Raw genomic sequence first — 57,671 nt, 5'->3', positions numbered from 1 at the left:
CAAGTGCGCCCATCATCGCCAAGGTGCTAAAAGTCATCTGATTTTTCATGTTGTATCCTTTAGTGCATCTATTGTTATTAGATCGAGTAACTTCGGAGAGATTTTTTGGCTTGTAAAATTATGTATTGCTAGTTACTTAGCCTTTTTGGAATTATTGCACATGCGATTCATGAAATTGCTTAAGGGCATGTAAAATCACGTAAAGAAAGTGAGGGAATAGTGCAGAACTTCAAGATTTGTTATGAGTCAGCTATATCAAGGAATGTTGCCTTCTTTATAAACACAAAAATAATTTCACTTTGGCAGAGACTATTTGCTTCAAAAAACAGATAATTGCCGCCATTTAAGATCAACACCGATGATTAGCCCTCGCTAATTGATCGCAGCGATAAACACGGAACATTCCAATGGAAATCAAAGTAAACTTTCTCGAAAATCTTCGCCTTGAAGCTAAATTTGACGACTTTACGGTCGTTACTGATCAGCCGATTCGTTATAAAGGTGATGGCTCTGCGCCTAGTCCATTTGATTACTTCCTAGCGTCATCAGCACTTTGTGCTGCGTACTTTGTACGTGTGTACTGCTTGTCGCGTGATATTCCGACTGAAAATATTCGTTTGTCGCAGAACAATATTGTTGATCCTGAAGATCGTTATAACCAGATTTTCCAGATTCAGGTAGAGCTTCCAGAGAGTATTTCTGAGAAAGACCGTGAAGGTATTTTGCGTTCTATTGACCGTTGTACCGTAAAAAAGGTGGTTCAATCTGGGCCTGAGTTCAAAATAGAGACGGTTGAAAGCTTAGAAGAAGACGCGCAAGCCATGTTAATGGGGCAACCAGAAGGCGGGGAAAGTACCTTTATTTTGGGTAAAGATCTGCCGCTAGAACAAACCATTGCAAACATGACGGGTCTTTTATCTGACCTAGGTATGAAAATTGAGATTGCATCGTGGCGTAACATTGTACCAAACGTATGGTCGTTACATATTCGTGATGCGGCTTCTCCAATGTGTTTCACAAACGGTAAAGGCGCAACCAAAGAGAGTGCACTGTGCTCGGCATTGGGTGAGTTCATTGAGCGTCTAAACTGTAACTTTTTCTACAATGATCAATACTTCGGTCAAGAAATTGCAAACAGTGACTTCGTTCATTACCCCAATGAGAAGTGGTTTAAGCCTAACGAAAACGATGAGTTACCTGAAGGAATCTTAGACCAATATTGTTTAGAAATTTATGATCCAAGACAGGAGCTAGTCGGCTCTAATCTGATTGATACTAACTCTGGTTTAGTTGAGCGCGGCATTTGCTCTATACCGTACACACGTTACTCCGACGGTGAGACGGTTTATTTCCCGTCAAACCTGATTGAAAACTTGTTCTTAAGCAACGGTATGAGCGCTGGCAATAACTTACCTGAAGCGCAAGTTCAATGTTTGTCTGAGATATTTGAGCGTGCAGTTAAGCGTCAAATTATTGAAGAAGAAATTGTGCTGCCGGATGTGCCTAAAGAAGTGTTGGCTAAGTATCCAAGCATCCTAGAAGGTATTGAAGCGTTGGAAGCACAAGGTTTTCCTGTTGTTGTTAAAGATGCGTCGTTAGGGGGGCAGTTCCCAGTTATGTGTGTGACGCTGATGAATCCTAAAACGGGTGGTGTGTTCGCATCTTTCGGTGGACATCCAAGCTTTGAAGTTGCGCTAGAACGAAGCCTGACTGAGTTGCTACAAGGTCGCAGTTTTGAAGGTTTGAATGACGTTCCTCGTCCAACATTCAACAGTATGGCTGTCACTGAGCCAGAGAATTTTGTTGAACACTTTATTGATTCAACGGGCGTGATTTCTTGGCGCTTCTTTAGTGATAAGCATGACTATGAGTTTGCTGAGTGGGATTTCTCAGGGACTACTCAGGAAGAGAGTGATCGCTTGTTTGGTATCTTGAAGGATATTGATAAAGAGTGTTACATCGCTGTGTTTGATGAGCTAGGTGCAACGGCTTGCCGCATCTTGGTACCTGACTACTCTGAAGTTTACCCAGTTGATGACTTGGTTTGGGATAACACTAATAAGTCACTGATCTTCCGTGAAGATATTTTGAATATCCACTCGCTAGATGAAGATGAATTAGTGGATCTGTTGGAGCGTTTAGAAGACAGCCAGCTAGATAACTACACGGATATCAAAACACTGATTGGTATTGAGTTTGATGAGAATACAGTTTGGGGTCAGTTAACGATTCTTGAGCTTAAGATTCTTATCTATCTTGCACTAGGTGGTTTGGAAGAGGCACGAGACTGCGTAGAAGAGTTCTTGCAGTACAACGATAATACGGTTGAGCGTGGTTTATTCTACCAAGCTGTGCACTCGGTACTTGAAGTGGCGCTAGATGAAGAGCTTGAGCTTGAAAACTTTATTGGTAACTTCAATAGAATGTTTGGTAAAGAGACAATGGGCAATGTGGTTGGCTCTATTAACAGTGAAATCACATTCTTTGGCTTAACTAAGACGAGTATGAAGCTGGAAGGTTTAGATCGACATTTACGATTGATTGAAAGCTACAAAAAGCTTCATCAGGCCCGTAAAGACAAAGCGTCTGCTTAATGAATGAAGGGTGTTGAGGTGAGAGTGAGTATTCATGATGCTTTCACCTTAACACCATAATTTCTCCACAATTACCTGCTTAAATACAGTCAGTATCTGGCTTTCAGCGTTAATTAACCTGAGGTCAGTATAATGGGGTATTTTATTAATCATGTACGGTGGATGGTATCTCATTGTCACAACTTAAATTTTTTAGACAGTAATGCGCTTATCTATATCGCATAAGTTAATGCTCTCGTTCCTTGGGCTGACCTTGATGGTACTAGTGGCCACTTTAGGTTTAGCCCGTTGGAGTTTTGAGCGTGGTTTTTTAGACTACGTAAATGCACTTGAGCAAACACGCCTTACGCTTATTGGTGAGAATCTCGGCCGACTTTATGTCGAGCACGATAGGCAATGGTCTAATGTTGAAGAAGAAACATTGCAGATTAGTTTAAGCATGCTTCCTCGACCAGACACTGTCGCTAAAGCAGGGCGACCTCTTGAAGTAGATTTCCTTTTGCCTCCAAAAGGGCGACGACCGCCTCCATTTGAATCATACGACTTTCCACCACCTAAAGATTTTGAGGGTAGTGCTAGACCGCCAGGCGGGCCGGGTGGCAGAAGACCTCGCAGAGGTGGGCCTAGTTATCCACCGACAGCTCTTTATGATCTTCAAGGGGCGAAAATTTTTGGTCATGTTCTCAATGACCCTTCTGTAGAAATAATAGACTTTCCTGTGGTTGTGGATACTGAGGTCGTTGCGATCTTAAAAAGTGCGCCTGTGCGCCAAGTCAGCTCCTCTATTGAAACCGCTTTCTCTCGGCAACAGTGGATGACGAGCGTATTTATTGGTATCGCTTCACTTTTATTGGCAGGTTTAGTGGCTTTTGGATTGACTCGGTTGCTTGTATCGCCAGTTCATCGAATGATACAAGGTGTTAATAGGCTGTCAAAGGGTGACTACTCCCAGCCGCTAGTAAGTACTTATAATGATGAGTTTGGCCTGTTAGTCGAAGACATTAATTACCTGTCAAAAACGTTGGAAAAGAACCGCAGTGCGCGAAGTCGTTGGTTAGCAAATATTTCTCATGAGTTGCGTACGCCATTAGCGATATTGACGGGTGAGATTGAAGCGCTCAAAGATGGCATTCGCCCCTTTGGCCCTGAGCAGTTGGTCTCGTTGGATCAAGAAACTAAGCGCCTACGTTATTTAGTCGATGACTTGTATGAATTATCGTTATCAGATATTGGTGGTTTACGTTATGAGTTTGCTCTTGTTGACCTGACCCAAAGTATTAAACAAACTATCAAGTCACATCGGTTAGCGGCTGAGGAAAAAGGCATTACGGTTACGTTTGATAAAGATGCCAGTGTGCTAATTAGCGCGGATGAGAAGCGTATTAATCAGTTGCTGAGTAACTTAATGCGTAATTCACTGGCTTACACTAATACTTCAGGTCGTGTTGAAATTACTTTAAAAACGGATGACTATCACGCTATTTTGGCGATTCACGATACCCCACCGGGTATTGATTTGGCGGACTGTAGCCTATTGTTTGAGCCGTTGTATCGTAAGGATGAATCTCGAAATAGCCGGAGTTCTGGTGCAGGACTTGGTTTGTCTATTTGCCGTAATATTGTTGAAGCCCATCGTGGGGAAATCAATGCTGCACCGTCACCATTAGGTGGTGTACTGATGACGCTTGAGCTTCCTTTACTAAAAGGAAAAGGGAAGTCATGAACGTGTCGCTCATATTGATTGTTGAAGATGAAGATAAGATTGCTCAGATCTTAGTGGACTATTTAAAAAACGATGGCTTTGAAACTCAGGTATTAAATACTGGTTTAGATGCTGTTGAAACGGTCAAAACGACCGAGCCCGATCTTGTTATTTTAGACTTAATGTTGCCAGAAAAAGACGGGGTAAGTATTTGTCGAGAGGTGCGCCAGTTTTCTAATGTACCGATAATGATGTTGACGGCTAAAGTTGATGAGGTAGATCGTTTGATTGGTCTGGAGCTTGGTGCAGATGATTATGTGTGTAAGCCATTTTTGCCACGTGAAGTGGTTGCTCGCGTTAAAACGATTTTACGTCGTGTGCAAAGTACTCAGAATACTAATGATTCGATAGGGCAACAGTTGAGTTATCGCTCAATTACTCTACAGTGTGATCGTTATGTGTGTTTGATTTCAAATCAGCGTGTAGAGTTAACGCCTGTTGAGTTTCGTTTGTTGCAAACGCTTATGGCATCACCCGGTCGCGTGTTTTCGCGAGATGTGTTGATACAGTTTAGCTATTCAGATGGGCGAGTGGTCAGTGACCGAACAGTGGATAGTCATGTTAAAAACTTACGCAAAAAAGTGAGTGCTGTGACAGGAAGCGAAGAGTTAATTCATTCGATCTATGGTGTGGGTTATAAGATTGAGTAACATGCTACGGGCATAAAAAAACCACCTTAGAGGTGGTTTTTTGTATTTGACTCATTCTTTCAAGTGAGTGAACGTGTTTTTAAGATGCCGCTGGAATGCGAATCTTCTGACCAGGGAAGATTAGATCTGGGTCAGTAATCACTTCACGGTTCTCTTCAAAGATACCAGTGTATTTGCTACCGTTTCCATAGAAACGCTCAGCAATTTTCCACAGGCTATCGCCTTTTTCGATGACGTAGTAAGTGACTTCAATTGTCTGTTCTGGAGCTTCTAATTCGTCTGCGCGTACTTCTTCAACACCCAATGCATTTCCTGCCATGAGTATTGCTTTTTCATAGGCTGAGGCGGATTTTGCCTTTCCTTTGATGGTTGCAACGCCATCTTTTACAACAACTTGTAGGTCATCAACACCTGGGTTGTCTTCAGCGATATGAGCTTGTAATTTTTCTGAAGCGTCATCGTCATCACTACCGAAAATTTTCTTGCCGATGTTGCGGGCAAAGTCAAAAAGTCCCATGTGTTCACTCCTAGAGTTTTTAAATTATTTAGTTTTAACCTAAATAATAATAGGGGTTTTATGAGACTAATCAAGAAGAATAGTGATTTTAATCATCAACTGTTTAGGTAACTACCAAATTTGACGAAACGTTTCTTCCAATAGGATTTTTCCATTGAGTCAATAATGGCGCGTCGCTTACCTGACGAGGCATGGATGAACTTACCGTTTCCAATATAGATGCCAACGTGATTGGTGCGGCTATTAATTTTGAAAAATAACATATCACCTGGCTGTAACGAGTTATAGGCAATCGTTTTACTTTTGTCACGTTGAACAGCAGCGGTACGTGGTAACGTTTTACCCAGTGCTTTTTTATGGATAAATTGCATGAGGCTGCTGCAGTCCAAACCGCGTGATGCATTGTTTCCACCATAGATATAAGGAATACCAAGCGCGGAATAGGCTGCATCCATAATTCGATGGCGCTCAGGACTTAGAAAGTAAGGACCTCTTAATGGATCACCAGAAGGTTTATTTTGTAAAGCCTGAGGGCGTGCAACTGTTCTAGCGTGTTGAACGGGAGCAGGTGGCTGTCGATTTTGTATCGTTAGTGGTCGTTGCTGCGAATATCGTTGCCCTCCAGCCATCGAAGGTGAGGGTATTACAACAGGGGCAGGCATCTGCCTTTGAGGTTCATTAAAAAAGATAGGCAGCACTTGGTTATACTCATCCACAACGGTTTGAGCAAATTGTGCATTTGCCTGAACGCTTAAGCTAAGAAGCGCGACTATAGATAGAGTTGTTATATAGGTCTTCAACATAATATTATTGTTATTTTAATCGTTGTTTATTGGGAGCTATGTATGTCTCGGGTTTGACACTACGGGTCATAAAATGGCTTAAATCACTGATTGAAGGCATTCTATCCGATACTAATTTTTCAAAAAATCAGATAGAATCTCCTGTATTCTTCAAATGCTTGATTATGGTTTTTTATCAAGTAAAAATAATAAGCTCATGCATACGGTAAATACTTTGTCACAAATTTGTGAAAATCTAAAAAAAAAGCGATGTAAGGGAATTAAGGCATGAGCTTTATCTGGTCATCTATTAAAATTATTTGGCGTGTTTTACGCATTGCCCTACTTGTATCTATCGTTTTGGGGGCGTTGGTTGCTGCCGCTTATGTGCTTAAGCTTGATGATCAAGTTAAAACACAATTTGCGGGTAAGCTTTGGGCTTTGCCAGCTCGGGTATTTGCGCGTCCATTAGAGTTATACGAAGGACAGACTTTACAAGCGGATGACTTGGAAAAAGAGCTAAAACTGCTCAACTACAATCAATCTACTGCACCTGAATCGACGGGACAATATAATCGTAAAGGTAATACCTTCGAAATTCATACGCGTGGTTTCCGTTTTGCGGAAGACACCGAAGCTGACCGAGCGTTAGTATTAAAGATTGCTAAGGGGCAGGTGTCGTCACTTAAGCACCTGAATGATACAGGGCCATTGAACCTAATGCGCCTAGAGCCGATCTTGATTGGTAATTTCTACCCAAGTCATAATGAAGATCGAGTACTTGTACAGCTTGATGAAATTTCACCAATGCTTATCAAGGGTTTGATAGCTGTTGAAGATAAAAACTACTATGACCATGTAGGAGTTAACCCTAAGTCTATTGTTCGAGCGATGTTAGCGAATGCTAAAGCAGGTCAAACAGTTCAGGGTGGTAGTACTTTAACTCAGCAATTAGTTAAGAACTTTTACCTAACCAATGAGCGAAGCTTAAAGCGTAAGGTAAATGAAGCGACGATGTCGTTGCTACTAGAGCTTCACTATTCTAAAGAGAAGATCTTAGAAACTTACCTGAATGAAATTTACTTAGGTCAAAACAAGAAGCGTGCAATACACGGCTTCGGTTTGGCTTCACAGTTTTACTTTAGTCGACCTATTCGTGAGTTAGACACAGATCAAGTAGCACTGCTGATTGGTATGGCCAAAGGTGCGTCTTATTATGACCCTCGTCGTTTTCCAGAAAGAGCGACTGAACGTCGTAACCTAGTATTAGATATCATGGCGCGTGAGGATGTTATTACGACAGCTGACGCAAAGATTTTCAAAGCTAGACCATTGCATATCACGGCTAATGCGCCACCAAGTGTTAGTCCGTTCCCCGCTTATTTAGAGTTGGTGAAGTCTCAGTTGCAACGTGATTATCAAGAAGAGGATTTGCGTAGTGAAGGTCTTCTGATCTTTACGGCTATGGATCCGATTGTTCAGTTAACCGCTGAAAGAGTATTGAGTAGACGTGTAGATATACTGGAGCGTCAACAGGGTATCGAAAAAGGCAAACTTAACGGCGCGATGGTTGTAAGTAACGTTCAGGATGGTGAAGTACAAGCTGTCGTTGGCGGACGTGATGTTCGTTATGCAGGTTATAATCGCGCACTGGATGCTAAGCGTCAGATCGGATCATTAGTTAAGCCAGCGGTATTTTTGACTGCACTTGAGTCTCCTGATGAGTACACTTTGTCTTCGCTAATTAACGATGGTCCAGTGAAAGTACGCTTGTCGAACGGCGATGTGTGGGAGCCTGGTAACTATGATCATAAAGATTTAGGTCAAGTAACTCTAGAAGAGGCACTGGTTAAGTCTCGTAATACACCGACAGTGCGTATTGGTGTGACGATGGGCATGAACAACATAGTGAATAAACTGCATGATCTTGGGATTATGTCTGAGATTCCGCCTTACCCTTCAGTGTTGCTAGGTGCTTTGGAGCTATCTCCTATGGAAGTACAACAGATGTATCAAACGATTGCATCTGGTGGTAGTTACACGCCTCTTAAGTCTATCCGTAGTGTAATGGATTCTTTCGGTCGCACCTTGCGTCGTTACCCATTGAGTATTAAGCAAGTGGCTACACCTGAAGCTAACTACCTTCTGACTTATGCGATGAATCAAGTCACGAAGCGCGGAACAGCATCTTATTTATCTCGTAACTTACCTGCTTGGAAAAACTCAGCAGGTAAAACGGGTACGACCAACAATAAACGTGATAGCTGGTATGCAGGTTTTACAGGGCAGCATGTTGCTTCAGTATGGGTTGGTCGTGATGACAATAAAGAGACTGGGCTAACCGGTGGTACGGGGGCTATTAAAGTATGGGCAGACTTGTTTAAAGTGATGCCGACACGTCCATTGAAGCCAGTTAGACCGGGTCAAGTACGCTTTGTTAAAGTCGATAAGGACACTGGGCTATTATACAATAAGAACTGCGGTAAGCCTGTAACGATGCCATTTGTTCGTGGGACTCAACCCCGTAAGTATCGTGTTTGTGTGGTGATGGAGCCTGCGGTTGATGCAGGGACTCCTTAAGTCAGTAGTGTGTTGTTAGATCAGTCGTTGCTCTGTAAATAATTTCTGGAAAGGTCATGTTTAAAAAATCTGTGGTTCGTTACTGTTTGCTAGGGTGTGTGGCAATAATTAGTACAGCGTGCTCTAGTACTGAGCCGCGTCGTTCATCGCCTGTGCGTGAGACACTGCCAACCGTTCCTACTCCTCAGCGAACGGCTCCAGTACAGCAAAGTACGACTGCTCTGCAAAACCGTGGTGTGTATTCTGCTCCTGCTTTTGAAGAGTACAAGCCGCAGGCGACAGGACCTTACTCTAGACCTGAAGATACCTACCAGAGTTATGTACCAGACCAGTCTTATGACACATTTACAACACCACTAGAACAATCGCAGCCAGCGGTTGTTGAACGCTTGTCTCCACCACCACTTAAAGTGGAAATGCCGGTTCCGGAGCCTGTAAAACCAGTTGTAGAAGATCAAAGTAAAAACGAATTAGATATTGACCCATTTGCAGACATACCAGAGCGTGAAACCGCTGCAGTTACCAGTAATAACAGTGTTGCAAAGCCTGCGCCACGGACGGCTAACCGTTCGTTATCAGTCGCTGCAAATGCGTTGTTGTTAGGCGCAAAAGCGGAAGCTGCTGTTGGACGTTATGACTCGGCAATTAATAAGGTTGAGCGTGCGTTGCGTATAGAGCCAAATAGTCCATTGTTATGGTATCAATTAGGTAACTTTAACTATGGTAAAGGTCGCTATGACCAAGCAATTAGCCTTTCTAGAAAGTCCTTGCGCATGTCTACTGGCAATCGAGGCCTTGTCTCTCAAAACTTGGCTTTGATAAGTAAGGCTGCTACTAAAACAGGTAATACTAAAGTCTTCAGAGAAGTCTTAGATTACAAGAAAATGAATCCATAATGGCAAAGTACGATTGGCAGACACTGCTAGCAACTGATGGCCCGATAGCGGAAGTTATTGAAGGTTTTCAGGTTCGACCACAGCAGCAAGCTATGCTTGAAGCCGTGTCTGAAGCACTTGAGACAAATAGTTCGGTAGTTATTGAAGCGGGTACAGGTGTCGGGAAAACCTTCGCTTATTTGTTGCCTGCTTTTTTAAGTGGCGGCAAGGTGATTGTTTCCACGGGAAGTAAAACGCTGCAAGATCAGCTTTACTTAAAAGATCTTCCTCTGGTGAAGAAAGCTCTCAAATCAAACGCTCAAACTGCTCTATTAAAAGGTCGTGCCAATTACCTTTGTAAGCACCGTATGCGCTTGGTACAAATGGAAGCTCGGTTTAAAGATAAAAAGTCGATTTCCCACCTGCGCAAAGTCGATGACTGGGCATTTGTTACTAAAACGGGTGATGTGTCTGAGTTGTCTGCTGTACCAAAAGATTCTGAAGTGTGGCCAAGCGTCACATCTACAACAGATAACTGCCTAGGTGCTGAGTGTGGTGATTACCAAGAATGCCATGTTGTGCAAGCTCGTCGTAATGCGCAAGAAGCAGATATTGTGGTCGTTAACCATCACTTATTCTTTGCTGACTTAGCCTTGAAAGAAGAAGGGTTTGGTGAATTACTACCTAGTGCTAATGCGGTTATTTTGGATGAGGCTCATCAGCTACCTGAAATAGCATCTACCTTCTTTAGTGACAACTTAAGTAGTCGTCAATTACTAGAGTTTAGTCGTGACACCTTGGCAGAGTGCCTTGAGTCTGCGTCTGACATGGGTGAGTTACGTGAGTTATTAGCTAAGCTAGATAAAGTCGTCATGGATTTCCGTTTAGCGATGGATAAGCCGGGCCAGCGCGAGCCTTGGTACAAAATTCGAGATAAAGAACCTATTCAGCGTGAGCTACAAAACTTAACTGACGTTATGGAGCAAGTGCTTGCTCAGTTGCAGGTGGCTTCTGAGCGAAGTAAAGGTTTACAGACGTGTTATGAGCGTTTATTCGTACAAACACAGCGCCTAGCAAACTTCAAAGACCCTAAACCAGAAACGGTGCAGTGGTTTGAAACATATACTCGCTCATTTTCATTAGTCTCAACGCCTTTGGAAATAGCTGAGCCGTTTCGTAAGCAGTTAGACGCATACCCTTGTGCATGGGTATTAACCTCTGCGACATTGGCTGTTGGTCAATCATTTGATCATTTCACACAACGAATTGGCTTAGATAATCCAAAAACCTTGCTGCTTGATAGCCCTTTTGACTATTGGAATAACGCATTGTTATATGCACCTTCCAATATGCCAGAGCCACAGCAACACGATTTTGTCCCACGCTTAGTGGAAGAAGCGATACCGGTGATTAATGCGGCTAAAGGTCGTACCTTTATGCTATTTACCAGCTATCGTGCACTAAATCAGGCAGCTGAGTTACTAAAGTCAGAGATTGAATACCCGATACTCGTTCAGGGTGATACTTCGCAAGCTGAAATGATTAGCCAATTTAAAAAGTTGGGTAATGCAGTATTGTTAGGCACTAGCACCTTCTGGGAAGGTGTTGATGTCCGTGGTGAAGCGTTGAGTTGCGTGATTATCGATAAGTTTCCTTTTGCATCACCGGGTGACCCAGTCCTTGAAGCGCGTATAAAATCTATTCGTGAATCTGGCGGTAACCCTTTTATGGATTATCAGCTTCCTCAAGCGGTTATCGCCATGAAGCAGGGTGTCGGTCGATTGATTCGTGATGAGCAAGATCAAGGTGTATTGATGATTTGTGACCCGCGATTAAGAACTAAACCTTACGGGCGTACTTTTTTAGATAGTTTACCAAAAGTGCCTAAAACGACTAAGCGAGAAGTTGTAGAGCGTTTCTTTACGACGCGAAAAATATGAAAATTTTAGCAATTGAAACGGCCACGGAAGCGTGTTCAGCAGCTTTGTATAATGATGGTGAAGTCACCCATCGTTATGAGTTAGCACCTAGAAAGCACACCCAGCTTATTCTTCCAATGTTGGATGAAGTCTTGAATGAGTCTGACGTTTCTAAAAGCGAGTTAGATGCGATTGCATTTGGGCGTGGTCCCGGTGCTTTTACGGGTTTAAGAATTGCTGTCGGTATTGCGCAAGGTTTGGCACTGTCATTAGATAAGCCACTAATCGCTATATCGACCTTAGCGGCTATGGCTCAACAGATTCTTGAGACTCAAAACGTGACAAACACTCAAATGATCCCTGCTATTGATGCTCGAATGAGTGAAGTTTACTGGGGGCATTACGCAAACAGAGAAGGTGAAGCCGTGCTGACGAGTGAGGAGCAAGTGTCGATTCCTGAGTTACTACTTCAGCAACAGGTGCCATCATTGATCTTTGGTAGTGGTTGGGAAGCCTATCATGCTGAGTTTTTAGCGCAGCCAGCTGATTGGGTTGCAGGCTCGACAAATGATGTATTCCCAAGCGCAGAACATATTGCAACGCTGGCAAGCTATGCTTGGCAGCGTGGAGAGTTGATTGATGCGGCTGACGCAGAACCAACTTACTTACGAAACAACGTAGCCAAGAAAAAAGCTGACCAAGGTAGTAAAAACTAAATGGATGTTAATCGCACAACAAATGCAGCTTCTTTAACAGGTGATATACGTACGACCCATGCAGACTTTCAGGTAGATGAAATACCTGACTTTGAGCCGAGTGGTGAAGGTGAGCATGTTTGCCTAAAGATTTTAAAAGATGGTCAAAATACTGAGTGGACGGGTAAGCAGCTTGCAGATATCGCAGGTATTGTTCGTCGTGATGTGTCTTACGCAGGCTTAAAAGATCGTCACGCCATTACAACGCAGTGGTTTAGTGTTTGGTTGCCAGGCAAAGAAGCACCTAAATGGTCTGAGCATTTACCAGAATCCATACAAGTACTCGAAGAGGTTAGACATAACCGAAAAGTACGTATTGGGACATTGAAGGGTAATCGCTTCAAGTTGGTGATGCGTAACATTCAAGGTGACAAAGAACAGCTTGAGCAATGTATCGCTGCGATTAAAGAGCAGGGTGTACCTAACTACTTTGGCGTGCAGCGTTTTGGTCACGGTAATGCTAATATCGAACGAGCAACGTCGTGGTTTGAAGGGTTAAGTAGACCTAAGGCGCGAAAGCAAAAGAGTATGTATTTGTCAGCAGCACGATCGTTGATATTCAATGATAACTTGTCTCGACGTGTCGCCGACGGGACGTGGAATAAAGCTGTCGATGGTGAGGCGTTTCAGTTGCATGGCACCAAGAGTTGTTTCTCTGAGCCACTCACTGACGTTCTACAGCAGCGTGTGTCCGAAATTGATTTACACCCAACGGGTCCGATGTGGGGTGAGGGTGAGTTAATTACTGGCGATGATGTGAAGTCTCAAGAGCTCGCTGTTGGTGAAAAGTTTTCAATATTGAGTAAAGGTTTAGAGAAGCATGGCCTTAAACAAGAACGTCGTTCTTTACGTTTAATGGTCGGTGAGCTAGAGCATAGTTGGTTGGAAGGTGATGTCTTGCAGTTGACGTTTACACTGCCTCCTGGAAGTTACGCAACGAGCGTCTTACAAGAGCTAGGTGAGTTCAAAGATGTGACGGAACTTAATAGGTTGGCTAGAGACTAAATTATTAGTCAAAAATGCTGAGAAATTAACTCAAATGATAAAGCACACACACCAAAAATTATTCCTTGTAGGAGCAATAACGCTCGCTAGTTTAAGCGTAGCGCCGAGTGCTGTGGCAAGTTGTTTGAGTGCTAGTCCTGTATCGATAGAGCGAAAATCTGCATCAATTGCTAGTACGATTGTACAAGCATCAAAGGTCTACGGTGTTGATAAGGCGTTGATCCAAGCAGTTATCGCGGTGGAATCTTGCTTTCAGCAGCGAGCCGTATCCCCAGCGGGTGCTCAAGGTTTTATGCAACTAATGCCAGATACAGCAGATCGTTTTGGTGTGTCTGATAGTTTTAATGCAAAACAGAATATCTATGCGGGTACACGTTACTTGCAGTGGCTGACTAAGCGATTTAACGGAAACTTACGGCATGCATTGGCAGGATATAATGCAGGTGAAGGGCGGGTAGATCAGTATGGTGGTGTGCCGCCGTACCGTGAAACTCAAAAGTATGTGGTCAATGTCTTGGCTATCTACAATCGTCTTGCGCCGGGTAAGTCCACCTATAGAAGTAATACTATTGCTAACGGCTCAGTATACTTTCCTTACGCGCCGCTGCCTAAAGCTAAAGGCCGTACAGTGAAAGTAGTGGGTAGTACTTATAAGAGAGTCGTGGCTCCGCCTAAACCTAAAGCGTTAACAGCAAAACCTGGTCGACAGGGACTTGCTTATATGAAAGAGCAAGCCCCACATTTATTTAAGCAATAATGTTTACGGCTTTAGTAGTGTTACTTGAAAGCCTGTTTTACGTGTGACGCCTGACTTTAATTCGCCCTTATGTTTCCAGCGAATATGGGTGAACTCTGTCGTTTGTGCGGTGACCATTTTGCCTTCTTTGTTCTTTTTCTTTAGCTCACCACTTTTTCCCCAAGTCTTTCCGCCATCAGCTGAAAACAGGACAGTGCTGTTTTCACCCCATGCTGACCCTTTAATAAATTTCGTGGTCTTAGGGATAGGGTTGATGATGCTTACGCCATCAACAGACTTCTTGCTGGTATTCTTGAAATAGGTGCTGTAATAGACTGTTTTTCCCGGAAGGAGTTTTTTAACGGCTATTTTCTTTTCTACTTTCTTGCCGTCTTTTTCTGTTGTTACTGATGACTCAGCCGTTGACCAAACTTTGATTTGCTCTTCAGCGGCCATCACTTTTGAACTTATAGCGCTAAGTGCAACGACGATGAAAATCCAAATTGCAAAGTACTTAACGTCCATTCTGTAGTTATTATTCATTGTGCAGCCTGATTTAGATTATTTTTTATTATAAGTTCAGTCTACACAGTCGCTATGAATTCATCCTGAATGCAGGATAAATAGGGGTTAAATTTATTTTAAAGTTGAACGTTCCTCTAACAACCTTATAAAAGCAGCACTTGCTCCAGACACACTACGTTGTGCGTGCTGCACTAAACCAAGTGTTCGAAACATATTTAACTCTTCGATTTTTATTTCACAAAGGTCGTCGCCAAGCATGGTGCGAGGTAGGGCGCTCCAGCCAAGACCGACAGATACCATCATTCGAATGGTTTCTAGATAGTTTGTTTCCAATACGACGTCGAGTAAGCGTTGTTGTTGAATTAATTGTCCTTCAATAATAGAACGCGTGTAGGTACCTCGGGAAGGTAAAATGGCGCGATGTGCTGAGAGATCTTTTAATGAGACTTCGTTAAGTTTTAGTAGCGGATGACTGTTAGCAACCGCAATACATAACTCATCTTGCCAAATAGGCGTGAGCTTTAGTTGGTTTGAAGCCTTAATAGGCAGTGTCACAACACCCATTTCAAACTCACCTTTTTCTATGCGTTGACAGGCATCCTCTGAGTCCATGAATGCTAGATCTAGTTTAACGTCCGCATATTCTCGGTTAAATTGCTGTAGCGTGTCGGGCAGACGTCTGAGCCCAATATGGTGAGAAGTGACGAGTGATAGCTGGCCACTAATAGAACCACTTAAGTTAGCGATAATCTGCTTTGATTCCTCAATATCACGTATAATGCGCTGCGCATGAGGTAGCAGGGCGCGACCAGATTCATTAAGTAAAATGGTATGACCTGCACGATCAAACAAAGGATGACCTATCCATTGTTCTAATGCGGCAATGCGTTTGCTAACAGCTGGTTGGGTAATAAAGAGTGTATTGGCCGCTTTGGAAAATGATCCAAGCTTGGCGACACTAAGAAAGGCTAAATAGTTACGTGTGTCCATTATTCCTCATGCGACTTGAATAAATGAAAATTATGAATTTGAGTTATCGTGAGCCTGAGCATAACATAGTTCGGGAAACTGCTTAGGAGAAAGGCAAATGGCTGGAAAGACTTTATACGACAAGCTTTGGGATGCCCATGTGGTACGCCAAGATGATGACGGTACTGCGTTACTGTACATCGACCGACACTTAGTACATGAAGTGACATCACCACAGGCGTTTGAAGGCCTGCGTATAGCGAACCGTCCTTTGTGGCGTGCGAGCTCGATTTTGGCGGTGCCAGATCATAATGTACCAACAACGACAGCTGATCGTGGTAATGGTACAGCGGGCATTAGTGACCCGATTTCAAAAATTCAAATTGAAACGCTGAACAGTAACTGTAAATCGTTCAAGGTTAATGCGTTTTCAATGGATGATATTCGTCAAGGTATTGTGCATGTGATTGGGCCTGAACAGGGTGCAACCTTGCCGGGTATGACCGTTGTTTGTGGTGATTCTCACACATCAACGCACGGTGCATTTGGTGCTTTAGCCCACGGTATCGGAACATCTGAAGTAGAGCACGTCATGGCGACGCAGTGCTTAATTCAGAAGAAAATGAAGAACATGCTGGTTAGAGTTAATGGTAAAGCTAGTGAAGGTGTTACCTCTAAAGACATCGTTCTAGCCATTATCGGCAAGATTGGAACAGCCGGTGGTAATGGTTGTGCGATTGAGTTTGCTGGTGAAGCAATTAGCGACTTGAGCATGGAAGGCCGTATGACGGTTTGTAACATGGCTATTGAAGGTGGTGCGCGTGCTGGCATGATCGCGGTAGACCAAAAGACGATTGATTATGTAGAAGGTCGCCCATTTGCACCCACTGGCGAGCAGTGGGAAGCGGCAAAGGCTGCATGGTCTGATCTTAAGTCAGATGATGATGCTGAGTTTGACATTGTTGTTGAGCTTGAAGGTAAAGACATTTTGCCACAGGTGACTTGGGGTACTTCACCAGAGATGGTATTGCCGGTGACTGGAAACGTGCCTAACCCTGCTGACGAAGCAGACTCGGTTAAGAGTAGTGGTATTCAGTCAGCGTTGGATTACATGGGATTGACTGCAGGTCAGCCAATTAATGAAATTCAAATAGACAAAGTATTTATCGGTTCTTGCACAAACTCACGTATCGAAGACTTACGTGCTGCAGCTGTTGTTGCTAAAGGCCGTAAAGTAGCTTCTAACGTGATGTTAGCAATGGTTGTTGCTGGTTCTGGCTTGGTTAAGAAGCAAGCGGAAGATGAAGGTCTAGATGTCATCTTTAAAGATGCTGGTTTCGAGTGGCGTGAGCCGGGCTGCTCTATGTGCTTAGCGATGAATGCTGACCGCCTTGAGCCGGGTGAGCGTTGTGCGTCAACCTCAAACCGTAACTTTGAAAGTCGTCAAGGACAGGGTGGACGTACTCACCTAGTCAGTCCAGCGATGGCAGCAGCAGCGGCAGTATCGGGTCACTTTACTGATGTAAGGAGTTTGTAATGGAAAAGTTTACTATTCATAAAGGTGTGGTTGCACCGCTAGATCGTTCAAACGTGGATACAGATGCGATTATTCCAAAGCAATACCTAAAGTCGATTAAGCGCAGTGGTTTTGGCCCAACGCTATTTGATGACTGGCGTTACAATGAGCCGGGCGAGCCAGGAATGGATCACTCAAAGCGTGAAGTTAATCCTGACTTCGTATTGAACAAGCCTCGTTATAAAGACGCGTCAGTGCTACTAGCACGTCGTAACTTCGGTTGCGGTTCTTCACGTGAGCACGCTGTTTGGGCGTTGGATGATGACGGATTTAGAGCAGTCATCGCTCCTAGTTTTGCTGATATTTTCTTTAATAATAGCTTTAAGAATGGTTTCTTACCGATTGTTTTATCTGAAGAAATCGTGTCTAAGTTGTTTGAGGAAGTTGAAGCGACTGAAGGTTATGAGTTAACCGTAAACCTTGAAGACCAAGTTGTTGTAACGCCTTCAGGTGAAAGCTTTGCTTTTGAAATCGATGACTTCCGTAAGTACTGCTTACTGAATGGTTTGGATGATATTGCACTGACTTTAAAGCACAGTGATGAAATAGCAGCGTATGAAGAGAAGCGTAAAGCGACCTCTCCATGGTTGTTTAACTAAGCGATTAGTGAGTTATTCAGGCAGCTTCTGAGCTGCCTGTTTTATCGATAAAAATCAGATTATTATCTGATTAATCTCAAATGAAAGAAGGAATATAGAATGAGCAACACTTATGATATTGCGATCGTCGGCGCTACCGGTATGGTTGGTGAGACTATGCTGTCTATTTTGGCTGAGCGTAATTTCCCAGTAGGTAAGCTTTTCTTAATTGCGGGCGAAAATACTGCAGGTACTCGTATTGAGTACGAAGGTACTTACTATCAAGTAAGCCGCATCGAAGATTTTGATTTTAGTCAGGTACAGATTGCCTTTTTCTCTGCTGGTTCAGCAGTGTCAGAGGAGTATGCCCCGAAAGCAGCAATGAATGGCTGTGTCGTTATTGATAATACTTCAGCGTTCCGTAATGACCCAGATGTGCCATTAGTGATTCCTGAAGTAAACCCACATGCAGTTGCTGAGTACAGCACACGTGGCATTATTTCTAACCCTAATTGCTCAACGATTCAGATGTTGGTTGCACTAAAGCCTATTCACGACATGGTTAAGATCACCCGTATAAACGTGGCGACTTACCAAGCGGTATCGGGTGCTGGTAAGAAAGGTATTAAGGAGTTAGCAGGTCAAACAGCTAAGTTACTCAATGGTTTGGAAGCTAAGTCTGATCTGTTTTCCAAGCAAATAGCATTCAATGTGTTACCGCATATTGATGAGTTTGAAGAAAATGGCTATACCAAAGAAGAAATGAAGATGGTGCGTGAGACGCAGAAGATCTTTGAAGATGACGAAATTTTGGTAAACCCCACGGCTGTTCGAGTGCCGGTGTTCTTTGGTCACTCTGAAGCGGTACATATAGAGACGCGTGAACCGATTTCTGCACAGGTGGCACGAGAGTTGCTCGCAGCTGCACCTGGTGTGTCACTTCTTGATGAGCGTGAAAATGGTGGTTACCCAACACCGGTTAGCGAGGCAACGGGCAAAGATGACGTGTTTGTTGGTCGTATTCGCTCGGACTTGTCACATGCCAATGGTTTGAATCTGTGGGTAGTAGCTGATAATGTGCGTAAGGGTGCAGCGCTAAATGCTATTCAGATCGCAGAAATTTTGATCAACGATTACCTTTAGTCCCAGTTATACTTGAAAACTGACAGCGAATTGTCACATTATGACACTCGCTCGTCAGTTAGTGACAGTGAAAAAAGATTATTAAGGTTCGATTCAGAGGTTACTTGGTATTAATAGCATCATGTTGAGAAGATTGTTTTTTCGACCAATCCAGATTGAGTGTCATTTTGGGTTTAATACAAATAACTCTTGAATAATAAATACAATAACAATAGAGCACGTTCATGATTCAATTCACCGTCATAAAGGATATAACATCTTGTCGGATACACGGAATGGATAGAGCATCATTGCTACTAAGGGGATTAACAAGTGAATAAAAAGGCCTTAAGCTTAGCTGTATATATGGCTCTTTCCTACCCAGGCATTTCATGGGGATTGGGATTAGGAGAGATAGAGTCTGCTTCGAGTCTGAACCAGCCTTTCAAAGCGAAAATCGATCTACTATCTATCAATGGTGCGGATATACGTAATCTTAATGTTAAGGTTGCATCACCCTCTATATTCCGTCGTGTCGGTATTGATCGTCCTGCTTATTTGAATGGATTGCGTTTCCGCTCAGTCATGGAGAACGGCAAGCCGGTTATTGTGGTGAGTTCTAGCCAGCCTGTTCAAGAGCCATTTATAAACTTCTTGCTAGAAGTTAGCTGGCCTAAGGGGCAGTTACTTAAAGAATATACGGTACTACTTGATCCGCCTGTGTTGATGCAACCCGGTACGTCGGTTGCGGCAAGTAATACGGCAGGTGTTCGAGCAGAGCCTGCACGTGCTGTACAGCAGCCACGACAAGCAGCCTCTACTGGTTCCGCTGCACAGCAAGCGACAAGAGCTCAGATGCAACGTCAGCGTGTTATCGCTGAGCAACGTCAACGTGATGCAAATGCACAGCGTCGTCAACAAGCACTCCAGCAGCAGCGTCAGAGAGCGCAGGCTTCTCAAGCAGCACCGCAACAAAATTCAGATGGTTTACGCCGCCCAGGTAAGCCAATAGCGCAACGATCTGCAGCAGCAACGACTACGCGTAATACTAATGGCAGTCGCACATATCGTGTTCGTAGCGGTGATACGCTTTACAAAGTTGCAGCGAGAACAGGTTATCAAGGTGTTCGTACTGAGCAGATGATGATGGCGCTGTTCGAAGCGAACCCTACAGCGTTCCGTAAGCGTAATATTAATAACTTGAAAGCTGGCGTTGATTTACGTCGTCCATCAATTAATGAAGCTAAGCGCATCAGCTTATCTCAGGCACGTCAGCAAATACGTAGTCAGAGCAGTGAATGGAAGTCTCAGCGTAAGACACAGGTAGCTAGTTCAAATAAGGCACCTTTGAGCAGAGATACCAGACCTGCAGAAACTCAAGCTAATGCACCTCGAACTAATAATAAGTTAGTTGAAGTACTAGGTTCTACAGATAGTAACAACTCAGCTAATAGCGGTAACTTGTCGGGTCAGTCTAAAGTTAATAACTTGAACCGACAGCTAACATTGGCGAGTGAGTCACTGTCAGCGCGTAATCGTGAAAACGATGAGTTGAAGTCACGTGTTTCTGAACTAGAGTCATTGCTTCGTAAGAAAAATCGTTTAATCACGCTTAAGAATGAGCAGTTAGCTGAACTACAAGTCAGCATGGGTCAGCCGCCAACGGCAATGACTGATGGTGGTGATGAGCAAATGGCTCAAATCGCTGATCCAATCAAAGCGCAGGGCGAAGCGATTGGTAACGTGATTCAAGGTGAAGAAGAGAACGGCACAATCGTTCGAAATCAAGATCCTCAGCAAGCGATTATGAACGATACGCAGCCTGAAGTGTTTGAAACACCGATTGAGACAGAAGATCTTGATGATGTCTTATCACCGCCATCTGCTTTCGTAGAAAAAGAGAAGGGTATTCTTGACATAATTAGCTCGCCAATGGTCTTAGGCCTTGGTGCGGGTAGTTTGGCAGCATTACTTCTTGGCTTCTTGTTCTTACGGCGTCGTAACGCAAAAGATGAGTATGATGATTACAGCCCAATCGACTTTGATGATCCAACACTAGCGCCCGGTGCGACTGATTTCGAAAGCGATAACATTACTCCAACATCAAATGATGCGATATCAGCAAGTGATGACCCGTTTGCAGGTTTAGGTGAAGACGCTAAGAAAGTTGAACTGAATAATGACTTCAATGTTGATCCAGCAGATGAATTGTTATCAGAGCCATCACTGGTAGCGGCAGCAGCTCCTTCGGCAATCACAGAGCCTGATGATCTAGATGATGACGGTGATGATATTCTTCAAGAAGCGGACGTTTACATTGTTTATGGTCTTCATGAGCAAGCAGAAGTAGAGCTTAAAAAGGCAATTGAAAAAGAGCCTAAGAATTTAGAATATAGAGCTAAGCTTCTAGAAAACTATAACGCATCAGATAACAAAGAAGCATTTGAAGTGGCAGCGACAGAGTTTGCTCAAATGGATGGCGCTACTAAAGGCCCGCTTTGGGATAAAGTGTCAGGCTGGGGTCGTACATTGTTACCTGCTAGTCCGTTATTTGCAGGTCCTGGTGTTGCAGCAGCCATTCAAGATACTGCTTCAAAAGCAGGCTCAGGTCTTGGTAGTAAGCTTGGCTTAGCGGCAGGTGCAGCAGCTGTTGGTGGTATCGCGGTATCGGCTGGTAAAGCGATCGCAGATACAACTGGAGATAAGTTGTCGGGTGCTAAAGACGCAGTCACAGGCGCTGTAGATGACTTTGGTATCGATATGTCAAGTCTTGATGATACGCCGGTAGCTGATTTAGCCGGAGACCTTCCTGACTTAGGCGACTCTTTAGACTTTGACGAGATGGATTTAGATAGCATGTTGTCTAATGATGTTGAGTTACCGTCGGCAGATATCGTAAAGCCAGAGATTGTCGATAATGCGATTGAAAGTGATGATCTAGACTTCGACTTTAGTGACTTTGAGCTAGACGATGCTAAAGATGCAGCAACCGAAGCCGGTATGGAAGTACCAGAGCTAGTTGAAGGCCTTGATGTTGATGACTTTAGTGACTTAGATCTTGATCTAGGTGGCTCTGAAGATGACTTGTTAAGTAGTCTTGATGATAACGACCTAGGTGTTGCTAATCTTAATCTAGCATTAGATGGAAGCAGCGAAGGTGTCGGTAAGATCCTACCAGAAAGCAGTGGCTACAAGATGTCAGGCGACGTTAAAGCGGCCGCTAGTTCAGATGCACTAGGTGATCTTGATGATGACTTATCATTTCTAGACCTGGGTGATGATGCTGACTTAGATGCAGTAGAAGGTCAGGTTGGTACAAAACTAGATCTAGCAAGAGCCTATATCGACATGGGTGATGTTGACGGTGCACGCGGTACCTTGGAAGAGGTGTTGATGGAAGGTAATGATGCTCAGCGTAAAGAGGCTGAAGAGTTATTGCATAAAGCGGGTTAATATCTCACTTAGATCAGAAAGGCCGAGCATTTGCTCGGCCTTTTTTGTTTTAGCCTGTTAGAATACTTTTTTGAAAAAAATCTGTAACGCTCATGAAATACGCAGCATGCATTGAATATGATGGTAGTGCCTACTCTGGTTGGCAGTATCAAGATCACGCGCCGTCAGTGCAGGGCGACGTTGAAGCCGCTTTGTCCAGAGTTGCTAATCACCCTATTAAAATAGTCTGTGCGGGGCGTACCGATACAGGTGTACATGGCATCGGTCAGATTATTCACTTTGAAAGTGATGCTGAGCGGACATTAGCGTCATGGCAGTTGGGCACAAATAGTAATTTAGCTGAGACTGTTGTCGTACGTTGGATTAAGCCTGTGGATGATAGCTTTCATGCGCGTTTCTCTGCGGGTGCTCGCCGCTATCGTTATATCATTCTTAATCGCGAAACACGTCCGGCTATTCTTAGCAATCGGGTTGCAAACTACCGCAAGCCACTCAACGCTGAATTAATGAATCAAGCTGCACAGCACTTACTGGGTGAGCAAGACTTCACGAGCTTACGTGCGGCAGGTTGTCAGGCGAAACATGCGGTACGAACTATTCACGATATCCAAGTGACTCGTTCTGGTGACTTTATTTACCTTGATGTAAAAGCCAACGCATTTTTGTATCATATGGTTCGCAATATTGCGGGAACATTGTTTGTCGTAGGGGAAGGTTTACAGCCTGTTGAGTGGGTGCCAGAGTTAATGGCTAAGCTTAATCGACGCGAAGCCGGTGCGACAGCACCTCCGGGTGGACTGTACTTTGTGCATGTTGATTACCCTGAAGAGTTTGCGTTACCGACTGAGTATCAATTGCCTTGGTTTAACGTGTGATATTTGGCGTTATAAAAAAGGCCCGCACTGTTCAATATGATTGAGTAGCGCGGGCCTTTTCTATTTTTGAGCGAGTTTTTAAACGCTGCGCAAAATCCGATTTATAATTTAGGCGTAATTAAGTCATACGCAACGCGTAAATTAATGAAGCTCAGTTTTAAGCTAATAGCTTCTTTATGATGCGATAGTAAATCTCTTCCAAAGGCTCTAAATCATCCACCTCAACGCATTCGTTGGTTTGGTGGATAGTTTCATTCCTAGGGCCCAACTCAAGTACTTGAGCGCCTGTAGGTGCTATAAAGCGACCATCTGACGTTCCACCTGAGGTCGATAGCTCCGTTTTAGTGCCCGTTACTTCAGCGATCGACTCAACAGCTGCTGCGACTAGCTCGCCTTTAGCGGTTAGGAATGGATTACCTGATAACACCCACTTAACGTCGTAATCAAGCTCATGCTTTTCCAGTAGCGCAGTCACACGCTCTTGAAGCTGCTCTGACGTGATTTCTGTTGAGAAGCGGAAATTGAAAATAATATCAATCGTACCTGGAACAACATTCGTTGCCCCCGTGCCAGAGTTAATATTAGACACTTGGAAAGTAGTTGGTGGGAAAAAGTCATTCCCCATATCCCACTGCATTTTGGTTAGCTCATCCAGCATTGGTGTTGCTAAATGTACTGGGTTTCTTGCAAGGTGTGGGTAGGCGACATGACCTTGTTTGCCTTTCACTGTCAGGTAAGCGTTTAATGAGCCACGACGGCCATTCTTGATAACGTCACCTAGTGTATTTGTGCTTGACGGCTCACCGACTAAACACCAGTCCATTTTTTCGTTACGTGCTTCAAGTGTCTCGACAACCTTGACCGTACCATTGATTGATGGACCTTCTTCATCACTGGTAATCAGGTAAGCGATAGAGCCTCTGTGATCTGGGTGGTCTTTGACAAAACGCTCGGTAGCAACTGTAAACGCTGCGATACTCGCTTTCATGTCCGCTGAGCCACGCCCATAAAGGAGTCCATCACGAATCTCAGCGTTAAATGGATCACTATCCCAGTCAGTAATCGGGCCTGTTGGAACAACGTCAGTATGACCTGCAAAGCACAATAGAGGGCGCTTAGTTCCACGACGTAACCAAATATTATCTACGTCTTCAAAGCGTAAATGCTCAGTTTTGAAACCTAGTGGTTCAAGTCGGTTACAGAGTAGCTGTTGGCAGCCCGCATCTTCAGGTGTAACAGAGTTACGGTTGATCAGTGCTTTGGTGAGTTCTAAAGTATGGTTCATGGTGCTTCCGTTTGTTGCCCGAATTCAATGATTAGGCAAGTGATCAGTCAAATAATTGGTCGTAAGCTTTTTCACTAAAGCCAACGAGAACGCCATCAGGATGTTCCATCACAGGACGTTTAATCAAAGTAGGCTGATCTTCCATAACCATTGTCGCCAATACTTCATTGATATTTTCTTTAGTTTCGTCAGGTAACTGACGCCACGTTGTACTGCGCTTGTTGAGTAGCTTTTCCCAGCCTAACTCACGACACCATGCCGCCAGTTGGACAGGGTTGAGGCCATCTTCACGGAAGTCATGAAACGTGTACTCAACATTCTTAGCATCTAAATATTTGCGCGCCTTTTTGACGGTGTCGCAGTTTTTGATGCCGTATAAAATAACAGTCATTTAAAGTCCTTTAGAAAAAACGCTTAATACCACGGTACTTAGGCGCTTTTGAGTCAGGTTGGTTTAAGTATTCTTTGATTCCCCAGCTACCAAAAAACTGTGGTGGTCGAGGAGCTGAGAACACAACAAATAACTGGTCACCTGTAATGCGCTTCCAGTTGTTGAGAAATTCAACATACAAGCCTTCCATTGGGTTGGCGCGGTTAGCACCGATTAGCTGCGGGTTTGGTTTGTCTTTAGTTGAGCGAGTGCCTTGTGCCACAAGGTGTTGACCACCTTCATAAGCAATTAGCTTCACTTTAAATTTGTCTGCTTGGACTTTCTGACGCTCTAACATCTTGTAAACGTTATCCATTGAGTATGGGTTCTTAGGGTCTTTAAGTAAGCGGAAAACATCTGGCACCGTGTGTACTTCATGCAAGTTACGCTGATGTACAAAGAAGTAGGGTGCAATCGCAAAAGCATCCACTGACTTATAAGCACTCATGTAATTAAGCAGAATAGGGGTCAGACGAGGGTTAGCAGACCAACCGCCCAGTACTCTAGTAAATGGTCTTGAAGAGCCATAAACCTGCGTCCAAATATTGAATATTTCCAATGAACGCTTAACGTAAAACTTATGTCCTGCCTGAGCGCGGTCCACATCTAGTTTTTGCTTCAAGCCCATTGCTTTGGTGTAGCTAGCACTTGAAAAGGCACTGTTCCAAGCTTCGTTAGTGTACTCAAGATAAGGCTTCAGGTGAGGGCGTAAGTGCTTCTTTACATACAAAGCATAGTTACGGATTAAGTTGTTATCAGCTTCTTGCGGAATGTTAAACCAAGGCGTCGCGTTCAGCTTATTTGCTAACTTAACCATTACCTCTAGTGGTACACCACGTCTTCCTTCTGAACCAGCCCATGTAGCCTGTTCCATAGTCGGTAGTGCATTCCAGTCAGATACATGATTACGCGTAATCCCTGAAATATTCATCATGCGAATCACTTTAAAGCTACGCATGAAATTTAAGTAGTCAGGATTAAACAGAATATGTTTGTGGTATTTCTCAAAAGACTGAAAGTTACCAGAGCATTGCTTGGCACTATTTACGCGCTTGAAAGGGTTGTTTGCACAGATACCGCCAGGTAGTAAGAAGCGGATATTACGAACATAGTTTTTTGGATTGCTTCGCTTGATCAGCATAGTGACTTGCAACCACTGATCTTTCCCAGCACGTACTTGAACGATATCTTTCCCTGGAGCACTGTGAACAACACGAGCATCAGCACCATAAGTTAGCTGGCCTTCACCGTCATATAGCACGGTGTAGTTGCCATCAGGCAGTGTGCCGGCAGGCACCCAGTGAATGACGTTAGAGCCTGCTACACCACCTTTAAGATTGCTAGGCCAGCCATTTTTATCATATTCGATATAGCCTTTCGTGAGTCTGTTTGACTCATCGAAAGGTTTTGACATCTTCATCAGATCAACAAACGGTGCGCTAGCGTCTTGCTCCGTCACTTCATTGGTATTGATACCCAAAGGCATCTTCGCGTGAGCTTGAACGCTGGACAGTGCTAATAAAGCACTGCCCACGATAAGTGTTAATAATTTACGATAATTAGCCATAGTTACGTCCTTGTGCCTTAGGGTAATGATATTTATAGTTATAGTTATTAATCACAAAGAGCGGTGTTACTTACCCTTTAGATTTTTTCTGTAATCAGGGCCGTTCTTATCCAATCGATAAAGCTGACTAGGCGACAACTTCGCGCGCTTTTTGCCCTTATCTTGGAATGGATTTTCAGACGTTCTAAATTCTACACGAACCTGAGTACCCTTTAGATTGAGGGTAATACGGAAGTAGTTCATCAAATAGCGCTTGTAGCTATTAGGAATTTTGTTGGTTTGATTACCGTGGATTATCACTACAAACGGATTATTACCACCTTGGTGGGCATAACGTAGTTTGATACGGAAGCCATTGATAAGTGGTGGTTGGTGTTCTTTCAGTGCTGTTTCTAACATACGTGTTAGACGTGGCGTTGACACCTTAATCATTGAAGATTCGTGCGCTTCATGGACTGACTTGTAAAGATTACCGACGCCTGTACCGTGAAGTGCTGAGATAAAGTGCTTTTCTGCGAAACTAATGAAAGGCAGCTTCAAGTCTAGTTTATCAACGATCTGTTCACGCTCGTAAGTGTCAAGACCATCCCACTTATTGATCGCAACCACTAATGCACGGCCTGATTCTAAAATCATGCCGAGTAGGTGAGCGTCTTGATCAGTAATTGTTTCGTGAGCATCTAGTAGCATAATGACAACATGAGCCACTTCGATTGCTTGTAGCGTCTTTACGATACTGAATTTTTCAACCGCTTCATTAATCTTTCCGCGACGACGAATACCCGCTGTATCAATCAGCGTATAGCGTTGTTCATCACGTTCAAAAGGAATGAAAATACTGTCGCGAGTTGTACCCGGCTTGTCAAAAGCAATAACACGCTCTTCACCCATGATGCGGTTGATTAGCGTTGATTTACCAACATTTGGACGACCGATGAATGCAATACGAATACTGTCATCATTCTCATCTGGCTGCTCTTCTGCTTCACCTTCTGGCGCTTCTTCCAGAATCTGATTCATCATTTGCGTAACACCACGACCCTGAGTCGCAGCAATAGCAAACATACCGTCAAAACCAAGACCGTAAAACTCAGTCAGTGCTTGATCAGGATCAACAGCATCAGTTTTATTGACCGCTAGATAAACGATTTTACCTTGACGACGTAGGCGCTCAGCAACAAGCTCATCTGCGCCTGTTAAACCTTGCTTACCATCTACTAGAAACAGAACAATGCTCGCTTCATCAACGGCTAGCCATGTTTGCTTAGCCATGTACTCATCAATACCAGCATCGTCACCGCTTAGTCCGCCGGTGTCGATAATGAGATAGTCTCTCTCGCCAATAACACCCGTACCGTATTTACGGTCACGCGTTAGGCCAGGGAAGTCTGCTACCAATGCATCACGAGATTTAGTGACACGGTTGAATAGGGTGGATTTGCCGACATTTGGACGGCCGACGAGGGCGATTACAGGTCTCATAGGTGCAGATTGCGATGTTCTGAATAAAGGCGGATTATAACAAAAATAGAGAAAGGATGCGTTTTATTTATTTTGATTAGTAATTTGGTTTTCTTTTGCAAAATAACGCTCTGTAACATCATCTAAAGGGAACATAAGTTCTATTTTAAAACAACCAATCGCCAAGTCTTGAACAGCGCCAAGCTCCGTAATCGTAGAAAATACACTGAGGGCCTGACCATCAATATTAAACTTCATGTTTAAGATGATACCGTTATCCGCTGGAGCGATGGATTGATCTTGAAGAACGGCTAATAATTTGTGTTCAAGCTCAGTCAGTTTTGGGTCACCGCCATTATGTGAATTTTCACTTTTAATGCGATGCGCTAACAGATTAATAACCTCATAATAATTATTGATAAAGCGCCGATCAAAATTAGGACTCACCAGTGCATCAACAATACTGCTACTGCCTAGAAGGCCAACTTTGGTTAATAAGTTGATCATAGCCGCGTTGCCACGTACAACATTCCATTGATGGTCGAGAACAAACGCAGGGTAAGGCATTTGTTTTTCAATGATTCGATCTATCGCCTGATAGATGGGTTTAAGTTCTTCGTGTTGCTCTGATAACTGCTGGTAGATAGGCGTATGGCCTGCAAGCCGCAAGGCACGATTTAATTCTAGCCGAGGTAGCTCCAGAAACAGCTGTAAATGCAATATCATGTTTCTACTAGGTGTTGCTCGGCCGGTTTCAATAAAGCTTAAGTGCTTTGAAGAGACGTCAGCATCTACCGCAAGTTGCAGCTGGCTATAACGGCGTTTCTTGCGCCACTCACGTAAGATTGCACCACATTCATTATCATTTTTCATGTTTGTTCCTAGTGAGTTTAGGTATTACCTTTGAGGTAATTGTTTTACCGCTAGGCTCAACACTATGATGGTATTTATTTAAACGGTAAATAGCCATGTCCCTAGATCTACGCTTTAAGTTGATGCGCATCATTGCAGTCATTTTTGCACTGTATACAGTTATTTGGGGTCTTGCGCCTTATACAGCAATCAATCTACCCTCAAGATTTTTGCTCGATGTACTTGATTGGCCTATCGATAATATGGCCGTGGCATTAGATCAAAATACTAAATGGTTATCGGCAATTGGGGCTAGTTTATTGGGTGCTGTTTCTGTCTTTCTTTGGGGGATTGTAGCGCCAGCGTTAAAAAGAGGCGATGTTGAAATTGCTAAGACGACCTTGCAGGCATTTATTGTGTGGTATGTGATTGATAGTGCTGGGTCAATTGCTGCGGGAGTACCATCAAATGTTGTATTTAATACGGCTTACTTAATATTGGTGTTAATACCGTTATTGGGCATGCCTAAAAATCTTAATAAGCCTGATAAGGGCGGTTAGCAGTATACGTCGTCAGATCTGACTCATAACCGTTTAGAAATTAAAAACGGCGCAGAAGCTAGGGGAAACTTCAGCGCCATTTATTAACATGAGTGTTTAACATTGTTAATTACAACAGTGTGCCGTCTACCTTAAATAGGCCTGACAGCTGGTTGTTGTGAATAGTCGATTTTTCGCTCTCGGCTTCTGCAAGTGTTGAGCCTTTCACTACACTATCTAAGATATGAAGGAATAGTGCTGAACGTCTAGGTTGCGCACGTTCGAAGTCTTCAGCTTGATAGCCTTGAGCTGATGACGCAACCTGTTCCTTAGAGAGTTCTTTCGAAATTTCTAGTGATAGTTCCGCAGTGATATCGTTAAGCAAGTTTTCGCTAACTTCTGGCGCTTTAATACCGCTTTGTGCTAAAGCCGTTTGGCCAAATATCACAGCTGCTAAGAATGCATAGGTCATTAATTTTTTATTTTTCATATGTGACACTCTTTTGTTATTCGGGGGCATACCAGATTGGGGGAAATGATATGTGTTGTAGAGTTACTTCATATTATAAGGATACTATAGTAGAAGGGTATTTTTATCAGACTAGTGGCTTTGAGACAAAGAGTGTCTAATTGTACCAGTATGTTCTTTTAGAATAGACAAAGGTCAGTCAGTAGCAACAAGAACTAGCAGTCTTGTTGCTACAAAATAATACCTTATAGACCAGATTGAATTCTTTTTGCCTCATTATGCCCAGCTGCTGCTGCTTGCTGAATCCAGAAATTAGCGTCGTTACTGCCGTTTTTCTTCTGTTTTAAGATGAGTGCTAACTGATACTGAGCCTCTGTTTGTCCTTGCTTTGCAGCATGGGAATACCAAAGTTCAGCTTGACTCAGATTAGTAGGAATACGACCTTCGAAGCCTGTTTGGTAAAGCTGACCCAATAAGAACTGAGCATTTTTCAAACCTGAGCTAGCTGCGCTAGTAATTAAGTTGAGTGCTTTACTAGAGTCAGCCGCTACTTGCTCACCGAGTAAGTACTTTATACCCAGGTTTTGTTGTGCATTAGCATTGCCGCTGTTAGCTGCTGATTGGTACCAACGAATCGCTGAAGCATTATCAACTGCAATACCATCGCCACGCTCATACATAAGTGCAAGGTTGAACTGTGCACCATCAACGCCTTGTCTTGCAGCCTTGTTTAATAACTCAAAAGCTAACTTAGGGTTACGTGGTGTATTGTCTCCACGCAGGTGGTGTATGCCCAATAGAAACTGTGCTTTACCATGATTACTCTTCGATGCTGCTTGCAACCAGCGAATCGCTTCTGTCGGTTGAGATGCTACACCATTAAGAGTGCTTTTATACAACGTCGCTAATACATACTGCGCTTCAACATCGCCACGCTGTGCGATCACTTGCATAACTTTGCGAGCTTCTGGCAAGTTTGCGAAAGGCGCAGACTCATTCGTTAGCAGAAGCGCAAGGTTAAAGTGAGCATTTCTGTGACCGTTTTTAGTCGCAATTTCGTAGTAAGTTTTTGCTTGTTGATAGTCTTTTTTAACACCAACGCCCATTTCATGCAGTGACGCGAGTTCAAAAGCCGCCATTGGGTGGCCTTGATTCGCTGCTTGTCGAAGAAGGTTAATACCTTGCCCGAGTTTATTCTGCTTAATGAGAGCTGTACCATTTTGGAACAGCTGCTCAATAGAAGCAGATTGTTGGATTGTCGTATTAGTAGAAGTGGTGTCGGCTGAAACAATAACAGGTGAAAAAGCGACAAGTCCGAATAAAGCTGCGCCAGCAAAGCGCGTTGCAAACGTATTCATTTAGCATCCCCTAGATGATTATTTTTATATTCAATCGTGTAATAATCGTACAGCCGAATGCTAGTTGTGTAAATTTTACTGGACCAACGGTATCGCTTTTTATGTGTTGTCTATGTTATGAGATATCAATCTTTTCAACTGTTTGGCGAATAGTACTCACTAGTTTTCGGACAGCTTCCATTCTCGGATAATTACTTCTGATCACAGCCACTATTTCTCTAATGGGTTGAGGCTCAGAGAAAGTGGTATAGCTAATCATAGGAGAGTTAGGTTGATTAACGATGGATAGTTTAGGTAAGAGCGTAATACCAGAGCCGCTCGCTACCATATAACGTAATGTCTCTAAACTCGTTGCCTTAAAACGAGTGTCTTCCTCAGCGCCTGCGGTAAAGCAGTACCCCATTGCTTGGTCGCGTAAGCAATGACCATCTTCAAGCGTCAAGATCGTGTCATTTTTCAAATCAGATAACTTTAAGGTCTCCTTCTGGCTTAGTCGGTGCTTGGGTGGTGTGGCAAGCACAAGCGGTTCATCCATTAATTTATAGCGCTCAAACCGCTTCATCTCATCATCTATCCAAGGCAGTATCAGGACATCCATGTCGCCATTATCAAGATCTTGTAACAGTGTTTTTGTTTGCTTCTCATATAAGTAGAGCTTCACATTGGGCATAGCTTGCGACAGTGCAGGCATAATGTGAGGTAGTAAATAGGGCGCTAACGTCGGAATTAAACCGATGTGTAACGCGCCAGCTAATGGGTCAGCTAGGGTTTTAGCCGTTGCTTCAAACTCTTTTGCGCTATTCAGGACGACACGTGCTTGAGTACAGAGCGCATTGCCAGCGGTAGTCAGCATGACATTTCTAGGGTGTCGCTCCACTAGCGTCAAACCTAAGTGCTCTTCTAGTTTACGAATTTGGGCACTTAGGGTGGGTTGACTGACATTACAGGCATCCGCTGCTTTACCAAAATGTTTATGTCGTTCGATAGCATCTAAGTACTCTAAGTCGCGAAGTTTGATCATGGTGTCTCCTTAATTATCGATAGATAATAACAATCGCAAAGATAGTTGCAAATGATTTTATCTATTGCTTAATTTTGCTTACTATAACCACAGAAATACAGAACACCCTTTTTTACATAAATAAATAACGGAATAATTATGTCAATCATCAACACTAAAGTACTACCTTTCAACGCGACTGCTTACCAGAACGGCGAGACGGTTGAAGTAAGTGAAGCTGACCTACTTGGAAAGTGGTCAATCGTATTTTTCTACCCTGCTGACTTCACATTCGTTTGCCCTACAGAGCTAGGCGACCTTGCTGACCATTACGCACAGCTACAAGAGATGGGCGTTGAAGTTTACTCAGTTTCTACTGACACTCACTTCACTCACAAAGCTTGGCACGATACTTCTGAGACTATCGGCAAGATCACTTACCCAATGATCGGTGACCCAACTGGCGCAATTACACGTAACTTTGACGTGATGATTGAAGAAGAAGGTTTAGCACTACGTGGTACGTTCGTGATCAATCCTGAAGGCGAGATCAAAGTTGCTGAGATTCATGATCTAGGTATCGGTCGTTCTGCGGTTGAGCTAGTACGAAAAGTACAAGCGGCACAGCACATCGCAGCTAACCCAGGCGAAGTTTGCCCAGCTGCATGGACACCAGGTGCTGACACACTAGCACCTTCGTTAGACCTAGTTGGTAAGATCTAAGCTATTTAGATTTTTGAAATAGCCGTCCTGTCCGAGTTCGTGCAGGGCGGCGCTGATAGCCAAAGTAATCGTTAAGAATACCTCTTCAATAGGTGATTAATTATGTTAGATGCGAATATAAAAGAACAGCTTAAACCAACATTTAGCAACCTTAAAAGCGGTGTAGAACTAGTGGTTTTTGCAGGTGATGACACTAAGTCAAAAGAGCTTTTAGCACTTGCTAAAGATATGGCTGAGCTATCGCCATTAGTTAGCTTCTCAGAAGGCACCGACGCAGACGAGCGTAGACCGACGCTACAAGTAAAAGCGGAAAATGCTGACAGCAGCATTCGTTTTTCAGGTGTACCAATGGGGCACGAGTTTACCTCACTTATATTGGCGGTATTGCACAGCGGTGGTCACCCGATGAAGGTTGAGCCTGAGCTGATTGAGCAAGTACGCACCATAAAAGGTGAGTTTAAATTTGAAACCTTCATTTCGTTAACCTGCCAAAACTGTCCTGACGTGGTTCAGGCACTAAATATGATGGCAGTGATTAACCCAAATATTTCACACGTCATGATTGACGGCAGTGTCTTCCCAGAGGAAGCCGACTCCCGCAAAGTCATGGCAGTACCAACCGTGTTCTTGAATGGTGAGGTGTTCACCCAAGGTCGCACCAGTTTCGCAGAAATTGTGAATAAAATTGACAGTGGCGCATCAGCGCGCCAAGCCGAAAGTTTGAATGAAAAAGAGCCTTACGAAATGCTTGTTGTTGGTGGTGGCCCTGCAGGTGCATCAGCAGCGATTTACTCAGCACGTAAAGGCATCCGTACCGGAATCGTGACGGCTAAGTTCGGTGGTCAGGTTCTTGATACGGTGGGTATTGAGAACTTTATCTCGGTTAAGAAAACAGAAGGTCCTAAGCTGGTTGCTCACTTAGAAGAGCACGTTAAGGACTACGCTGTTGATGTGATGAGAGACCAAATGGCTAGCAAGATAGTTGCAGCAGAGCAGGTTGGTGGTTTGATATCAGTTGAGCTTGAAAATGGCGCAGTACTTAAGAGTCGCTCTATAGTCTTGTCAACGGGCGCACGTTGGAGAGAAATCAACGTACCGGGTGAGAAAGAGTACCTTGGTAAAGGTGTTGCTTACTGCCCGCATTGCGATGGTCCTTTGTTTAAAGGCAAGCGTGTTGCGGTTGTTGGTGGTGGTAACTCCGGTATCGAAGCGGCGATTGACCTAGCAGGTTTAGTCGGTCACGTAACAGTTCTTGAGTTTGGTGACACATTACGAGCAGATGCAGTATTGGTACGTAAGGCTGAGTCTTTGCCGAATATCACGATCATCAAAAATGCTGCAACGACTGAAATCACGGGTGACGGTGACAAGGTAAATGCGATTCACTATACAGATCGTACAAATGATGAGAGTAAGACAGTTGAGTTGGAAGGCATCTTTGTACAGATTGGTCTAATACCAAATACAGAGTTCTTGAAAGATGATATAGAGCTTAGCCAGCACGGTGAAATCATTATTGATAACCGTGGTGCGACTAATGTACCGGGCGTATTTGCGGCAGGTGATGCGACGACCGTTCCATTCAAACAGATCATCATTGCGATGGGTGCAGGATCAACAGCGGCATTGGGAGCGTTTGACTATATGATTCGTAGCTCAGCACCAGCAGAAGAGGTGAGTGACGCTGCTTAATCGTTTAGTGTGATGAAGACTTTGGGAAGCTTTTGCTTCCCTTTTTTATTTGCGAATATTTATTCAGTCTGTAGCCGGAAATAGCCTTATATAGTTATATTAATTTTATCCTATTTCAAATGCTTATGCAGACTATTATTCGTAATGCTATCTCAGCTGGCTTGAGCCAAAAGTTGGTTGCGGTGGTGTTAGCGAGTATTTTGCTTATTACCTCAATCATCATTTTCCCAACAACTAAGTCAGTCGGGGTGAGCCAAACTAAAGAAGTGGAGGTACAAGCTGAGTTACTGATTAGTCAAATGATTGCAACTTTCATTAAACAGAATCAAGTCAATGATGTTGAAACATTATCAGGCGGCCATGTAATTGTTGGCTATGAAATATGTGAGTTAACTCTATGTCCCATTACCCATGGTGAAAGTTTTTCAGCACTCGATGTACAAAAAATTAGAGCGCAGTCTGTGTTTTCAGATGATAAAACGCGTTTCGAAGTTATGCGTCCTTTCACAACCCGTTATGGTTCTTTAGGCTGGGTCAATTTACGAATTGATACTGCACTCATGCAGGATAATGTTTTTAGTCGAGTGAGAGAGACTGTTGGATTAATTGCTATTATTTCACTTTTTGTTGTTATTGCAACGATATTGGCAATCAGTCAAATTGTTATAGCGCCTATTAAAAAGCTCAAAAAACAAATGATGAGGGCTAAGGTGGACCCCAATAACCCAACTCAGTATTTGTTGAAAGTTAATAAAAAAGATGAAATTGCAGATTTGATGGGGGAGTTTAATAATCTCTTATGTGATATTGATAATTATCAGTCAGAGCTAAATAAGGCTAAGTTATCAAGTGATGTGCGTTGGAAGTTTGCAATAGAGGGCTCTGGTGATGGCATATGGGATTGGGACACCTTGTCCGATGAGGTTTTTTTCTCGCCACAGACCTTGAACATGATGGGGTACAAAAAAAGCCACCTCAAAACCATGAAAGCTTGGCAAAGGTTGATTCATTTTGAAGATAGACAAAAATCTATCGATGCATTAGACGCTCACCTTAGGCTTGATACATCCGACTTTTCCATTGAGAACCGAGTGTTGAATAAACAAGGAAAGTGGATTTGGATTCTATCTAGAGGGGTTGTTATAACAAGAGCTGAGAGTGGTGAGTCCTTGCGTGTAGTTGGCACTCATACTGACATTTCAGCGCAAAAAGAAAATGAAGAGCTAATCTGGTCTCAGTCCAATATTGACCCACTGACTAACCTGCCTAATCGGCGTATGTATAATAAGCAGCTCGATAAATTAATCACCAATGCTGATGAGAATTTAGGTCCTGTAGCGCTATTCTTTATTGATTTGGATGGTTTTAAGCACATTAATGATACTTACGGTCATAAAGCTGGTGATGCACTATTAGTTGAAGCATCGAAACGTTTAACAACGGTTGTTGGAGATAAATATTTTGCTTCACGAATTGGTGGTGATGAGTTTACCGTTATTTTGTCGGGCGTTAACGATAAGCCAACACTAGATCGTGTTGCTCATGAAATACTGGTCTGTTTAAGTAAGCCATTTAAGATACTTTCTAATGTATTTTATATCTCTGCGAGTATCGGTATTACACGTTATCCAGAGGACGCCACTGATGCGGAAACTTTAACGATGAATGCTGATCAAGCAATGTACCTTTCTAAGGACAAGGGTCGTAATCGTTATAGTTATTTCTCAAAACAAATGCGTACCAGTGCACTCAATAGGATGCAGACTATCAGCGAAATGAGGGATGCACTATCTGAGCAACAGTATGAAGTTTTTTACCAGCCAATTATCGATTTTAAAACGGGTTTAATTGTTAAAGCAGAAGCGCTATTAAGGTGGAATCATCCGGAAAAGGGGTTAGTAAGTCCTGCAGGGATTATTGAAATTGCTGAAGACACGGGAATGATTATTGAAATTGGCGACTGGGTGTTTCATCAAACGGTTGAGCAATTAGCGATATGGCGAACAAAAATACAGCCCAATCTAGCCATTGGTATTAATACCTCACCTGCTCAATATCGTGATGGTGGTATAGATGCTGATAAATGGGTTGAATTCATTAGAGCAAAAGGTCTAGATCACTCTGCTATCGTTATTGAAATAACCGAAAGTCTGGTACTAGAGTCTAGTCCATCCATCACTAGTCGATTAGATACCTTTCGTAATAGCGGTATGAAAATTGCCCTAGATGACTTTGGAACAGGGTACTCCTCTCTTTCTTACTTAAAAGATATTCAAAGTGATTATCTAAAAATTGATTACTCCTTTGTGAAGGATATTGCTGAAGGAAAAAGGAGCATGTCCTTATGTAATAAAATCATTGATATAGCACATATATACAATATGAAAGTCATCGCAGAAGGTGTTGAAAGTAGTTCTCAGAGCTCACTTTTGAAGCAAGCGAATGCTGATTTTGGTCAAGGGTATCTATACTCAAAGCCTGTTAATGCAAAAAGTTTTGAGCAACTTTTAATAGAGCAGAAAACTGTCGTAGAGGGTTAACCTAGCTGGTTTTACCTAGTAAGTTTAAAATTATCATCAGTTAGCATTTCTCTAACGCCCTTTGTCATATTGGCGATGATCAATCCCATGATTTCATCTGGAATTGGCATGTCTTCCTGTATCCACCGTTCTAATAGCGCGAAAATACCATTGGACATAAAGTCATCTAAGTAGGGGGTTAGCACCTTAGCCTCATCAGCAATCGGGTGTGCCGCTCGAATAGATTCCCCCGTTTCACTGATAATGATCCTAAATCGTTGCTCTACTAATGAGTCTAGTCCTGCATTTAGTAAGACGCGTAAGCCTTCGGCATTTCTTCTGGCACAGCTAAACATTAACTTTCCAATGAGAGGATAGTCGAGTTCGGTTTTCTTGACCTCTTCTGCCAGCGCTGCTCTAAAGTCTATAAATAGATCATCAAAAATACTCATCAAAAGTTCGTCTTTGGAAGAGAAGTGCAAGTAGAAAGTGGGTCTTGCAACTTCAGCTTTGAAGACTATTTCACCTATATTAATTTTTTGGTATGGCTTGGTTTTAAGCAGTTTACGCAAAGCGTCTTGTAACCAACGTCGCGTTCGCACAGCTCTTAAATCGGTACTCTTTTTCATAGACAAACTCATTACTTTGTTATGTATTTGTCAAATTAGCATTTGTGCTAATTGACCATTTCTATCATATCATCTAAAAAGACACTGTCTATTAATTAGCAGTGAAAAAACAATAGTTTATGAAACGATCAAAGCAACCAACCCTAAAATGGGCAATGGTTACCGGGCTGGTATTGCTTAGTTCAGGCTGTGCTAGCACCCTGATAAATGATACTTCCAGCGGTATTATTAAAGAGACTCAAAGTGACTTACTCGGTACTGATATAAAAAAGTGGGACGGAGTATCAGGCAGCTTGTTAAGCGAAGGTGAGGTAGTTAATGGTAACTGGTGGAATGAGTTTAAAGATCCACAACTGACTAGCATCATTAACCAAGCAGTCGGTAAAAATTACCAAGTTTGGAAAACCCAAGCCCAAGTAGCTCAAGCTAGAGCACAGGCAGTGATTGCAGGTGCCAATAGATTACCATCATTAGCGCTGAGTACCTCAGGTTACAAAGTGGGCTCCTCTACAGCAGAGTCATATACCTTGGGCTTAGGTATTTCCTGGGAAATCGACCTATGGAATCGCCTTAAATCACAGTCACTTGCTGCTAGAGAAAGCTATCTTGCTAGTCATGAATCGCTACGTGCAGTAAGACAAAGTGTCGCGGCAAATACCGCTAAAGCTTACTTTACAGTCGTTCAGTCAAAACAACAGGTTGCACTGTCAAAGAAAACACTACAGGTATTTAAAGAAACCGCACGACAGATTGGTAACCGTGCGGATGTTGGTATTGCTTTGCCAACGGATAAACACCTATCCATTGCCAATATGCAGTCAGCAACAGCAGGTCTTGCAGGAAAAGAAGAGGGGCTTGCTAGAGGATCAAGACAACTTCAGCGCATGCTGACTGACTACCCTAATGGCAATATTCAAACCGCAGAAAACCTTGCAAGTCTTCCAGCTTTACCAAAGCTGGGTGTGCCTGCGAGTTTGCTTACTAGACGACCTGATGTGATTGCCGCTGAAAAGCAGTTACGCGCTTCGGGATTTAATGTGGAGTCGGCAAAAAAGTCATTACTACCATCTTTTAGCCTATCAACAAGCACGATACCAACGGCCATTGGAACAACAAGTAGCCAGCTCAGTAATTTGCTAGATGGTGATTTCTCTTTCTGGTCGCTGGCAGGCACCTTGGTACAGCCGATCTTTCAAGGTGGAAAACTGCGAGCCAATATTCGTTTAAACGAAGCAGCACAACAAGCAGCCGCAAATATCTACGCACAAACCGCGCTAACTGCCTTTACTGAAGTCGAGTCATCACTCGCCGCTAGGTCACTTATCAATCGTCGTCAACAAGCACTATGCAGTGCTGCTGATGCCTCAAAAAATGCCGAGCGCGTGTCTATGAACCGATACAAACAAGGGCTTGAGCCATTCTTGACGGTACTGGAGAGCCAGCAACGTGCCTTGAGTGCATCCAGTTCTTGTATTTCAGCTAGGTACGACGCGCTTATCAATTACATCGATCTACAGCTGGCTTTGGGTGGCGGTTTTGATGAACGGGTGGAATCAGCGCTAGCTAGTAAAAGCCTGGTAAAGAAACACCAAGCACCGCCTAAAACGAGTCAGGAAAAATAAACATGAACACTAATATTCAAGAGTATCCGTTAATGAAACGATGCCAACAGCTAGGGCAAGTCCTGTGTTTGTCTACCTTTCTTATGACTCTATGTCAGGCACAAATTAGTCTGAGTAATGACTCAAACCTTGATCAACTAGCAAAGGTGATGACAGAAAGCACTACTTACACGGTTTCTCGTGGTGATTCGTTATCGAAAATAGCCAAGTATTTGTATGGCCGTGCTGACTTATGGGGCGCAATTTTTAATGCGAATGCAGAACTACTAAAAGGTAATCCGCTAGCGGTTCAACCGGGTATGCAATTGTCGATACCGTCGTTAGGCCAAGCAGAAGTCAGCAATGACTCTATATTGACAGGCACTAGCAATGTTCAAGCTGCAAGCTCAACTACTGGCTATTTAAATAGTAGCTTTGATGAGTCAGTACCTCAGGCTAAGTGGTTATATACCGAAGGTATTGCACGCGCAATTCGACGTGAATACATGACTTTTGAAAGTGCAGGTCGGATTGCGTATTTAGACCCAAAACTGAAAGAGGGTGACCGCGTACGCAAAGGACAGGTGTTAGCGTATCAGGAGCAAAGTCGCCCAGCCTCATCGTTGGCTAATGCCAATGCTCAAGTGGTGAAGGCAAACACTCAGCTGACCAGCGCTCAGTCTCATGTAACTGATGCCAATGCCCAGTTAGTTCGTGCACAAACACAAGTGACCGTTGCCGAGGCAAGCCGTGATGAAGCCAATGCAAATCTGTTGTTAGCAAAGCGAACCTTTAACCGCTACAGCATATTGCTCAAACAAAAGTCAGCATCACAGCAAGAGTATGACCAAGCACAAGCCAAGCTAGCGGCAGCACAAGCGGCTGTTCGCAGAGCCATCGGGCAAGTGAAGGCGGCTGGTGCTGGCGTGAGTGTTGCTAAAACGGGTATCGCAACCGCAAAGGCCAATGTTAACAACGCCAAGGCTGGTATTAATAGTGCCAAAGCAGGGCTAGGAACTGCGCAAGTGACCAAGAAAGAGTCGTATTTGGTTGCGCCGATTGATGGTGTGGTCGCAAGAATTAATATCGAGCAAGGGCATTACTACTCACCACAATATCTACAAACGCAATCAGAGCAGCAGGTGTTTAATACTGCTCCGATTATTTTGATCGATCCAACGCGTTTTGAGGTGTCACTAAACTTACACGCTGACCAATATGATGCTGTGCGTGTTGGCGCTGAAGCATATCTAGACATTACTAAGATGAATGCGTCCTTAGAAGAGCGTCTACCAAACCAAACAGCAGGGCCAAATAAAGCGCTTGGGTCTTATCAAATCCGTGGCCGTATACATTCAATTAGCCCAGTACTAAACACGGACTTGCGTAACTTCCTTGTGACAATCCGTACCACGCAAGGCCAGAAGTTATTGCGTGACGGTGAGAGTGTGTCGGTGTGGATTCCAAGAGGAGGTGCCAAATGATGAACTACAAGTACGGTTTATTACTGAGCGCATTATTAGTGGGTTGCCAGCCTGCGGAAGAAGGGGCTATCGAAGCACCGCCGCCTCGGCCAGTGAAAGTATTTAAAGTGGTTGAGTCACTAATCGGCAAGGAATATAGCTATCCAGCCGTTGTGTTATCTGGGCAAAAAGCAGAGCTGTCTTTTCGTGTGGGTGGGCAGGTGTTTGAGTTGCCAGTACATGCCCGAAGCCAAGTAAAAAAAGGTGATCTAATTGCTAAGCTTGATCCGCGTAATTACACCTCAAATGTCAATCAGGTAAGGGCAAAAATCACAGCTGAGCAGGCGCGTTTGAAAGCTATGACCAGTGGCTCTCGTAGTGAAGATATTGCGTCCATGCGTGCGGCGATTGCGGCTTCTGAGGCGGGTGTAGTATCTGCTCGCTCTAATGCAGAAAGAACACTGACAAAGTATCGAAAAGGTTTAATACCCAAAGAGCAAATGGACAGTGCACTAGCATCTGTTAAAACCGCTCAGGCAAGGTTGGCGGCTGACCAGCAAGCCTTGAGTAAGGGACAAACAGGCTCAAGAAAAGAAGACGTTTCAGCGCAGAGCGCGATGATTCGTAGTCTGCAAACGCAGTTAAAAAACGCTAAAGATGTTGAAGATGATGCAACTTTACGCGCGCCTTTTGACGGTATTGTTGCAGAGCGTTTGGTCGATAACTTTGCCAACGTCAAAGCTAATCAAACAATTGCGGTAATACAGGACTTACAAAACCTTGAGTTGAGGTTTAACTTGCCGGGGCCTGATGTGGCACATTTTGGCACGCACCGAGAGAAAATAAAGTTTAAAGCTTCGTTAGATGCCATTCCCGAAAGAAGCTTTGACGCAGAAATGGTTGAGTTCACGACTCAGGCTGATGAACGCACACGAACATTTGAAGCGCGTGTATCTATTGATCGCCCCAATGATTTTATGATTTTACCCGGCATGGTCGGGAAGGTGATGGTCATTGATACCTCAAATATTGGTTCAGCATCATCACTTAGCATTCCTGAAAGCGCATTAGTAGCAGATAGTGATGGCAAGCCAATCGTTTGGATTGTGAAAGCTGACAACAAAGTCGAACTACGCCATGTCGAGGTCAGTGAAGCCAGTGCTAACTCCATTAGAGTGTTGTCAGGTATCGAGGTTGGCGAATTGGTGGTGAGTGCGGGTGTTTCATCCATGATTACGGGGCTAGAAGTGCGTCCCGTTAACAAGATTGGAGACTAGTGATGGATTTAGCTAAGTTTGCAATCACTAAGCGAGTCATTAGTGGACTCGCAACCTTTTTGATCTTGGTAGGTGGCTACACCGCCTATAATTTATTACCGCGCTTTGAAGACCCTGAGTTCATTATTCGTCAGGCTCAGGTAGTAACACCTTATCAAGGTGCAAGCTCGATTGAAGTGGCGGAAGAGGTGACAGATCCTTTAGAAAATGCCTTACAACAATTACAAGGTGTCAAAGAGATCAAGTCGATTTCGACACCGGGTAAGTCTGAAATAACGATTGAGTTTGAGATTGCGGCCAGTAAAACACGTGATCAACTCAACCAACGTTTCACTCAGCTGCGGGCAAAAATTAGTGACACTCAGTCTCGTCTACCACCCAATGTTAGCCCTTCGATGGTGTTTGATGACTTTGGTGATGTATACGCCTTGTACTACGCCATAACGGGGGATGGTTACACGCTAAACGAAGTGCATGAGTACGCTAAAACGCTACAAAAAGAACTGGTACTGGTGCCCGGCGTGTCCAAAGCGGTACTACAAGGGATGCCGACTCAGGCGATTTATGTGGAATACACACCCTCTAGAGTCGCGCAGCTAGGTATCTCATCTGGACAAATTGCGCAGGTATTAGGAGGGCAAAACCTTGTGACTTCGGCGGGTGAGGTTGAGCTGGGTACGACGCGTATTCGCATAAAACCTAACTCGGTGATCGACTCGGTGGCTAATATTGAAGCGCTTAGAATCACTGACTCACAAAGTGGTGTCAGCTATCGACTAGGTGATATTGCAACGGTTGTGCAAAAGGATATCGACCCCCCTGCTAAAAGCATATTTTCCAATGGTAAGCCTGCGATTACACTAGGTATTTCTAATGTATTGGGCGGTAACGTGGTTGATATGGGTACCGCTATTCGAGCGCGTATTGCCGAGCTAGAACAGCGGCGCCCTCAGGGTATTGAGCTAAAAGCCATCTCCGATCAAGGCGCGACAGTCAAAGTATCTGTCGATGATTTCGTCATGAACGTGGTTATTGCACTGGTGATTGTGGTCGGTACTTTGCTGGTTTTTATGGGCCTGCGTTCAGGCATATTGATGGGTGGAATCTTGCTGGTTACTGTCGCGGGTACTCTCATCGGTATGTACGTCGGTGGCTTGCAAATGCAGCGGATCTCGCTAGGTGCATTGATTATCGCGCTGGGGATGCTGGTTGATAATGCCATAGTCGTAGTTGAAGGGACCTTGGTTCGAGTTCAAAAAGGTGAGGATGCCGCGAGTGCGTCCATTGCTATTGTGAATCAAACCAAGTGGCCGCTGCTGGGCGGAACGGTGGTTGGTATATTAGCGTTTTCCCCTATCGGATTTTCACCTGATAATACCGGTGAATACGCTGGGTCTTTGTTCTGGACGATATTGATATCTCTAATGTTTAGCTGGCTGGTGGCTGTTTGGTTAACACCATATTTTTGTACGCTGACCTTTGGTAAATCAGTTGCGAAGAACAACGTTCAAGTAGACGCGAAAGAGGGGGTGATATTAGGCGCTTATCGCCGCTTCTTAGTGGCCGCAATAAAAGTGCGTTGGGTGGCAGTGGCATTAGTTGTGCTGTTGTTTGCTTCTGCGGTATACAGCTTTGCGGCTGTTCCCAAAGGTTTTTTCCCTGCCTCAACGCGTCCTCAGTTTGTCGTCGACTATTATTTACCACCTGGAACAGATGTTCGCAAAACAGCTAAAGACTTACAGCAAGTCTCTGAATGGCTGCGCGAACAAGAGGGTGTGACAGGTACAACCACTGCGGTTGGAGGTGGGCATTTACGCTTTATGCTGCCTTATATCGGTGAGAGTAGCGAAGCCTCTTATGGGCAGATATTGATTGATGTCGAGAATCTAGCAGTGATTGATAGTTTGCTGACTCCAGTACGAAATCATTTATCTGAAACCTTACCTGAGAGTAATTATAAAGTTTGGAAGTTTGTGCTCGGGCCAGCTAGTGGTAGTAAGATTCAAGCGCGCTTTAGTGGACCAGAACCAGCAGTATTACGGGAGCTAGCCAAGCAAGCTAAAGAGGTCTTTCATGAGGAAGGTGCGATTGCGATTAGGGATGATTGGCGGGAGCAAATAAAAACGATTCAGCCCGTTATTAATGAAGTTGCAGCGCGCCAAGTTGGCTTAAGTGCTGAAGATATTTCCAAGGCATTGCAAGGGCATTTTAGCGGCACTCAGATTGGTGTTTTGCGTGAAGGTGAGGAGCTTCGGAAAATCTTATTCCGTCCTGCCGAAGCGTTTAGAACATCACCAGAAGCACTCAGTTCCGTCAGAGTCTTTAGCAACTCGCTAGGCGAATCTATACCCATTAACCAAGTGGTTGATCGCTTTGATGTGGTGTTTGACGACTATAAAGTCCGCCGTGTAGACCGAAAGCTAGCTATAATCGCACAGGCTGATCCTGCTGATGGGGTGAACTCCTACACGCTTTATGAACGAATACAGCCAAAGCTTGAGGCTATGGTGCTACCCACCGGTTACCACTTAGAGTGGCTAGGTGAAGCGGGAGACAGTGCGCGTGCGCAAAAGGGGCTAGGGTCGATTATGCCCTTAGGGTTTGGCGCGATGATATTGGTGGTGATCCTGCTGTTTAATGCTTATCGTCAGCCCTTAGTTATTTGGCTGACCGTACCATTATCGATCGTTGGTGTGTCGTATGGACTGGCTACTTTCCAAAGTCCTTTGGACTTCATGGGCATACTTGCGGCGCTGAGTTTAACGGGCATGATGGTCAAAAATGCGATCGTACTGGTGGATGAAACGGATAGCCAAATTGCCGCTGGAAAGGCGCGTATGAATGCGGTTTTAGACTCGGCGGTGAGTCGTGTGCGGCCTGTGGTGTTGGGTATGGTGACCACTGTACTGGGTGTTGCGCCGTTATTACCTGACCCGTTTTTTAGGAGCTTATCGATTGTGATTATGTGTGGTTTGAGCTTTGCGACGGTGTTGACGTTGGTGATAGTGCCGGTGCTTTATACGATCTTTTTTGGGGTTAAAAGCTCGGAGTGTGAGGCTTAAAGTTTAGTGTTGAAGGTTCGGGAGGCTGCGGCCTCCCTTTTTTATTTATGCACATAGCGCCTCAGCATGCGTCGCGCTACAATCAGTTATCAATCTTAACTCATTGAAACTTCATGAATTCATCGTCTTATCTTTTTCAAGCTCCAGAAAGTCTTACTAGCACTTTAAGTGAAATTGACGCTTGGTGAAGCAATCTTCTTCTTACAGAAAGGTCTGACAGTAGAAGGGAAGCCACTCAAAGACTTTTTGGATGCACGTAACCATGCCGAAGCTATCGATCTGTTGTTTGATGTGGTGGCTCAGAAGCGTGACATCAGTGAAAGTCTGATAAAAGAAATCAACGCGCTGTTACTGGTAGGTGTTAAGTCTACACCTGCGTTAGATACCAATGGACAGCGAGTACAAAAGCCAGCAACACCGGGGCAGTATAAGTCACAGCCCAACCATGTACTTCAGCAAGACGGCTCGATTCATCATTATGTAGAACCACTACAAGTGCCGCTGGAAATGCAGCAACTTTGTGAGTGGGTCAATGAGTCCAAAGACAAACATCACCCTGTCATTATTGCAGGGATCGCGCATTATAATATGGTGCGGATTCATCCGTTTGACGATGGTAATGGGCGTGGTGCGCGTATATTGATGAATCTTGTGCTGTTGATGCAAGCCTATACGCCAGTGATCGTGCGTAATGCTAAAAGGCGTGTTTATTTGCAGGCCTTGTCAGCAGCAGATACGGGTAATATAGTGCCGTTTTTGCAGTTTATTGCGGAGTCTATGTTAGATACGCAGTTGATGATTGTTGGAGAGCTAGAAGCAAAAGCTTAATTTCCCCTCGTAAGCAAATCTGCATATAATCCAGTATGTCAGAAATTCCACCAGTTTTTATTAGTTATGCTCGTGATGCAGCCAGTGGTCAAGCGCTTGCTCGTGAGCTCTATCAGCGCTTGAAAGATGAGAACATTCCCGCATTTTTGGATGAGCATCGTATCCGACTAGGTCAGCGTTGGATAAGGCGTCTATCAGACGGTGTTGAGCACTGTAAGATAATGATTTCCGTGGTTTCTCCAGCTTCTCATGATCGGCCTTGGGTGGAAAAAGAATACATCATGGCTTCCAGAGTAGAGGCTTTGATTATTCCCGTACTGGCCAGCGAAGGGGATTTGCCTTTCCAAATCTGTGACCTTCAAGGTCTAGCATTGTTTGGTGAGGCTAAAGAGTCTAATTGGCTAAGTCTTCTGGATGAAATAAGAAGTACGCTCCCTGACACCTCACCAGAAAAACAACGCCAAGCAGAAACGGACTATCTCAATAAACTGTTACAAGACAACGACGACCGTGCTTTAGCATTTGCCAGTAAAGTCTACGCACCATTAGCCGGTGAATACCGCAAAGAGCGAAAACGAGTTGCCGTTGCTGCGATGTCACCACGCTTACGCCACCTTAAACAAACGCGCTATGACGAACCCTTAGACCCACAGGGTGAATGTACCGAACATGACGATATTATCGCTGCGTTTAGACAACATAAACGCCTCGTCATATTAGGTGAGCCGGGTGCTGGTAAGACCTTTTCCCTATGGCGTATTGCCGCAGAACAAGCGCAATTGGCTTTGAGCGATGGCGAGCAAGCGATTCCCGTTGTGATTCCGTTAAACCGTTGGGATGATCCAGCGCTGTTATTGCACGACTTTGTGTTATCGCAACTGGATGGTTTGGCTGAATCGTTCGATACGCTATACCAAGCAAAGCGCATATTGCCGCTGTTTGATGCCCTGAATGAAATTCCCTTTGACCAGCGTGAAGCAAAGCTGCCACAGGTGCGTGAATGGTTGAAAAACTACCCTTGCGAAGAGGTGTTACTGACCTGCCGCAAGCGTGATTATCGTGGACCGTTAGAGCAAGAACTTGACCGACTGACGATTGAACCACTTGATCCGCAGCGGGTTTATGACTTTCTTCATAACTACTTTGGTGGTGATGCTGCTGAGTCTGATATGGCAGACAAGTTGTTTTGGCAGTTAGCGGGTGGTGACGGCATACGAAAGATTTGGGAAAAGTGGAAATCAGAAGGTTATCAGGAGCATTGGGAAGACTTTTGGACGCTAAAAGAAATACCAGAGGAATGGAAAGGTGAAATTCTATTAGAGGGTAGCGCCAGAAGAGCCTGCTTAGATGATCCTCGTAGTATGATTAAACTGGCTGGTAATCCCTACCTTCTCTATCTGATGGTGGAAATATACTATAAGCATCAACAGTTACCTGAAAGTCGTATTGAGTTATTTGGCGAGTTTGTTGAGGATCTGATCTATCGCGAAACGGAGGCTCGTCCAGAAAACCATTACTCAAAAGCCGATCGAGATACGCTACAAAATGATTTAGAAGAATTAGCTTGGCAGTTGCAATGTTTGACCGACTCAATGAAGGGGGTTAGAACTATATTATCGCGTGAGATTGCTGAGGACATCATGCCATTAGCGAGCCTTGAGTTTTCAGAAGCGGCAAGTTTGCTGGATTTGACCAAAGATAATGTGCGTTTTTCTCATCAATTACTTCAAGAGTTTTTCACCGCACAAAGCTTCGGGGAGCGTATTAAAAATGGACTAAAAGCGTCTGATCTTTGGTTGCCAAAGAATTGGTGGGAACCGAATGGCTGGGAAGAGGCCGCAAAACTTGCAGCAGATTATGAATCGAACCCTTTAATCTTCTTAATATGGTTAGCTGAAGGCAACCCCAAACTCGCCTTTGAAATCGCACGTGACCAAAATCTACTAGATCAGAAAGAAGCATTGTTTTCCAGTTATAAGGCAGTATGGCAAGCGGCTATTACCGACGTTCGTAACTATCCTCATCCTCATGAGCGTCATGCTATTAGTACAACACTTGCATGGTTGGATTGGGATGAGCGCTCTGGTATTGGTCTAAATGAATTGGGCTTACCTGATATTCATTGGTTGGAAGTATCAGCCGGTGAATTTATCTATGGTGAGAAAGAAGAGCAGCAAGCACTTAGTTTAGATGCTTTTGAGGTCAGTCGGTTTCCGGTGACTAATCGGCAGTTTCATGCATTTGTCGATGCCGGTGGTTATGAGAATGAGCAGTGGTGGGAAGGTTTACAAAAAGAAGATGAACTACCTAAACATCGATGGAAAGAGAGTAATCGCCCAGTTGAGAATGTTGATTTTTATGAAGCAATAGCATTTTGCCGCTGGTTGTCTGTTGAAACTGGTAAGGACATTCGACTGCCAACTGAACAGCAGTGGGAAAAGGCAGCTAGAGGGACTCAAGGTAAAGAATACCCCTGGGGAGATGAGTATATTTCAGGTTATGCTAATATTAATGAAACTTGGAATCATAAGAAAGTTGGTGAATTCAACATAGATGAGACATGTGCGATTGGTGTCTACCCGCTTGCCAAGTCTCCTTTTGAAGTGATGGATATGAGTGGCAATGTTTGGGAGTGGTGTCTCAATAAGCAGAGCGAAACTGCAATGGTTACCCCCGACCTATCCGATGATAGTCGTGTTGTTCGCGGCAGCTCTTGGGGCTTCGATTCACAGGACTGTCGTGCTACTTGTCGCTCCTTCAAGCTTCCACAGCATCGGTACTACCATCTGGGTTTTCGTTTAGTGTGTTGTTTTCCTCCCGTTTCTGATCACTGATCTACTGAGCACCGTCCCACTGTTTCGCCGCGCAGCGGCGGATGATTTTCGTACCCCAAATATTGCTGTCTTCTGATATTCTTTAAAAGCCCTTCGGGATCGGGTCATCCGGTAAAATAGCTGTGGTTGTGTATAAGTGTTTTGATTTTGCACTCGGTATTGAGGGCTGTTTCATAATGGAACTAGCACACTAACAGGCACAGCAAATAACTTGTCCCCAAACGGCACAATACTCTCGCCATCATAAAATACCACGCCTGCTGCAAACTGTTCGCCAATCGCGTCTCTTAGTTTGCTCAGGCCTTTGAAGTCGCTTTTGGTCACAGTGGCAGCCGCTTTGATTTCAATACCTGCTACCTTGAGCCCTTGCTCAATCACAATATCGACTTCCACTTTGTCTTTATTGCGGAAGTGATAAAAGCTCAGTTGTTGCTCGTGCCAGTCTGCGTACTTTCGCAGTTCTTGATAAATAAAGGTTTCCAGTAATTGACCAAGGAGTGCTCTGTCTTGCCAGAGCATGTCGCTAGTGACGCCAAGCAATGCACAAGCAAGCCCAGTATCTGCAAGGTGTAACTTGGGTGTTTTGATTAATCGACTGAGTCGGTTACTGTGCCAAGGTTGTAGCTGCTCAATCAAAAAGACTTGCTGTAATAGTGTTAAATACTCTCGAATCGTTGGCGCACTGAGTGCAAAGGGTGCACCAAGGTTAGACGCATTGAATAAACGAGAAGTTTGCCCAGCAGCCATACTTAATAAGCGAGGTAGCATCTCAAGTTTTTGAATGCGTGTTAAGTCTTGTACATCACGCTGAACAATGGTCGTGATGTAATCCCTGTACCAATTAGCGCGTCGTTTTTCAGTAGGTCTGGCTAGTGCCGCAGGGTATCCACCTTTAACGATCGTCTCTGCAAGTGACTCGCCCAAGCGACGGTATTGGCTGTTATTGGTTGCCGTACCAAAATCCGATGCAAACAACTGGCTCAAAAAATTAGGCTTTTGGTTACTCGTTTCCACGCATGATAAAGGGCGTAAGTGAATGATCTCCATGCGTCCTGCGAGTGAGTCAGCAAGCTTTGGCAGCAATAAAATATTGGCAGAACCCGTTAGGATAAAGCGACCCGCTTTACGGTTTTTATCAACAGACGCTTTGATGCTGGTAAACAACTCAGGGATACGCTGTACCTCATCCAAAATAACGTACTCAGGCAAGCTTAGTATGAAGCCGATAGGATCGGCCAACGCGGCCTGTCGCTGTAGGTCATCGTCAAATGAAATGTAGTGGTAGCCAAGGGCTTCACCAAGCTGTAGTGCTAAGGTTGTCTTGCCACATTGGCGCGTTCCGTGAATGAGAATGACAGGGCTGTCTTCTATCGCATCTTGCAGGATAGATTTAGAGAAGCGAGGGTAGTGCTTTGCTTGTGTTGTCATTGATCGTCACCAAACGGATAGAAAACTTCGTCTAATTGTAAATATAGTTTCGTCTAATTGAAAGTTTTGTTTCGTCTAATTGAAAATAACAAGCTGGCTAATTGTAGATTTAGTTATTCAAGTACAACTACAGAGAGGTTATGCAAAAATTACTTAAACACCACTAAGAGAGCTTCCATGCCAACAAAATACGTAAAAATAGCCGTCTTCGTCCCAGAAGAAAACGCCGAAGCAGTCCGCCTAGCACTCTGTAACGCAGGCGCAGGAAAACGAGAAGATAGTAACTACAGTCATTGCACATTCTCAACCAAAGGCATCGGCCGCTTCCTCCCAGAAGACGGTGCAAACCCACATATCGGCACGGTTGGTGCGCTAGAAGAAGTTGCAGAAGAGCGCATCGAGACCATCTGTTTACGCAGCCTACTACCAGAAGTATTAGTCGCAATGAAACAAGCTCACCCCTATGAAGAGGTGGCTTATGATGTGTGGAGTTTGGAGGACTAAGTGATCTAGCTTTACTAGCTAGTTTGAACGACCACTTTTGATCGACGCAGTTTCTTCCAAAGTGGCTCTGAGCGACTGAGTACTACCGCAAAAAACAGCAAGGCACAGCCGATAGTTTGTAGTGGCGACATACTCTGACTAAAGAATAACAGTGAAAATATGGCTACCCAGACAGGTTCTAATGTCATCAGTACAGAGGCGTGTCCAGCACTGGCAAAGCTCTGTCCCCATGTTTGAATTGAGAAGCGCAAGCAGCTTGTTATCAATATGCTTGCCACCACTATGCTCCAGATTGATGGTGCGTGGTCAAAGCTCCATGTTTCTATGAATAGGGATGCAACGAGTGCGCAAAAACCGGTAATCAGCATTTGACTGGTTACCAGCACTGACGTTGCATACTGTTTTGATAGCCGACCATTTAATATGAAAAACAGCGCAAAGACGACGGCTGCAATCATAAATAGAAACTCGCCGAAGCCAATTTTGAATTCGTTTTCTAAGAACAAACAGCCAAGCCCAAGCAGTACAATAGGTAATGATACCCAGAGTAGTTTGGATGGACGTTCACCAAAAAATACGGCAATTACGGGCACTAGTAAAAAGCTGATATTCAGAATAAATGCACCAACAGACATATTGGTGACATAGGTCATCCCAAATACCCAAATAGTGACACCTGTCGTAAAAAATAGGCTTGAGGTGAGGATGGGCACAATGTCTTGTCGCTTAATGACAGAGAAAGCGCGCCAGCAAAACAAAAGCAAAATTAATCCTGCACAGGTAAATCTCAGGCTAATAAACTGAAGTGGCGACATGCTACTGAGTACTTCTTTGGAGAAGAACCAACCTAAGCAAGCGAGTAGGGTAGAGATGATGATTAAGACATCACCTTTCAACGCATTAGACACGGGACTGCACTCTGAACAAAGGATGAAGTGTCACAAAGAAGGACTGTATTAGCTAGTCATTTGTTGTGACTTTTTTAAATCTATTTAACAAGGTTTACCTTGTAGTGCGGTCAACCAGCTAGGCGCATCTTGAAGGCAAACGGGACGTAAAAAACGCGCTAGTGCGGCATCACCGACAGAGGTTGTCATTGGTGCTGTAGAGGATGGGAAAGGCCCGCCATGATGTTGTGAGGCTGTCACAGCAACACCAGTCGGTACGCCTTTAAATAACACACGACCTGCAATATCCATCGCGCTACGAACCAATGTTTGTGTGGAGTCATCGGCTTTTTCTGCACCCCAGATTGTTACCGTCAAAGAGCCTTCAACGACTTCTAAAACAGATAATACTTCTGCTTGAGAGTCGCAACGAATGATTAAGCAAGAAGGGCCGAAGATCTCTTCACGAAGCTCAGCTGTGGCAATGTATTGTGCTGCTGTTACCTGTGCTAAAAATGGTGATGGTGCTGCATCTTGAGGCGCATTCACTAGTACTTCGGCACCTTTTGAAGCCACTTCAACTAAATTATTATCATAAGCTGTGCGCATACCTGCCGTTAACATGGCATGTGGTGTTTGTACGGCTAGCGACTCAGCCAACTGAGCAATAAAAGTATCGGTCTCTGGCGCGTTTAGCGTGACTAAGGTGCCAGGATTTGTACAAAACTGTCCTGCACCCATCGCGATCGAGCCTGCTAAGGTTTGCGCTAATGCTTTGCCACCATCTGCTAATGCATGTGGTAACGCTATGACTGGGTTCACTGCACCTAACTCACCATAAAATGGAATAGGTCTTGGGCGTTCGTTAATAAGCTTTTGTAGCGCAACACCACCACGCGTTGAGCCTGTAAATGCACCGGCTGCAACCTTCGGGTGTTGAATCAAATACGCACCAACGTCATTACCAGCGCCTTCAATAAAGGTCACCACGTTAGCGGGTAAGTTTTGCGCTAACAGTGTTTGAGTGATGAGATCGAACACAGCACGAGACAGTTCTGGGTGACCCGCATGTGCTTTCACAATCACCGTACAGCCAGCCGCTAGCGCAGAAGCGGTATCGCCACCAAGCACCGAAAAGGCAAACGGAAAGTTACTCGAACTAAACATGGCAATAGGGCCAAGCGGCAGTTTTACGAGAGCCATACTGGGACGACCAACAGGTGGTGCTTCAGCAATGGCTGATTCATTGATCGAGCTAAAAGGCACACCGTCAGACGCTAATTGTGCAAACTTGCGCAGCTGAAAAGTGGTTCGCGCCAGCTCACCCGTCAAACGTGCTGAGCCTAGGTGCGTTTCTTTGTCAGCAAGTGGCACAAGCGTTTCGCTGTTTGCTTCTAGCGCGTCAGCCAAAGCATTAATGAAACGTGCTCGGGTTATGCCATCAGTCGTTGACCACTGCTTAAAGGCAGTTGCTGCAGCATCGACCGCTGTGTCTATTTGATCAGAGTTATAGTCAATCATCGCTTATTCCTTACTGGTATATAGGGTCGTGTGCAAAATTCATTTAGGTGGGACCTAGTCGTCAACTGACCCATAATTTCGCTGCTACATTTTTGAAAATAATGGAACTTGTATTGCAAGTTAGATGTTAGTCATAATACATGTAACTGTTTTACGGTCAACTCTAAATGTAAACTTGAGCTTTTTATGTTATTTTAGACCGATATATTTTTGTATTTTTTTAGAGATTCACTGGAGTTAAATAAGCGTGGTTGATAATAATAAAGCGGCCGTTAGTAATAACAAAAATGGTAATAAAGTGCCACGACCTAACTTAGTCAATCAAGTCAGTGCTGAGCTACGACAATTGATTGTGTCAGGGGCGTTGAGTGCGGGCGATAAGTTGCCAAGCGAAGCCGAATTAACCAGTAAATACTCGGTGAGTCGTACCGTGATTAGAGAAGCATTAGCGGCACTACGCTCTGACGGTTTGGTGGAAGCAAGGCAGGGTGCAGGTGTGTTTGTACTCGAAGGACAATCATCTTCGTTAACAGGGTTGTCTGCGGTTAACCCTGAGCGTATTTCTTCTGTGGTTGAGATGCTAGAGCTGCGTGCTGGCGTTGAAATAGAAGCGGCTGGGCTAGCTGCTATCAGGTGTTCTCCTGCTCAAGAAGAGCGTATTTTTGAAGTACTGGAAGCGTTCATATCGAAAGTCAGACAAAAACAGTCAACCAGTGAACTAGATCGCTCATTTCATTTGGCGGTGGCGAATGCAACTAACAATCCACGCTTTGCTGAGTTTTTAGAGTTGATGGGTGCGAGTGTTATTCCACGTTTGTCGCTAAAGGATGGCTCGGAAGCAGAACCAGCAACGTCTACTGAGTATTTAGAGCAAATCCACCAAGAGCATATGGCTATTGCTGAGGCTATTAGCCAGCGTGATGAGTCTGCTGCTAGAGATGCAATGCGACTACATTTGAAAGGTAGTCAGCAACGTTATCGTAAGTTATTACGTCCTTAACTTTCAACTTATCATATAAGTGATTTGACATTTGTATGATAAGTTTTATATTCTCCTAAGGGTGTTAGGTAATCTAACCCAATAAAAGGAGATCATTATGATGCACTACGATGAGTTAAAAGTGGCTTTGGGCGCGGGACTGTTGTCCTTTCCAGTGACGCCTTTTGATGGCAATGATTCGTTTAATGCTGACGTTTACCATAAACACGTGGCGTGGCTATCTAGCTTTGATGCGACGGTGTTATTTGCAGCGGGTGGTACTGGCGAATTTTTCTCTCTAGCGCCTGCAGAAGTACCGATCATTGTGGCTGCTGCAAAAGCTGCTGCGGGTGATACGCCGATTGTTGCGGGCTGCGGTTACGGTACTAAAATGGCTGTGTCGCTAGCACAAGCCAGTCAAAAAGCGGGGGCTGATGGTATTTTGCTACTCCCTCATTATCTTATCGATGCTTCTCAAGCAGGTTTGTTTAGTCATATAAAGGCAGTCTGTGACTCTGTTAATATTGGGGTAATGGTTTATAACCGTGATAATTCGATTCTCCAAACGAACACTTTGCTAAGGCTATGTGAGGCATGTCCAAACTTGGTTGGCTTTAAAGACGGCTCGGGTGATATTGGCTTGGTACGACAGATCACCGCAACAGTGGGCGACCGACTGACTTATTTAGGCGGCATGCCAACGGCTGAGTTATTTGCCGATGCTTATTTGGGGGCAGGCGTAACGACTTACTCTTCAGCTGTTTTTAACTTTGTGCCGGCACTAGCACAGCAATTTTACACCGCATTGCGAGCAGGTGATCACAAGCAAACAGAAAAAATCCTAAAAGACTTCTTTTATCCATTTATGGCTATTCGTAATCGTCAGAAGGGTTATGCCGTGTCTGCGATTAAAGCAGGCGTGAAGATAGTGGGCTTTGATGCAGGGTCGGTACGCTCTCCATTGACTGACTTGGATGCTCAAGAAATGGAGATGATGGCCGAACTGATTGCGCCGTATACTCCCTAGATTTACTTATTTAAGGCTGATAAGGCCTTTTTTTAGCCAAACATTAACTGTTAGTCAGGAATAATTGAGCTCTAACTGTTTTTACTTTCTAATCAACCGTATATAAGTTTTTCCATACAAAAATTATAACAATAAGTTTGGTGAGTGAATGTCACTCGCTGGCAAAAGGAGTCATTCCTTGGAAAGTAAGATACGTGTTGAATGTGTTCAAGATACGGCTGCATTTAACGCATTGAAAGGCGATTGGAATACATTAGTAGAGCATTCGATTCATCCGCAGCCATTTATATTGTGGGAGTGGATGTTTACGTGGTGGGAAGTATATCAACAGTCAGGTTATGAGCTGCTTATCTTAGGGGTTTATGATGACAAAAAGCTGGTTGCGATTGCCCCGTTTTATATTGATAACGCACATTGGTTGATGCGTCGTCGCTTGCGTATGTTGGGTGAGGGCGAGGCACGTGAAGACGAAGTTGTGAGTCACTATCCTGATGTGATTGCATTAGCGAGTCATCGTCAACAAACGACTGATGCACTGGTAGATTATCTACTAAGTAATGAGAAGAAGTGGACCTTAGGTCAATTTCGTTTCATGTTGGGTGGTTCGCTGTTAAATGAAATGCAGCAAAAATTATCCAAGGCTTTTGATCACTACACGGTAAGCAGTAGCCAGTCCTACGCGATACAGCTCCCAACAACGCCTGAAGGTTATGTAAATAGTCTAAGTCGCTCGATGCGAAAACAGTTTCGTTCGCGTTTAACTCGCATGGAAAATAGTGGTGAGCTGAAAATAATCTCAGCCCATGAGTTTGATGACCCACACGAGGCGATGGATATTTTGGAGCGTTTACACAGAGCGCGCTGGCAAGGGCGAGACAGTAGTAGTATTTTTGATTCTACTGCGTTTAAGACGTTTCATAAGATACTGCTAAACCGTTTATTGGATCAAGGTATTATCGATATTCGTGTGATGTATCACAATGGTGAAGCGATAGCGGCAGTGCATAATTTTAATTTCAAAAAGCGTTGTTACAGTTACCAAAGTGGCTTTAGTAGTCAGGATGATAAGCGTTTCTCGCCCATGGTGGTGTTTGATATTTTAGAGATTCAAGCGTTAGTTTCGGCTGGATATTTGGAATACGACTACCTGAGTGCAGAAGGCGATAACTCTTACAAAGCGAAGTTTAAGTGCGAGTCAGAGCCTGTGTATGAAACCTTGTGGCTTAAGCGTGGTTGGCAGTCTATTTTGATGCGGAGTTACCGTCGCACGCGTTCATTTGGTGGTCGCTATTACCGTTCTTTAAAGCAAGTTGACTTGAATGGCTTAGTTAACTCGATTATGGAATTCCCCAAGCGTGCGTTGCACCGATAAGCTAATAAAAAGTAATTCATTTAATCCATGTCTGATGCTTTTATTACTGTTAATCTTTTATAAAAGGTTAACAGTAAGTGTTTGTGTCAAACGTTAAATCACGCTCTTTAAAGTTGTGGTTGTCAGGATTAAATAATGAAATCAGTTGTAATTATAGGTGCCAGCCACGCTGCTGTTGATGCTATATCCACCTTACGCAAGAAAGGCTGGAGCGGAAAAGTTGTATTAGTGGGGGATGAAGTGCCATTACCTTATCACCGTCCACCACTCTCTAAAGCTTATCTCCAAGACCAGATCAGCGAAGAAAAGCTACTCATTCGAAATGAACAGTTTTACCAAGACTCAGATGTCACGTTGATGCTGGGGCGAAGAGCTGAATCCATTAATCGTGAAACCCATTCAATAACCTTAGATGGTGGCGAGACTCTGGCCTACGATAAGCTGATTCTTGCGACGGGTACACGTACTCGGTATTTCCCCATTAAAGGTGGCGACTTACCTTCAGTTCATTACCTACGCACTAAAGCTGATGCAGATCGTATCAAGACTCAATTAGTCTCAGGCAAAAAAATACTGCTGATTGGTGCGGGTTATATAGGTCTCGAAATAGCAGCTTCAGCAGTGAAAAGTGGGTGTGAAGTCGTTGTAGTTGAGTTGGCAGATCGCGTACTTGCTCGAGTAACAAGTCCTGAGGTTTCTAGCTTTTATCAACGCTTCCATGCTGAGCAGGGTGTTGATATTCGTTTAAATACGGGCGTGCAGTCAATGGAAGTCGCTGGCGCTGCTTATCGTGCGACGCTGAACACTGGTGGGACGGTTGATTTTGACGCTGTTGTTATCGGCATCGGTGTGGTGCCAAACGTTGAACTCGCTGAAGACGCAGGTCTTAGTTGCGATAACGGTATCTTGGTTAATGAGTTTGGAGCAACGGATGATGAAGATATCTATGCCGTAGGTGACTGTTCAAGGTATCACAGTCTTATTTATGATCGTAAAATTCGCCTTGAGTCTATCCCCAATGCGAGTGGTCAGGCGAGAACAGCAGCAGCGGCTATTTGTGCTGACGAAATTGCTTACAACGAAGTGCCTTG

The 57,671-nt window shown here is 44.1% G+C and carries 46 protein-coding genes (2 of these 46 cut by a window edge); 29 read left to right on the top strand and 17 right to left on the bottom strand.

Going from position 1 to position 57,671, the window contains the following annotated elements; translation table 11 throughout:
- Positions 1-49: the start of a DUF6152 family protein gene (locus DKT75_RS00690; protein ID WP_109821516.1), read on the bottom strand. The gene continues 1,061 nt to the left of window position 1, outside the view; the window shows 49 of its 1,110 coding nt (coding positions 1-49); the start codon lies at positions 47-49; its stop codon lies beyond the left edge, outside the window.
- Positions 50-407: 358 nt separating this feature from the next.
- Between DKT75_RS00690 and DKT75_RS00685 the strand changes: the two genes are divergently transcribed.
- The 3 genes from DKT75_RS00685 (at position 408) to DKT75_RS00675 (ending at position 5,006) form a co-directional block, all read left to right on the top strand.
- A complete protein-coding gene (locus tag DKT75_RS00685; RefSeq protein ID WP_109821515.1) occupies positions 408-2,594 on the top strand; it encodes an OsmC domain/YcaO domain-containing protein in 2,187 nt (728 codons plus the stop codon).
- A 229-nt stretch (positions 2,595-2,823) separates the two neighbouring features.
- Complete coding sequence (locus DKT75_RS00680) at positions 2,824-4,317, top strand: ATP-binding protein (protein ID WP_158278765.1); 1,494 nt, start codon at positions 2,824-2,826, stop codon at positions 4,315-4,317.
- Positions 4,314-5,006 (top strand): response regulator, encoded by a 693-nt coding sequence (locus DKT75_RS00675; protein ID WP_109821513.1) that lies wholly within the window; start codon positions 4,314-4,316, stop codon positions 5,004-5,006. The genes DKT75_RS00680 and DKT75_RS00675 overlap by 4 nt, the downstream gene beginning before the upstream one ends.
- Before the next feature lie 79 nt (positions 5,007-5,085).
- Here the strand turns inward: DKT75_RS00675 and lysM are convergent, their stop codons facing one another.
- Complete coding sequence (gene lysM / locus DKT75_RS00670; protein WP_109821512.1) at positions 5,086-5,523, bottom strand: peptidoglycan-binding protein LysM; 438 nt, start codon at positions 5,521-5,523, stop codon at positions 5,086-5,088.
- Between the two features lie 95 nt (positions 5,524-5,618).
- A complete protein-coding gene (locus DKT75_RS00665; protein WP_109821511.1) occupies positions 5,619-6,326 on the bottom strand; it encodes a C40 family peptidase in 708 nt (235 codons plus the stop codon).
- A 267-nt stretch (positions 6,327-6,593) separates the two neighbouring features.
- Between DKT75_RS00665 and mrcB the strand changes: the two genes are divergently transcribed.
- Genes mrcB through DKT75_RS00635 form a run of 6 tightly spaced genes read left to right on the top strand, consistent with a single transcriptional unit; the run spans position 6,594 to position 14,196 of the window.
- Positions 6,594-8,885 carry a penicillin-binding protein 1B gene (gene mrcB / locus DKT75_RS00660; RefSeq protein WP_109821510.1) on the top strand — a complete coding sequence of 764 codons (2,292 nt, stop codon included), beginning with the start codon at positions 6,594-6,596 and terminating at the stop codon, positions 8,883-8,885.
- A gap of 56 nt (positions 8,886-8,941) precedes the next feature.
- Positions 8,942-9,781: a tetratricopeptide repeat protein gene (locus DKT75_RS00655; RefSeq protein WP_109821509.1), complete on the top strand. Its 840-nt coding sequence runs from the start codon at positions 8,942-8,944 to the stop codon at positions 9,779-9,781.
- Entirely contained in the window at positions 9,781-11,700 is a 1,920-nt protein-coding gene (yoaA, locus tag DKT75_RS00650) for a DNA repair helicase YoaA (RefSeq protein WP_109821508.1), read from the top strand. The genes DKT75_RS00655 and yoaA overlap by 1 nt, the downstream gene beginning before the upstream one ends.
- A complete protein-coding gene (gene tsaB, locus DKT75_RS00645; RefSeq protein WP_109821507.1) occupies positions 11,697-12,395 on the top strand; it encodes a tRNA (adenosine(37)-N6)-threonylcarbamoyltransferase complex dimerization subunit type 1 TsaB in 699 nt (232 codons plus the stop codon). Before yoaA ends, tsaB begins: the two co-directional genes overlap by 4 nt.
- The gene (gene truD / locus DKT75_RS00640; protein WP_109821506.1) at positions 12,396-13,439 is read left to right on the top strand and encodes a tRNA pseudouridine(13) synthase TruD; all 1,044 of its coding nucleotides are present in this window, start codon (positions 12,396-12,398) and stop codon (positions 13,437-13,439) included.
- A gap of 34 nt (positions 13,440-13,473) precedes the next feature.
- On the top strand, positions 13,474-14,196 hold the full coding sequence (locus DKT75_RS00635; protein WP_109821505.1) for a lytic transglycosylase domain-containing protein: 723 nt from the start codon (positions 13,474-13,476) through the stop codon (positions 14,194-14,196).
- 3 nt (positions 14,197-14,199) lie between these two features.
- Here the strand turns inward: DKT75_RS00635 and DKT75_RS00630 are convergent, their stop codons facing one another.
- Together DKT75_RS00630 and DKT75_RS00625 are read right to left on the bottom strand one after the other, a co-directional pair.
- Positions 14,200-14,718, bottom strand: a complete 519-nt coding sequence (locus DKT75_RS00630; RefSeq protein WP_109821504.1) for a hypothetical protein — start codon at positions 14,716-14,718, stop codon at positions 14,200-14,202.
- Between the two features lie 93 nt (positions 14,719-14,811).
- Positions 14,812-15,690, bottom strand: a complete 879-nt coding sequence (locus DKT75_RS00625) for a LysR family transcriptional regulator (RefSeq protein ID WP_109821503.1) — start codon at positions 15,688-15,690, stop codon at positions 14,812-14,814.
- Positions 15,691-15,787: 97 nt separating this feature from the next.
- On the opposite strand from DKT75_RS00625, the gene leuC reads away from it, so the two are divergent.
- From leuC to truA, 5 genes are all read left to right on the top strand, one after another.
- Positions 15,788-17,206: a 3-isopropylmalate dehydratase large subunit gene (leuC, locus tag DKT75_RS00620; protein WP_109821502.1), complete on the top strand. Its 1,419-nt coding sequence runs from the start codon at positions 15,788-15,790 to the stop codon at positions 17,204-17,206.
- Entirely contained in the window at positions 17,206-17,844 is a 639-nt protein-coding gene (gene leuD, locus DKT75_RS00615) for a 3-isopropylmalate dehydratase small subunit (protein WP_109821501.1), read from the top strand. The genes leuC and leuD overlap by 1 nt, the downstream gene beginning before the upstream one ends.
- 99 nt (positions 17,845-17,943) lie before the next feature.
- Positions 17,944-18,966 (top strand): aspartate-semialdehyde dehydrogenase, encoded by a 1,023-nt coding sequence (locus DKT75_RS00610; RefSeq protein ID WP_109821500.1) that lies wholly within the window; start codon positions 17,944-17,946, stop codon positions 18,964-18,966.
- A gap of 345 nt (positions 18,967-19,311) precedes the next feature.
- Positions 19,312-22,398, top strand: coding sequence for a motility hub landmark protein FimV (locus tag DKT75_RS00605; protein ID WP_146201292.1), 3,087 nt, complete (start codon positions 19,312-19,314; stop codon positions 22,396-22,398).
- A gap of 92 nt (positions 22,399-22,490) precedes the next feature.
- Positions 22,491-23,273 (top strand): tRNA pseudouridine(38-40) synthase TruA, encoded by a 783-nt coding sequence (truA, locus tag DKT75_RS00600; RefSeq protein ID WP_109821498.1) that lies wholly within the window; start codon positions 22,491-22,493, stop codon positions 23,271-23,273.
- Between the two features lie 157 nt (positions 23,274-23,430).
- Here truA and dapE read toward each other — a convergent pair whose 3' ends face one another.
- The 5 genes from dapE to DKT75_RS00575 all read right to left on the bottom strand — a co-directional run bounded on the left by dapE (position 23,431) and on the right by DKT75_RS00575 (position 28,889).
- Positions 23,431-24,558, bottom strand: a complete 1,128-nt coding sequence (gene dapE, locus DKT75_RS00595; protein WP_109821497.1) for a succinyl-diaminopimelate desuccinylase — start codon at positions 24,556-24,558, stop codon at positions 23,431-23,433.
- Between the two features lie 43 nt (positions 24,559-24,601).
- On the bottom strand, positions 24,602-24,949 hold the full coding sequence (locus tag DKT75_RS00590) for an ArsC family reductase (protein ID WP_109821496.1): 348 nt from the start codon (positions 24,947-24,949) through the stop codon (positions 24,602-24,604).
- Between the two features lie 10 nt (positions 24,950-24,959).
- A complete protein-coding gene (locus DKT75_RS00585; protein WP_109821495.1) occupies positions 24,960-26,555 on the bottom strand; it encodes a hypothetical protein in 1,596 nt (531 codons plus the stop codon).
- Positions 26,556-26,621: 66 nt separating this feature from the next.
- Positions 26,622-28,037, bottom strand: a complete 1,416-nt coding sequence (gene der, locus DKT75_RS00580; protein ID WP_109821494.1) for a ribosome biogenesis GTPase Der — start codon at positions 28,035-28,037, stop codon at positions 26,622-26,624.
- 63 nt (positions 28,038-28,100) lie between these two features.
- Complete coding sequence (locus DKT75_RS00575; protein WP_109821493.1) at positions 28,101-28,889, bottom strand: helix-turn-helix domain-containing protein; 789 nt, start codon at positions 28,887-28,889, stop codon at positions 28,101-28,103.
- 95 nt (positions 28,890-28,984) lie between these two features.
- Between DKT75_RS00575 and DKT75_RS00570 the strand changes: the two genes are divergently transcribed.
- Positions 28,985-29,428: a hypothetical protein gene (locus DKT75_RS00570; protein WP_109821492.1), complete on the top strand. Its 444-nt coding sequence runs from the start codon at positions 28,985-28,987 to the stop codon at positions 29,426-29,428.
- Positions 29,429-29,537: 109 nt separating this feature from the next.
- Here DKT75_RS00570 and DKT75_RS00565 read toward each other — a convergent pair whose 3' ends face one another.
- The 3 genes from DKT75_RS00565 to oxyR form a co-directional block, all read right to left on the bottom strand.
- Positions 29,538-29,897, bottom strand: a complete 360-nt coding sequence (locus DKT75_RS00565) for a hypothetical protein (RefSeq protein ID WP_109821491.1) — start codon at positions 29,895-29,897, stop codon at positions 29,538-29,540.
- 224 nt (positions 29,898-30,121) lie between these two features.
- The gene (locus tag DKT75_RS00560) at positions 30,122-31,234 is read right to left on the bottom strand and encodes an SEL1-like repeat protein (protein WP_109821490.1); all 1,113 of its coding nucleotides are present in this window, start codon (positions 31,232-31,234) and stop codon (positions 30,122-30,124) included.
- A 115-nt stretch (positions 31,235-31,349) separates the two neighbouring features.
- Positions 31,350-32,255 (bottom strand): DNA-binding transcriptional regulator OxyR, encoded by a 906-nt coding sequence (oxyR, locus tag DKT75_RS00555; protein WP_109821489.1) that lies wholly within the window; start codon positions 32,253-32,255, stop codon positions 31,350-31,352.
- Positions 32,256-32,393: 138 nt separating this feature from the next.
- Between oxyR and ahpC the strand changes: the two genes are divergently transcribed.
- The 3 genes from ahpC to DKT75_RS00540 all read left to right on the top strand — a co-directional run bounded on the left by ahpC (position 32,394) and on the right by DKT75_RS00540 (position 37,189).
- Positions 32,394-32,957: an alkyl hydroperoxide reductase subunit C gene (gene ahpC / locus DKT75_RS00550; RefSeq protein WP_211665104.1), complete on the top strand. Its 564-nt coding sequence runs from the start codon at positions 32,394-32,396 to the stop codon at positions 32,955-32,957.
- A 102-nt stretch (positions 32,958-33,059) separates the two neighbouring features.
- Entirely contained in the window at positions 33,060-34,649 is a 1,590-nt protein-coding gene (gene ahpF / locus DKT75_RS00545) for an alkyl hydroperoxide reductase subunit F (protein WP_109821487.1), read from the top strand.
- 125 nt (positions 34,650-34,774) lie between these two features.
- The gene (locus DKT75_RS00540; RefSeq protein WP_158278764.1) at positions 34,775-37,189 is read left to right on the top strand and encodes a GGDEF domain-containing phosphodiesterase; all 2,415 of its coding nucleotides are present in this window, start codon (positions 34,775-34,777) and stop codon (positions 37,187-37,189) included.
- 11 nt (positions 37,190-37,200) lie between these two features.
- Here DKT75_RS00540 and DKT75_RS00535 read toward each other — a convergent pair whose 3' ends face one another.
- Positions 37,201-37,797 carry a TetR/AcrR family transcriptional regulator gene (locus DKT75_RS00535; protein ID WP_158278763.1) on the bottom strand — a complete coding sequence of 199 codons (597 nt, stop codon included), beginning with the start codon at positions 37,795-37,797 and terminating at the stop codon, positions 37,201-37,203.
- Positions 37,798-37,916: 119 nt separating this feature from the next.
- On the opposite strand from DKT75_RS00535, the gene DKT75_RS00530 reads away from it, so the two are divergent.
- From DKT75_RS00530 to DKT75_RS00505, 6 genes are all read left to right on the top strand, one after another.
- Positions 37,917-39,419: an efflux transporter outer membrane subunit gene (locus tag DKT75_RS00530; protein ID WP_109821484.1), complete on the top strand. Its 1,503-nt coding sequence runs from the start codon at positions 37,917-37,919 to the stop codon at positions 39,417-39,419.
- A 2-nt stretch (positions 39,420-39,421) separates the two neighbouring features.
- Positions 39,422-40,882 (top strand): LysM peptidoglycan-binding domain-containing protein, encoded by a 1,461-nt coding sequence (locus DKT75_RS00525; protein WP_109821483.1) that lies wholly within the window; start codon positions 39,422-39,424, stop codon positions 40,880-40,882.
- Positions 40,879-42,138, top strand: a complete 1,260-nt coding sequence (locus tag DKT75_RS00520) for an efflux RND transporter periplasmic adaptor subunit (RefSeq protein WP_109821482.1) — start codon at positions 40,879-40,881, stop codon at positions 42,136-42,138. Before DKT75_RS00525 ends, DKT75_RS00520 begins: the two co-directional genes overlap by 4 nt.
- 2 nt (positions 42,139-42,140) lie before the next feature.
- Positions 42,141-45,200, top strand: a complete 3,060-nt coding sequence (locus tag DKT75_RS00515) for an efflux RND transporter permease subunit (protein WP_109821481.1) — start codon at positions 42,141-42,143, stop codon at positions 45,198-45,200.
- A 168-nt stretch (positions 45,201-45,368) separates the two neighbouring features.
- Positions 45,369-46,028 (top strand): Fic family protein, encoded by a 660-nt coding sequence (locus DKT75_RS00510; RefSeq protein WP_109821480.1) that lies wholly within the window; start codon positions 45,369-45,371, stop codon positions 46,026-46,028.
- Between the two features lie 35 nt (positions 46,029-46,063).
- Entirely contained in the window at positions 46,064-48,862 is a 2,799-nt protein-coding gene (locus DKT75_RS00505) for an SUMF1/EgtB/PvdO family nonheme iron enzyme (RefSeq protein ID WP_109821479.1), read from the top strand.
- A gap of 171 nt (positions 48,863-49,033) precedes the next feature.
- Here DKT75_RS00505 and DKT75_RS00500 read toward each other — a convergent pair whose 3' ends face one another.
- Positions 49,034-50,290 carry an ATP-binding protein gene (locus DKT75_RS00500; RefSeq protein WP_109821478.1) on the bottom strand — a complete coding sequence of 419 codons (1,257 nt, stop codon included), beginning with the start codon at positions 50,288-50,290 and terminating at the stop codon, positions 49,034-49,036.
- A gap of 177 nt (positions 50,291-50,467) precedes the next feature.
- Here DKT75_RS00500 and DKT75_RS00495 point away from each other — a divergent pair, with 177 nt between their 5' ends.
- On the top strand, positions 50,468-50,794 hold the full coding sequence (locus DKT75_RS00495; RefSeq protein ID WP_109821477.1) for a YqfO family protein: 327 nt from the start codon (positions 50,468-50,470) through the stop codon (positions 50,792-50,794).
- A 14-nt stretch (positions 50,795-50,808) separates the two neighbouring features.
- On the opposite strand, the gene DKT75_RS00490 is transcribed toward DKT75_RS00495, so the two are convergent.
- Together DKT75_RS00490 and DKT75_RS00485 are read right to left on the bottom strand one after the other, a co-directional pair.
- Positions 50,809-51,702, bottom strand: a complete 894-nt coding sequence (locus tag DKT75_RS00490) for a DMT family transporter (protein WP_109821476.1) — start codon at positions 51,700-51,702, stop codon at positions 50,809-50,811.
- Between the two features lie 84 nt (positions 51,703-51,786).
- The gene (locus DKT75_RS00485; RefSeq protein WP_109821475.1) at positions 51,787-53,202 is read right to left on the bottom strand and encodes an aldehyde dehydrogenase (NADP(+)); all 1,416 of its coding nucleotides are present in this window, start codon (positions 53,200-53,202) and stop codon (positions 51,787-51,789) included.
- A gap of 247 nt (positions 53,203-53,449) precedes the next feature.
- Here DKT75_RS00485 and DKT75_RS00480 point away from each other — a divergent pair, with 247 nt between their 5' ends.
- The 4 genes from DKT75_RS00480 to DKT75_RS00465 form a co-directional block, all read left to right on the top strand.
- Positions 53,450-54,202 (top strand): FadR/GntR family transcriptional regulator, encoded by a 753-nt coding sequence (locus DKT75_RS00480; RefSeq protein ID WP_211665103.1) that lies wholly within the window; start codon positions 53,450-53,452, stop codon positions 54,200-54,202.
- A 97-nt stretch (positions 54,203-54,299) separates the two neighbouring features.
- Complete coding sequence (gene kdgD / locus DKT75_RS00475; RefSeq protein WP_211665101.1) at positions 54,300-55,208, top strand: 5-dehydro-4-deoxyglucarate dehydratase; 909 nt, start codon at positions 54,300-54,302, stop codon at positions 55,206-55,208.
- A 178-nt stretch (positions 55,209-55,386) separates the two neighbouring features.
- The gene (locus DKT75_RS00470) at positions 55,387-56,580 is read left to right on the top strand and encodes a GNAT family N-acetyltransferase (RefSeq protein ID WP_158278762.1); all 1,194 of its coding nucleotides are present in this window, start codon (positions 55,387-55,389) and stop codon (positions 56,578-56,580) included.
- 135 nt (positions 56,581-56,715) lie between these two features.
- Positions 56,716-57,671 carry the 5' portion of an NAD(P)/FAD-dependent oxidoreductase gene (locus DKT75_RS00465; protein ID WP_109821473.1) on the top strand. The gene runs 259 nt beyond the window's last position, so only the first 956 of its 1,215 coding nucleotides appear in the window; the start codon lies at positions 56,716-56,718; the stop codon falls past the right edge of the window.

The organism is Leucothrix arctica (genome assembly GCF_003172895.1).
GTDB classification, from domain to species: Bacteria; Pseudomonadota; Gammaproteobacteria; order Thiotrichales; family Thiotrichaceae; genus Leucothrix; species Leucothrix arctica.
Note: the sequence above shows the minus strand (reverse complement) of the source record. Positions and strands in the feature narration are given on the sequence as shown.

Bases quoted from the DNA above. Each gene is read 5' to 3' on its own strand.
- DKT75_RS00685 (WP_109821515.1), top strand. From the start codon at position 408: ATGGAAATCAAAGTAAACTTTCTCGAAAATCTTCGCCTTGAAGCTAAA.
- DKT75_RS00680 (WP_158278765.1), top strand. From the start codon at position 2,824: ATGCTCTCGTTCCTTGGGCTGACCTTGATGGTACTAGTGGCCACTTTA.
- DKT75_RS00675 (WP_109821513.1), top strand. From the start codon at position 4,314: ATGAACGTGTCGCTCATATTGATTGTTGAAGATGAAGATAAGATTGCT.
- lysM (WP_109821512.1), bottom strand. From the start codon at position 5,523: ATGGGACTTTTTGACTTTGCCCGCAACATCGGCAAGAAAATTTTCGGT.
- DKT75_RS00665 (WP_109821511.1), bottom strand. From the start codon at position 6,326: ATGTTGAAGACCTATATAACAACTCTATCTATAGTCGCGCTTCTTAGC.
- mrcB (WP_109821510.1), top strand. From the start codon at position 6,594: ATGAGCTTTATCTGGTCATCTATTAAAATTATTTGGCGTGTTTTACGC.
- DKT75_RS00655 (WP_109821509.1), top strand. From the start codon at position 8,942: ATGTTTAAAAAATCTGTGGTTCGTTACTGTTTGCTAGGGTGTGTGGCA.
- yoaA (WP_109821508.1), top strand. From the start codon at position 9,781: ATGGCAAAGTACGATTGGCAGACACTGCTAGCAACTGATGGCCCGATA.
- tsaB (WP_109821507.1), top strand. From the start codon at position 11,697: ATGAAAATTTTAGCAATTGAAACGGCCACGGAAGCGTGTTCAGCAGCT.
- truD (WP_109821506.1), top strand. From the start codon at position 12,396: ATGGATGTTAATCGCACAACAAATGCAGCTTCTTTAACAGGTGATATA.
- DKT75_RS00635 (WP_109821505.1), top strand. From the start codon at position 13,474: ATGATAAAGCACACACACCAAAAATTATTCCTTGTAGGAGCAATAACG.
- DKT75_RS00630 (WP_109821504.1), bottom strand. From the start codon at position 14,718: ATGAATAATAACTACAGAATGGACGTTAAGTACTTTGCAATTTGGATT.
- DKT75_RS00625 (WP_109821503.1), bottom strand. From the start codon at position 15,690: ATGGACACACGTAACTATTTAGCCTTTCTTAGTGTCGCCAAGCTTGGA.
- leuC (WP_109821502.1), top strand. From the start codon at position 15,788: ATGGCTGGAAAGACTTTATACGACAAGCTTTGGGATGCCCATGTGGTA.
- leuD (WP_109821501.1), top strand. From the start codon at position 17,206: ATGGAAAAGTTTACTATTCATAAAGGTGTGGTTGCACCGCTAGATCGT.
- DKT75_RS00610 (WP_109821500.1), top strand. From the start codon at position 17,944: ATGAGCAACACTTATGATATTGCGATCGTCGGCGCTACCGGTATGGTT.
- DKT75_RS00605 (WP_146201292.1), top strand. From the start codon at position 19,312: ATGGCTCTTTCCTACCCAGGCATTTCATGGGGATTGGGATTAGGAGAG.
- truA (WP_109821498.1), top strand. From the start codon at position 22,491: ATGAAATACGCAGCATGCATTGAATATGATGGTAGTGCCTACTCTGGT.
- dapE (WP_109821497.1), bottom strand. From the start codon at position 24,558: ATGAACCATACTTTAGAACTCACCAAAGCACTGATCAACCGTAACTCT.
- DKT75_RS00590 (WP_109821496.1), bottom strand. From the start codon at position 24,949: ATGACTGTTATTTTATACGGCATCAAAAACTGCGACACCGTCAAAAAG.
- DKT75_RS00585 (WP_109821495.1), bottom strand. From the start codon at position 26,555: ATGGCTAATTATCGTAAATTATTAACACTTATCGTGGGCAGTGCTTTA.
- der (WP_109821494.1), bottom strand. From the start codon at position 28,037: ATGAGACCTGTAATCGCCCTCGTCGGCCGTCCAAATGTCGGCAAATCC.
- DKT75_RS00575 (WP_109821493.1), bottom strand. From the start codon at position 28,889: ATGAAAAATGATAATGAATGTGGTGCAATCTTACGTGAGTGGCGCAAG.
- DKT75_RS00570 (WP_109821492.1), top strand. From the start codon at position 28,985: ATGTCCCTAGATCTACGCTTTAAGTTGATGCGCATCATTGCAGTCATT.
- DKT75_RS00565 (WP_109821491.1), bottom strand. From the start codon at position 29,897: ATGAAAAATAAAAAATTAATGACCTATGCATTCTTAGCAGCTGTGATA.
- DKT75_RS00560 (WP_109821490.1), bottom strand. From the start codon at position 31,234: ATGAATACGTTTGCAACGCGCTTTGCTGGCGCAGCTTTATTCGGACTT.
- oxyR (WP_109821489.1), bottom strand. From the start codon at position 32,255: ATGATCAAACTTCGCGACTTAGAGTACTTAGATGCTATCGAACGACAT.
- ahpC (WP_211665104.1), top strand. From the start codon at position 32,394: ATGTCAATCATCAACACTAAAGTACTACCTTTCAACGCGACTGCTTAC.
- ahpF (WP_109821487.1), top strand. From the start codon at position 33,060: ATGTTAGATGCGAATATAAAAGAACAGCTTAAACCAACATTTAGCAAC.
- DKT75_RS00540 (WP_158278764.1), top strand. From the start codon at position 34,775: ATGCAGACTATTATTCGTAATGCTATCTCAGCTGGCTTGAGCCAAAAG.
- DKT75_RS00535 (WP_158278763.1), bottom strand. From the start codon at position 37,797: ATGAAAAAGAGTACCGATTTAAGAGCTGTGCGAACGCGACGTTGGTTA.
- DKT75_RS00530 (WP_109821484.1), top strand. From the start codon at position 37,917: ATGAAACGATCAAAGCAACCAACCCTAAAATGGGCAATGGTTACCGGG.
- DKT75_RS00525 (WP_109821483.1), top strand. From the start codon at position 39,422: ATGAACACTAATATTCAAGAGTATCCGTTAATGAAACGATGCCAACAG.
- DKT75_RS00520 (WP_109821482.1), top strand. From the start codon at position 40,879: ATGATGAACTACAAGTACGGTTTATTACTGAGCGCATTATTAGTGGGT.
- DKT75_RS00515 (WP_109821481.1), top strand. From the start codon at position 42,141: ATGGATTTAGCTAAGTTTGCAATCACTAAGCGAGTCATTAGTGGACTC.
- DKT75_RS00505 (WP_109821479.1), top strand. From the start codon at position 46,064: ATGTCAGAAATTCCACCAGTTTTTATTAGTTATGCTCGTGATGCAGCC.
- DKT75_RS00500 (WP_109821478.1), bottom strand. From the start codon at position 50,290: ATGACAACACAAGCAAAGCACTACCCTCGCTTCTCTAAATCTATCCTG.
- DKT75_RS00495 (WP_109821477.1), top strand. From the start codon at position 50,468: ATGCCAACAAAATACGTAAAAATAGCCGTCTTCGTCCCAGAAGAAAAC.
- DKT75_RS00485 (WP_109821475.1), bottom strand. From the start codon at position 53,202: ATGATTGACTATAACTCTGATCAAATAGACACAGCGGTCGATGCTGCA.
- kdgD (WP_211665101.1), top strand. From the start codon at position 54,300: ATGATGCACTACGATGAGTTAAAAGTGGCTTTGGGCGCGGGACTGTTG.